The sequence below is a fragment of the Rhodopirellula bahusiensis genome, assembly GCF_002727185.1.
Lineage (GTDB): Bacteria > Planctomycetota > Planctomycetia > Pirellulales > Pirellulaceae > Rhodopirellula > Rhodopirellula bahusiensis.
In genome coordinates, this window is the sequence record NZ_NIZW01000010.1 from 115,343 (window position 1) to 173,013 (window position 57,671).

50 protein-coding genes (2 of these 50 running past the window's edge) are annotated in these 57,671 nt (G+C 56.2%); 16 read left to right on the plus strand and 34 right to left on the minus strand.

What is annotated here, in order from left to right:
• From CEE69_RS14460 to CEE69_RS14505, 8 genes are all read right to left on the minus strand, one after another.
• Window positions 1-385, minus strand: the 5' end (the start) of a protein-coding gene (locus CEE69_RS14460) for a phage major capsid protein (RefSeq protein WP_099261338.1). The gene continues 848 nt to the left of window position 1, outside the view; 385 of the gene's 1,233 nt are visible here — the first part of the coding sequence; its start codon is at window positions 383-385; its stop codon lies off the left edge, out of view.
• A 218-nt stretch (window positions 386-603) separates the two neighbouring features.
• Complete coding sequence (locus CEE69_RS14465; protein WP_099261339.1) at window positions 604-858, minus strand: hypothetical protein; 255 nt, start codon at window positions 856-858, stop codon at window positions 604-606.
• A gap of 46 nt (window positions 859-904) precedes the next feature.
• Window positions 905-1,117 (minus strand): hypothetical protein, encoded by a 213-nt coding sequence (locus CEE69_RS14470; protein ID WP_099261340.1) that lies wholly within the window; start codon window positions 1,115-1,117, stop codon window positions 905-907.
• Between the two features lie 10 nt (window positions 1,118-1,127).
• Window positions 1,128-1,352 carry a hypothetical protein gene (locus CEE69_RS14475; RefSeq protein WP_099261341.1) on the minus strand — a complete coding sequence of 75 codons (225 nt, stop codon included), beginning with the start codon at window positions 1,350-1,352 and terminating at the stop codon, window positions 1,128-1,130.
• Between the two features lie 303 nt (window positions 1,353-1,655).
• Window positions 1,656-2,996 carry a replicative DNA helicase gene (locus CEE69_RS14485; protein ID WP_099261343.1) on the minus strand — a complete coding sequence of 447 codons (1,341 nt, stop codon included), beginning with the start codon at window positions 2,994-2,996 and terminating at the stop codon, window positions 1,656-1,658.
• Window positions 2,993-3,775, minus strand: coding sequence for a phage replication protein (locus CEE69_RS14490; protein WP_233215234.1), 783 nt, complete (start codon window positions 3,773-3,775; stop codon window positions 2,993-2,995). Before CEE69_RS14490 ends, CEE69_RS14485 begins: the two co-directional genes overlap by 4 nt.
• A complete protein-coding gene (locus CEE69_RS14495) occupies window positions 3,772-4,014 on the minus strand; it encodes a hypothetical protein (protein ID WP_099261344.1) in 243 nt (80 codons plus the stop codon). Before CEE69_RS14495 ends, CEE69_RS14490 begins: the two co-directional genes overlap by 4 nt.
• A gap of 337 nt (window positions 4,015-4,351) precedes the next feature.
• A complete protein-coding gene (locus CEE69_RS14505) occupies window positions 4,352-4,573 on the minus strand; it encodes a helix-turn-helix domain-containing protein (RefSeq protein WP_099261346.1) in 222 nt (73 codons plus the stop codon).
• A 57-nt stretch (window positions 4,574-4,630) separates the two neighbouring features.
• Here CEE69_RS14505 and CEE69_RS32525 point away from each other — a divergent pair, with 57 nt between their 5' ends.
• Window positions 4,631-4,795, plus strand: a complete 165-nt coding sequence (locus CEE69_RS32525) for a hypothetical protein (RefSeq protein WP_158231031.1) — start codon at window positions 4,631-4,633, stop codon at window positions 4,793-4,795.
• A gap of 228 nt (window positions 4,796-5,023) precedes the next feature.
• Here CEE69_RS32525 and CEE69_RS14515 read toward each other — a convergent pair whose 3' ends face one another.
• The 5 genes from CEE69_RS14515 to CEE69_RS14535 form a co-directional block, all read right to left on the minus strand.
• The gene (locus CEE69_RS14515; protein ID WP_143549248.1) at window positions 5,024-5,860 is read right to left on the minus strand and encodes a hypothetical protein; all 837 of its coding nucleotides are present in this window, start codon (window positions 5,858-5,860) and stop codon (window positions 5,024-5,026) included.
• 448 nt (window positions 5,861-6,308) lie between these two features.
• A complete protein-coding gene (locus CEE69_RS14520; RefSeq protein WP_233215235.1) occupies window positions 6,309-7,079 on the minus strand; it encodes a helix-turn-helix transcriptional regulator in 771 nt (256 codons plus the stop codon).
• A gap of 158 nt (window positions 7,080-7,237) precedes the next feature.
• The gene (locus CEE69_RS14525; RefSeq protein WP_099261349.1) at window positions 7,238-8,524 is read right to left on the minus strand and encodes an outer membrane protein assembly factor BamB family protein; all 1,287 of its coding nucleotides are present in this window, start codon (window positions 8,522-8,524) and stop codon (window positions 7,238-7,240) included.
• A 37-nt stretch (window positions 8,525-8,561) separates the two neighbouring features.
• Window positions 8,562-9,857 (minus strand): hypothetical protein, encoded by a 1,296-nt coding sequence (locus CEE69_RS14530; protein WP_099261350.1) that lies wholly within the window; start codon window positions 9,855-9,857, stop codon window positions 8,562-8,564.
• A 122-nt stretch (window positions 9,858-9,979) separates the two neighbouring features.
• Entirely contained in the window at window positions 9,980-11,875 is a 1,896-nt protein-coding gene (locus CEE69_RS14535; protein WP_099261351.1) for a tetratricopeptide repeat protein, read from the minus strand.
• A gap of 219 nt (window positions 11,876-12,094) precedes the next feature.
• Between CEE69_RS14535 and CEE69_RS14540 the strand changes: the two genes are divergently transcribed.
• From CEE69_RS14540 to CEE69_RS14570, 7 genes are all read left to right on the plus strand, one after another.
• Window positions 12,095-13,129 (plus strand): 2-hydroxyacid dehydrogenase, encoded by a 1,035-nt coding sequence (locus CEE69_RS14540; RefSeq protein ID WP_099261352.1) that lies wholly within the window; start codon window positions 12,095-12,097, stop codon window positions 13,127-13,129.
• 78 nt (window positions 13,130-13,207) lie between these two features.
• Window positions 13,208-14,914 carry a YihY/virulence factor BrkB family protein gene (locus CEE69_RS14545; protein ID WP_099261353.1) on the plus strand — a complete coding sequence of 569 codons (1,707 nt, stop codon included), beginning with the start codon at window positions 13,208-13,210 and terminating at the stop codon, window positions 14,912-14,914.
• Window positions 14,915-15,104: 190 nt separating this feature from the next.
• The gene (gene floA, locus CEE69_RS14550) at window positions 15,105-16,181 is read left to right on the plus strand and encodes a flotillin-like protein FloA (protein ID WP_099261354.1); all 1,077 of its coding nucleotides are present in this window, start codon (window positions 15,105-15,107) and stop codon (window positions 16,179-16,181) included.
• Window position 16,182: 1 nt separating this feature from the next.
• Window positions 16,183-16,617 carry a hypothetical protein gene (locus CEE69_RS14555; protein WP_099261355.1) on the plus strand — a complete coding sequence of 145 codons (435 nt, stop codon included), beginning with the start codon at window positions 16,183-16,185 and terminating at the stop codon, window positions 16,615-16,617.
• A 35-nt stretch (window positions 16,618-16,652) separates the two neighbouring features.
• Complete coding sequence (locus CEE69_RS14560; RefSeq protein WP_099261356.1) at window positions 16,653-17,558, plus strand: rhomboid family intramembrane serine protease; 906 nt, start codon at window positions 16,653-16,655, stop codon at window positions 17,556-17,558.
• Between the two features lie 98 nt (window positions 17,559-17,656).
• Window positions 17,657-18,658, plus strand: coding sequence for a sugar phosphate isomerase/epimerase family protein (locus CEE69_RS14565; RefSeq protein WP_099261357.1), 1,002 nt, complete (start codon window positions 17,657-17,659; stop codon window positions 18,656-18,658).
• A 52-nt stretch (window positions 18,659-18,710) separates the two neighbouring features.
• On the plus strand, window positions 18,711-20,036 hold the full coding sequence (locus tag CEE69_RS14570) for a redoxin domain-containing protein (protein WP_099261358.1): 1,326 nt from the start codon (window positions 18,711-18,713) through the stop codon (window positions 20,034-20,036).
• Window positions 20,037-20,078: 42 nt separating this feature from the next.
• Here CEE69_RS14570 and CEE69_RS14575 read toward each other — a convergent pair whose 3' ends face one another.
• Window positions 20,079-21,806 carry a glucan biosynthesis protein gene (locus CEE69_RS14575; protein WP_099261359.1) on the minus strand — a complete coding sequence of 576 codons (1,728 nt, stop codon included), beginning with the start codon at window positions 21,804-21,806 and terminating at the stop codon, window positions 20,079-20,081.
• Between the two features lie 137 nt (window positions 21,807-21,943).
• The gene (locus CEE69_RS14580; RefSeq protein ID WP_099261447.1) at window positions 21,944-23,296 is read right to left on the minus strand and encodes a glucoamylase family protein; all 1,353 of its coding nucleotides are present in this window, start codon (window positions 23,294-23,296) and stop codon (window positions 21,944-21,946) included.
• 575 nt (window positions 23,297-23,871) lie between these two features.
• Between CEE69_RS14580 and CEE69_RS14585 the strand changes: the two genes are divergently transcribed.
• Together CEE69_RS14585 and mdoH are read left to right on the plus strand one after the other, a co-directional pair.
• Window positions 23,872-24,333: a hypothetical protein gene (locus CEE69_RS14585; RefSeq protein WP_099261448.1), complete on the plus strand. Its 462-nt coding sequence runs from the start codon at window positions 23,872-23,874 to the stop codon at window positions 24,331-24,333.
• On the plus strand, window positions 24,323-26,374 hold the full coding sequence (gene mdoH, locus CEE69_RS14590; RefSeq protein ID WP_099261360.1) for a glucans biosynthesis glucosyltransferase MdoH: 2,052 nt from the start codon (window positions 24,323-24,325) through the stop codon (window positions 26,372-26,374). Before CEE69_RS14585 ends, mdoH begins: the two co-directional genes overlap by 11 nt.
• Before the next feature lie 55 nt (window positions 26,375-26,429).
• On the opposite strand, the gene CEE69_RS14595 is transcribed toward mdoH, so the two are convergent.
• From CEE69_RS14595 to CEE69_RS14620, 6 genes are all read right to left on the minus strand, one after another.
• Window positions 26,430-27,257: a DUF4339 domain-containing protein gene (locus CEE69_RS14595; RefSeq protein WP_099261361.1), complete on the minus strand. Its 828-nt coding sequence runs from the start codon at window positions 27,255-27,257 to the stop codon at window positions 26,430-26,432.
• Between the two features lie 131 nt (window positions 27,258-27,388).
• Complete coding sequence (locus tag CEE69_RS14600; RefSeq protein WP_099261362.1) at window positions 27,389-28,648, minus strand: methyltransferase domain-containing protein; 1,260 nt, start codon at window positions 28,646-28,648, stop codon at window positions 27,389-27,391.
• A complete protein-coding gene (locus CEE69_RS14605; RefSeq protein ID WP_099261363.1) occupies window positions 28,645-29,859 on the minus strand; it encodes a GTPase in 1,215 nt (404 codons plus the stop codon). Before CEE69_RS14605 ends, CEE69_RS14600 begins: the two co-directional genes overlap by 4 nt.
• Before the next feature lie 22 nt (window positions 29,860-29,881).
• Window positions 29,882-30,280 carry a hypothetical protein gene (locus CEE69_RS14610; protein WP_099261364.1) on the minus strand — a complete coding sequence of 133 codons (399 nt, stop codon included), beginning with the start codon at window positions 30,278-30,280 and terminating at the stop codon, window positions 29,882-29,884.
• Window positions 30,277-31,767 (minus strand): helix-turn-helix domain-containing protein, encoded by a 1,491-nt coding sequence (locus CEE69_RS14615; protein WP_233215238.1) that lies wholly within the window; start codon window positions 31,765-31,767, stop codon window positions 30,277-30,279. The genes CEE69_RS14610 and CEE69_RS14615 overlap by 4 nt, the downstream gene beginning before the upstream one ends.
• Window positions 31,754-32,161 carry a calmodulin-binding protein gene (locus CEE69_RS14620; RefSeq protein WP_099261366.1) on the minus strand — a complete coding sequence of 136 codons (408 nt, stop codon included), beginning with the start codon at window positions 32,159-32,161 and terminating at the stop codon, window positions 31,754-31,756. Before CEE69_RS14620 ends, CEE69_RS14615 begins: the two co-directional genes overlap by 14 nt.
• A 279-nt stretch (window positions 32,162-32,440) precedes the next feature.
• Here CEE69_RS14620 and CEE69_RS14625 point away from each other — a divergent pair, with 279 nt between their 5' ends.
• Window positions 32,441-33,598, plus strand: coding sequence for a hypothetical protein (locus tag CEE69_RS14625; protein ID WP_099261367.1), 1,158 nt, complete (start codon window positions 32,441-32,443; stop codon window positions 33,596-33,598).
• Between the two features lie 29 nt (window positions 33,599-33,627).
• Here the strand turns inward: CEE69_RS14625 and CEE69_RS14630 are convergent, their stop codons facing one another.
• From CEE69_RS14630 to dnaG, 11 genes are all read right to left on the minus strand, one after another.
• Window positions 33,628-34,392: an esterase/lipase family protein gene (locus tag CEE69_RS14630; RefSeq protein WP_099261368.1), complete on the minus strand. Its 765-nt coding sequence runs from the start codon at window positions 34,390-34,392 to the stop codon at window positions 33,628-33,630.
• Between the two features lie 43 nt (window positions 34,393-34,435).
• Window positions 34,436-34,645: a cbb3-type cytochrome oxidase assembly protein CcoS gene (gene ccoS / locus CEE69_RS14635; RefSeq protein WP_099261369.1), complete on the minus strand. Its 210-nt coding sequence runs from the start codon at window positions 34,643-34,645 to the stop codon at window positions 34,436-34,438.
• Window positions 34,642-37,143 carry a heavy metal translocating P-type ATPase gene (locus CEE69_RS14640; RefSeq protein WP_099261370.1) on the minus strand — a complete coding sequence of 834 codons (2,502 nt, stop codon included), beginning with the start codon at window positions 37,141-37,143 and terminating at the stop codon, window positions 34,642-34,644. Before CEE69_RS14640 ends, ccoS begins: the two co-directional genes overlap by 4 nt.
• A gap of 9 nt (window positions 37,144-37,152) precedes the next feature.
• Complete coding sequence (locus CEE69_RS14645) at window positions 37,153-37,974, minus strand: sulfite exporter TauE/SafE family protein (RefSeq protein WP_099261371.1); 822 nt, start codon at window positions 37,972-37,974, stop codon at window positions 37,153-37,155.
• Between the two features lies 1 nt (window position 37,975).
• Window positions 37,976-38,509 (minus strand): FixH family protein, encoded by a 534-nt coding sequence (locus CEE69_RS14650; protein WP_099261372.1) that lies wholly within the window; start codon window positions 38,507-38,509, stop codon window positions 37,976-37,978.
• 2 nt (window positions 38,510-38,511) lie between these two features.
• Window positions 38,512-40,029, minus strand: coding sequence for a cytochrome c oxidase accessory protein CcoG (gene ccoG, locus CEE69_RS14655; protein ID WP_099261373.1), 1,518 nt, complete (start codon window positions 40,027-40,029; stop codon window positions 38,512-38,514).
• Window positions 40,030-40,040: 11 nt separating this feature from the next.
• Window positions 40,041-40,658, minus strand: a complete 618-nt coding sequence (locus CEE69_RS14660) for a cbb3-type cytochrome c oxidase N-terminal domain-containing protein (protein ID WP_099261374.1) — start codon at window positions 40,656-40,658, stop codon at window positions 40,041-40,043.
• A complete protein-coding gene (locus CEE69_RS32845; RefSeq protein ID WP_199169873.1) occupies window positions 40,655-40,831 on the minus strand; it encodes a hypothetical protein in 177 nt (58 codons plus the stop codon). Before CEE69_RS32845 ends, CEE69_RS14660 begins: the two co-directional genes overlap by 4 nt.
• 60 nt (window positions 40,832-40,891) lie before the next feature.
• Window positions 40,892-43,381 carry a cytochrome-c oxidase, cbb3-type subunit I gene (gene ccoN / locus CEE69_RS14665; RefSeq protein ID WP_099261375.1) on the minus strand — a complete coding sequence of 830 codons (2,490 nt, stop codon included), beginning with the start codon at window positions 43,379-43,381 and terminating at the stop codon, window positions 40,892-40,894.
• Between the two features lie 298 nt (window positions 43,382-43,679).
• Complete coding sequence (locus tag CEE69_RS14670; RefSeq protein ID WP_099261376.1) at window positions 43,680-45,383, minus strand: sigma-70 family RNA polymerase sigma factor; 1,704 nt, start codon at window positions 45,381-45,383, stop codon at window positions 43,680-43,682.
• A 210-nt stretch (window positions 45,384-45,593) separates the two neighbouring features.
• On the minus strand, window positions 45,594-47,711 hold the full coding sequence (gene dnaG, locus CEE69_RS14680; RefSeq protein ID WP_233215239.1) for a DNA primase: 2,118 nt from the start codon (window positions 47,709-47,711) through the stop codon (window positions 45,594-45,596).
• Window positions 47,712-48,340: 629 nt separating this feature from the next.
• Here dnaG and CEE69_RS14685 point away from each other — a divergent pair.
• Window positions 48,341-49,294: an ABC transporter permease gene (locus CEE69_RS14685; RefSeq protein ID WP_099261378.1), complete on the plus strand. Its 954-nt coding sequence runs from the start codon at window positions 48,341-48,343 to the stop codon at window positions 49,292-49,294.
• A 52-nt stretch (window positions 49,295-49,346) separates the two neighbouring features.
• On the plus strand, window positions 49,347-50,249 hold the full coding sequence (locus CEE69_RS14690) for an ABC transporter permease (RefSeq protein ID WP_390179974.1): 903 nt from the start codon (window positions 49,347-49,349) through the stop codon (window positions 50,247-50,249).
• Between the two features lie 6 nt (window positions 50,250-50,255).
• Here the strand turns inward: CEE69_RS14690 and CEE69_RS14695 are convergent, their stop codons facing one another.
• On the minus strand, window positions 50,256-51,233 hold the full coding sequence (locus tag CEE69_RS14695; protein WP_099261379.1) for a helix-turn-helix domain-containing protein: 978 nt from the start codon (window positions 51,231-51,233) through the stop codon (window positions 50,256-50,258).
• A gap of 196 nt (window positions 51,234-51,429) precedes the next feature.
• On the opposite strand from CEE69_RS14695, the gene CEE69_RS14700 reads away from it, so the two are divergent.
• From CEE69_RS14700 to CEE69_RS14710, 3 genes are all read left to right on the plus strand, one after another.
• A complete protein-coding gene (locus CEE69_RS14700) occupies window positions 51,430-53,898 on the plus strand; it encodes an arylsulfatase (RefSeq protein ID WP_099261380.1) in 2,469 nt (822 codons plus the stop codon).
• A gap of 294 nt (window positions 53,899-54,192) precedes the next feature.
• Window positions 54,193-55,695 (plus strand): DUF1254 domain-containing protein, encoded by a 1,503-nt coding sequence (locus CEE69_RS14705; protein ID WP_099261381.1) that lies wholly within the window; start codon window positions 54,193-54,195, stop codon window positions 55,693-55,695.
• A 109-nt stretch (window positions 55,696-55,804) separates the two neighbouring features.
• Window positions 55,805-57,346, plus strand: a complete 1,542-nt coding sequence (locus tag CEE69_RS14710; RefSeq protein WP_099261382.1) for a DUF1254 domain-containing protein — start codon at window positions 55,805-55,807, stop codon at window positions 57,344-57,346.
• Between the two features lie 100 nt (window positions 57,347-57,446).
• On the opposite strand, the gene CEE69_RS14715 is transcribed toward CEE69_RS14710, so the two are convergent.
• Window positions 57,447-57,671 carry the 3' portion of a TAXI family TRAP transporter solute-binding subunit gene (locus CEE69_RS14715; protein WP_099261383.1) on the minus strand. Its footprint extends 1,080 nt past the window's final position, so the window shows 225 of its 1,305 coding nt (coding positions 1,081-1,305); its start codon lies off the right edge, out of view — the gene reads right to left on this strand; it ends in the stop codon at window positions 57,447-57,449.

A 57,671-nucleotide genomic window follows, 5' to 3' on the forward strand; every position in this document is an offset into this window, starting at 1 on the left:
CGAACGAGTAGTCCTCATCAAGCTCGACCGTATCCAGAAACTTGTTGGCCAGTCCGGACAAGATGTTTGGAAAGTCGCCGGGGGTGGCGTTTGGCGATCCACTGGCACCGATGTACCGTCGATCCTCGGTGGCTGCAAAGCTCGTAACGCGATCCAATCCCCCAAGTTGCATTGCACGTTCCGCGATCAACTCGGGGTTGCCGTAGATGTCAACTTGATGGCCGGCATGTTGCAGGCATTCGGCCGCGATCGCCCACAACGGTTTGTTGGCCATCGCCTCGGCACCCTTGGACAGCTCGAAAGTCGGCTTGTCGGTGGATCGATAAGCCAACGCGTCGATGGCATCGATTGCGAATTGTTCTTTCGGCTGAGTGGTTCCGAACATGCTTCTGGTCTCTTTCGTGGTGGAGTGAATGCGGGCCGTCAGACCGCTGTGAATCGTGTTTGTGAACGTCTTTGGCTTCGGTCAGTGCGTACCGGCCCCCCAGCCCCCCAAGCCCCAGATCCGAACGAACTTTCTCTATGCTTTCCGGGCCTGCGAACCGCAGAGAGAAGGCAAGAAAGTTCCAGGAGGACCCAAAGGGGGTGGGGGTGTCGCATCATTCAACCAACGGGCTCCAAGATGACTCGGCCGGCAGGCTGCCCAACCTCGATGTGATTGACATGAAACTTTGAGTCGCCGATCTGAATCGCGTCACCGACATAGTGAGCCACTTCATCGGCGTCACCGATCTCGATGAACGCGGCGGCGCGTTGCGATGGATACGAACCTTGCTTGTGCATTGCGGTTCGCACCACTCGGACGCTTTGAGATTCGATGTCGGCAGGTTGGCCGATGGTCAGTTCGATGGAGGACATTGCAAGTTCTTGGGTTGAAATGAAGGGGGTGGGTGTGACCGTTTCCTTATAGGTCGCGGCTGACGTCGCCTTGCGGCTTTTCGTGCTTTTGCCATCGGCCGCCCCGGAAGACTTCGAAAACTAAGCCTTGCTTTCCCGGTCGACCGATCGCATCGGGGCATTGACGAACATGGTCCACGCTGACCCCATAGGCCCTGGCTAAGTGTGGAGCGATGATGTCGACCGCCCGTTTCTGCATTTGTCGGTGCAAGTAATTCATTGGGTCGAACTCACTGGATCCCTTGGCGGTCCATTGTTGGGATGGTGTTCCCACTGCGTTCCCGCAACACGGCGGCAATGCGTTCAACGTCGTTGGGGTGGTAGTAGCCCACGCCGTTGAGTCGTTGCTGAGGGACGATGTTCAGTTGTTCGATGATGCTCATCAAACGAGTGACAGGCGTTTGGAATTGGCCGGCAATCCGGCCGACCGATGTCAGATCGATGTCATGCGGCATGTCATGGCCTTATGGTTCTTGGGTTGGATGCTTGAAGGATAGCGGCCTTCAAAATGTCCATTCCATTCTGTGGACTTCACTATGCGTATTCTCTTGAAGGTTCGATCACCACCAAGAAACAGTAGCCGCAAACCTTGCATTTGCTTTGCCTCTGATAGGTGTTGTCGCCCACTAGCCTCGCTCCTTGCATGGACTTGATCTTTGCCTCGCCACACGATGGGCAGGTTGGCTTTGTGACGAACACATAGCGGGGCTTCGGTTTCTTAGGCTTCATGCTTTGGCTCTCCGATGGATTGTTCATGGCTATGCATACCCCGCAAATTCTTGGTGGAAGTTCCCTGGCTCGAATTTGGTGAACTCGCCCACCAAACGCAGGTCAAAGAGCCCTGGTGAATCGTTCCGCCATTTCGGAACGACAAGTTCGTAGTCATCCACGGTTTCATTTGGTTGGTGCAAGAACAGCACCCCATCGGCATCCTGTTCAATGCTGCCGGAATCACGCAGATCAGATAGCCGCGGACGCCGGGCGGTCTTCTGCTGCTTCTCGTTGTCGCGATTCAACTGGGAAAGCAATAAGACGACGATTCCCAGTTCCCGAGCAAGCTGTTTGCATGCCTTGGAACATTCCGTCACTGTTTCGTAGTCCGATTGGCGGCGGTCGCTCTTGTGGATCAATTGGAGGTAGTCGATGGCAACCGCTTTGATGTCATGCTTTGCCTTCATCAGCCGAGCGATGGCCGCAATTCCTTCCATCGTGGCATGCCTACCTTTGGGGGCTTGGATGTTCATCAGTGAATGCTTGCAGTCATCAACCGCGTCTCGCAGGTCTGGCATTCGCTCGCCAGGGATTTGGCAAACACCCTGCTCATCAACTTCAAATAGCTTGCCGTCGATCCCGAGACGCTCTGATAGGATCCGTGCCGCGATCTCGTGCTCTTCCATCTCGAGACTGATCAAGAGCGTTGCCCGCCCTCGCAGATCCAAGGCATTGGCGATCTGCTTCATCAATGCCGACTTGCCTTTGCCGGGTCTCGCGGCAATGACATAGGATCCACCGGACCGGAACCCACCATAGGTGTCATCAATGCAATCGATTCCGCTTGGAAGCAATGGCCCCAGGCTGCTTCGCTCTGGGTGATCCAGAAGCTCGAGACGCATCTGGGCGGCTTCGTGCAACGTCATGCAGCCCCCGCCCTCGGATGCATCGGCGGCAACCTGGTCGATCTTCGCCCTCATCGTGCCGGCGAGCGTCATCGGGTCATTTTGCGGGCTCATCGCCTCATCAATCGCGGCGTTGGCAATCTCAATGATTCGCCTCGACTTGGCGCGGTCGGCGACAATCTGGGCATAGGCTCGCGCGTTTGCAACGCTTCCAACGGCGTTGCGAAGCTTTGCAAGATGGGCAGCACCACCAATCCGCTCGAATTCACCAACTTCACGAAGGTGAGAAACCAACAGAGTGATGTCGATAGGTCGCTGGTCGGCTCGCAAAAGCGCCATGGCATTGAAAAGGATCTGGTGAGCCTCAACGTAGAAGTCTTGGGCTCGCACGACTGGCGCGATCTCATCAATTACCGCAGGGCTCAAAACCATCGCCCCAAGCAATCCCATCTCGGCTTCGATGTCGTTGGGTAATTCGTTCATGCCGGCACCCTCAATCGCCGCTTGGGTTGCTTGCTTGGCCCCGTTGTCACCACGTGGGCTTTCATCGCGTTTGCGTGGAGCGTTGCGAACTGCTTCCGGAGCTTGTCCGGGCACCTCACGTTGATGCTCCAAAAGTCGTCTTGGTTGGCCCACTGAAACACGGACTTGATCTCCGCCGGGGAATGCCCCTCCTCTTCACGCATCAGACGAATTGTGTTTGCCCACTTGCTGAGATTCGGTTGTTTTGTCTTCGGAGCCACCGCCTTCACCAGCCCGAGCATCCACTCAGCCAATTCAAGATCAATCGCGTCGGCACGAAGTGCTGACTTCTTAGGGTTAGGGATAGGGTTAGAAGGCTTTCCGCTATGTGTTCCGCAATGCGTTCCGCTTCGTGTTCCAGATTCGGAATGCTTTCCGTTATCGGAATGCGTCGGCTCGATTGGAGCATCATCGAATTGAGAAACCGAATCCGGAATTGTCGTCCAATAGTGCCCCACGCTACGATCGTTCGTGCGGTCGTAAACCAACCAACCAGCCTTGATCGCGGCGTCTCGAGCGTTGTTGAGCTGCTTCGGACTTTTGAACCCGAGCACTTCCATCAACTGCGAATTCCAGAACCGCACCGGGCCCTGATACCTGGCCGCATCTTCGGTGTGGGCGATGTGAATCACCAGACAAACCGCCTGGTGCCCGATGGATTGGGCGGCGCACCCTTTGAACAGTAAACGGGTGATCCTGTGGGCGTGGTGTGATTGCCGCGGAGGGTAGTTCAGAGTCATTCTGGTCCCCCACCTTCCGCGTCGATCTTCTCCACGCCGAACAGCCAGTCCAGCCACTCGCCAATCATGTCCCACGCATCGAGCCAATCGCTTCGGCTCTGGAATTCGTTTGCCTTCGCTATGCGATTCACTTCGTCTTGGGATCGACCGCGAACGAAAAAGCAGTAGTTGAACCATCTCGCAAAATGTTCTTCTGACAATGATTCGGCGACCGAATCGGAAATGTCTTCGTATTTCACTTGCAGAGCCCTCCCGATGCATGCGGGATGACCAAGCGTCGGGCGTCGTCCCACACTTCGGCGGCGGTCAGGCCACGACGTTCAGCGAGGTACAGTGAGACCGAAATCGCGGCCAATTGTTGGCCGAGCGTTCCAGGCTGATTTGGGGATGGTGTTGCTCTGCCAGTTTCTGCTTCGGACTGGGGGACAACAAATTGGTTTTGTCTTGAAAAGCGCCGATGGTTCGGCATAATCAGATTACCTCTGTGTTGGTCTCGCCGGTTCGCTGGTCACGAATCTCCGGCTTGGTCGAAAACATCCTCTCGTCGTCACACAATGGCGGCGGGAGGCTTTTGTTTCATTCCGATGGTCGATTGCCCTTACCGGTCGGGAATTTCTCGGACGCTGCGTCCAAGTCCGCTTTCGAATAGCGGATCATTCGCGGGCCAATCTTTCGGCCGCTGATAATTCCGGCGGCAACCAGTGACGCGAAGGTTCGCTCACTCATCGACCAGTAGGCCGCGGCTTGTGGTCGATTCATCAGGCCGGGCCACGCAGCGGTTGGGTTGGTGTCGCTCACGATGCAACCGCCTCATTCTCGAGCCACCTATCGAGAACCCGCCGATTGATTCGCCGGGTGTTGCTCGTTGATGTTGGTTTGGTGGAAGGCAGCCCCGCATTCAGCCATCTGCCGACAGTGCGGGCCGAGACATCGGAATACTTCGCGGCGGTTGGAATCGACATCCACTCTGGCCAAGCCGCTTTTTGCTTCGTTTCCATTTGGGTGAACTCCGGCGTTTGATCTAACAAAGCCCATTGCTTTGACGTGCCGGAATTCTTGGCGACGGTCGGACAACTTCGAAATTGTCCAACCGTTTTGTGGTGGCTTTTCTTGTCTGCCCCTGTCGCCCGCTGCTCGTTCACTCCGGGCTTTGCGGTATGAACGGATCCAGGGGGCGCATGAAAAAAGCGGGAGAAAACCCGCTTTCCTGCGTTTCGGACAATTATTCGGTTTTGTCCGAGTGGGTTTTTACCGCTTCCCGTGGCGGTTGTACGTGACGTTGCATGTGTTGTGATAGGTTTCGTCCACGCCTTCGTCCCTCATAAAGGTTGACAGCGTGATGCGTGCCTCCTTCGCAACAAGCCATCGTTTCCAGTAATCGATACGATCCTGCCTTTCCACTTTTGGCAGGGGCCCTCTCGATTTCTTCTCCCCAAGCAGTTTCGCTATTTGAGCCGCAACTAGCTGGGCGATCTCTTCGCTATTTGCGTGACCGTCAACAATGCCACATGCTCCGGTCGCCTCATTCTCGAGACGTGCAACCAACTGTTCAAAGACCGCGTTGCCTGAAACAACCGCCTCTTGGTCAATCTGGCTCAGGTTGTTTAGCGCTGGAGCAATCAGGTCTGGCCAGTCGTGTGGCCATTGCCAGTTTTGGGTTGCGTAGGTTGCATGACCAAGAATTGCCGCACGCACGATGTGCCGAGATTTCATCATGTCGGATGACTCGATACCGCGACTCTCGGCCTGTCGCATCAGCCACCGCACAGCGGATTCATAGGCCCAGAACAAGGCTTGGCGAAGCCCGTGTTCACTGATGCGATAGTCGCAATCGTGTGAATGCTCGGTTCGCTTGTAGTCTTGGATGAATGCGTTTGTACTTCCAAGAAATTCCGGCCACCGTTTCCAGTAGGCCCACGCCCACACTGCGACATCCTCGGATGGCTTGTCAGTGTCGAACTGTGATTTGTGCCCTTCAAAGAAATCAGCGATCCCGGTCAGCCTTTCTTCGATTGTTCGCCGGGAATTGTCGCAGGGAGGCTGTGATAACGGAGTGACTCCATTGCCAGCGCTAGCTTCATTCATCGGTTGTTCCTTCCGACTGTTCATTGTGCGAAAAGAGCCGGCGAGACGATGAACGATCGTCGATTCGGGAGCTACCCTAGCCGGTCTGAACGTCAATCGTACAGCTTCCGACTCAAATGCAAACCTCGGAAAAAGGATTGGCCAATTTTAGAATGGGACAACTGTGGGACACATCTGCAGCCTAGCGTTGCACTGGCACTGCCCTGTAAACAGCATTTCGGGGCGGTTGTGGGAATCGTTTCGTCCCGTGATTTGCGGGTTAAATGCCGGTCCGCTCACTGTCGTCTCACTGTTGGCAACACCGTCCCAAAATGGGACTGAATTAGATTTTAAGTCCCCTGTGTCTGCCAATTCCACCACCTGGGCATCAGTTGGTTGATGGCAGAAGTGTATCGCCTGAATTGGCATCCGTGAACTTGGGGACGTAAAAGTCTGTGAGTCGTTTCGATCAGGCGGATGATGAGGGGACTTCGACGTTGACAGGCAACAAGTCCGGCGTGCACTGGTGAGGTTTCGGGACGGCGTTGAAACGTTGCAGTGGCAAGTGCTCGGGGGTCAAACCGGCTTGCGCCACCAGACGCGTCAACTGGGCGATCGAAGAGACTCCAAGTTTGTGTCCGATTTCGGTTTTGTGTCGTTCGATTGTTCGTGGACTTCGATACAGAAGCCGCGAAACTTCGGGAACACTGTTGCCTTGTCCGAGCAAGACGAGCACTTCCAATTCGCGAGGGCTGAGCACCGAGAGCGGGCCCAGGTCGATGTACTGGCTTTGCGTGTCCTTTATATCGCCATCTGGCAGAATCCCGTCCAAGCGAGTCATCACGATGGCAAAGTTTCGATCGCCGTCCATGTGTGGGTAGAACGAGGAGACCAACATGCGACCGCAATAAATGTGCGTCGCTCGAAGTGCCTTTTTCGTTTCAACAACTTCCTTTACCCAAGCCATCCGTTCTTGCACGTACTCCTCGGCAAAGACGTCATGGAGACTCTTGCCGAGCAGGTCATCGTCTTCGATGCCGAACAGACGCAATGCAGCGCGATTGAAGTGGATGATTTGGCCATTGTCCTCGACGACCGTTAGACCGACGTCCGGTTCTTGGTCGAATACGTTCAACCAGTCGATGTTCTTCAATTCTTCGCGCATGGCTCCCTCTGCTGGATTCAGACTGTTGGGAACGACAAACGCGAACGTTCGCGGTGCCGCCTCAGGGAGACTCAATAGGCAACTGCTGTGCCAATTGGGCGAATTCGCTCATGGAGTGCGGGCTTTGTGACGTCGATAAGACAACTGGGGCGAGGCCGCTCCCGGCGACCTGTAGCATTTTTGATCCCAGGTCGCCGGAGCGGCCGAGTTTAAATGGTCAATTCAAAGCGACCTCATTCGGCGGTTGTTCTTGACTCCGCGACCGTCGAATGAGCGAGCTTGATGAGCGATCGATCGCTACGAAGAAACACGGAACCATCCGAGACGGCGGGTGTGGCGAGCATCGGACCGGTGAACTCGGCGGTACCAAGCACTTCGACTTCGCCGGAGTCTGACGCATCGCCGTTCACACCATTCCGTTCTTCACCGACCACCGTGATGGTTCCGGATTGGTCAACGACGTAGATCCCCGAAGCGGTGGCGATGGGCGTTGCCCAAACCGATTTGACTTTCCGCATGCGTGTTTTCCAGGTCGACTCTCCAGTCGCGAAATCGGCGGAGGCGATCACTGATCCCTGGTTCACGATGACTTGCCCGTTGTGGACAACCGGTGAAACGGATCTGCAATTCAGTCGAGTGTTCTCCCAGGCGATCGGGAATTCAGGTTCGCGAAGATTGAAAGCGGTGATGCCGTTTCCGGGGACCAGCAACAATGGTGGCGCCCACGTCGGTGAAGAGGTCGTGCTACCGGAGATGTCGAGTGTCGCGATGAGTTCGCCGGAGCGTGCAGCCACGATCTCAATGCCATCGGAATTTTGGAAAACAAAAGCTGGGTCGGGCAAACGAACGGCGATTGGAGTGGCCCAGCCGGAGCGGCGTGGGCGAGGACGAGTCCAAAGCGTTTCACCGGTTTCCAGATCGATGCCGCTGCCGAATGAGTCGCCTTGGTTTTCCAATTGGACGGCGACCACATCGTCCAGGATCACCGGCGAGCTGCTCATCGAAACATCATTGCCCGTCCGAGGGTGATCCACCGCAAGGGCTCGGTACCAAAGCGGTGTGCCGTCGGTCCGTAAGCAAACCAAGTCGCACGAACTGAACAGGGCGATAATCTTTTCACCGTCGCTGGCGGGTGACGGCGATGCGTTGGCGCTGGTCGGGTGTGTGTAAGGGCGACCGAGGGCGTGGAGCGTTCTCTGCCATTGGCGTGTTCCGTCCGCTGCGGAAAATGATTCCACATACAGATCGCGTTCGTCTTCTCCACCGCTGCTGGTCACCACGACGGAGTCGCCGATCACGATGGGACTGCTGATCCCGCGGCCCGAAGTGGGAACCTCCCAGGCTGGTTCGATCGAATCGTTGACCGGGATTGGAGTGACTTCACTGGACGATGAAGTTGTGTCCGATCCGCGAAATTGCAACCAATCCAAGGCGAAGGCACTTGGTGCCGCGAGGCTGGATGTCAATCCGATACCCGCTGCGATCAATCCAATTTGAATGGAGCGTCGTGAGAGATGCATGACGGTCAGGTCCTGAGGAAGTCGTGGTGAAAGAGTTTCAGGGAGCGACGTTGACCACGGTCACGGGGATGCCGCGGCCGGTTGAATCCGTCAAACGAAATTGGAAGTGCCAGTCTTGTGCCCAAGGTTGGGTTTGGTTGTTCTGGCAGATTTTTAAAAGTACCGAGTTCAGTCCCGGACGCAGTTGGCAATTCGAAACGTACTGATCGATGCTCGAACCCGAGTGATAGACTTCGTTGCTCAGGATGGGCTTTCCGTTGACCCAAGCTTTGTTGGCGTTGATGCAACCCAGCCTCGCTTGGACGTCGGTTGTTTCTCCTTCGGGCAGTTCGAAGAAGCAAACCGCGTACGCGATTGCGTCCTTGGCATTGTCATAGGTGGGATTCAGATCCACCATTCCCGCGTTGTCCTCCGTGGCAAGTGATTGCCAATCAAGCATGTCGCCGGATGGTTCGGCGGCGCCGGTCTCGCCCGCATTCGCGGAGGCTGACTTCGCCGCGAAAGATTGATTTGTCAGTTCGGTATCGAGCGGAGAATCCGTGTACTTGGTTTCGACCTCGTAGACCTGATCGAATCCCTCGCTGTCTTTGTTGCCGAAGGGAGCGATGACTTGCCACTGCATGATCATCGCGAGTTGTTTGGCAAGCTGAACGGGACGGTCGAGTTGCTTGAGCGATGCGGTGATGTCCCGAAGATGGTCCGGGTGACGAGCGAGCGGCAGCAACCGAAGGTAGGCCTCGATTGCGTCTTCACCTTCGAGCTCCTCGGCCAAATCCAATTCACGCTGGATTGCCAAGTACCGAAGCGGAATGAACGGATCATCAACGGCTTGTTCGAGCAATGGTTCGCGTCGCTGGGGAGCTCGGTCGACGAGGTGGCGATAGATCAGATATCGAGCATCGCCGTCGTGAGCGCGTTCATTGAAGAACGAGAGCAAGTCTTCGTTGAGCGCACGCGTGTCTGCCTCTGTTGTTGCGTTGGATTCGGCCGCTTCGATTTGCTGAGAGGCCAACAAACGCAACCAATTTTTGGCACGTGGTTTCGCGTCACTCATCGAATTCAGCGTCGCGAAAAGTTGAGACGTCGAGACATCCGTCGACTTTGGTTGAGCCGACATCGTCTTCATCGCCTCGGTGTGTCCGACCCCTTCCGCTTCCACACGGTTGAGGACCTCGACCAACGAATCGTCGGTGGCGGTGTCAGCAGGCTGATCCGCCGTGGCGATGCCGCCCAAAAAGATCGCGGCCAGCAACGAGATTGCTGCTGGCCATTGGAGCTTCGAATTCGCGTTTGGTCGCGAAAACGTCCATCGCGAGGATCGAGACAGAGGCATGACTTGGGTCCCGGAAGGGAGGCGGGACGGATCCCGCCGAGAAATGGGCGAAGGCAACTTCGCATCATCCTACAACACTTCCAGGCACGCCGTTGTCGGCGGCTCAATCGAAACGGCTGTGATCAAGTGTCGATCAAATCGTCGGGTGAGAGCAACGGAATCTGATTTTCCTCCGTGTCTTGCTTCTCACGCCAAGGTTCGTTGCCGCGATAGGATTCCAGCTCTTCCTGCAGTTGTTTGAGCTGAACCGATTCCTCGCTGGCTCCTTCTTCGAGTTCCTTTTGGGCGGCTTCGACCGCTTTTTCGCTCCACTTCTTGGCGTTTTCGAAGTCACCTGTTTCCGCGTAACCGGCGGCCAGGGTGCTCAGGATGTGGCCCTCGGCTTCTTCGGTCATCTCGACAGCACGCAGACCGAGTTCGAGCGAACGGGCGCCATTTCGAACTTCGTCTTTCGGCGAAGTTGCGAGGACCCATGCCAAGTTATTCAGCACGCTGGGGAGGATGATTGCGTCGGCTTCGTCATCGGCATCGAGGTTGGTCAACGCTTTTTCGTAGTCCGCGATGGCTTCGGCGTGATCGCCAACGGCGAGGTAAGCGTCGCCGCGAGATCGCAAGACGGATGCATTCTTGGGATCACGATCCAGCACACCACTGAGCATGTCGATGGCTTGGCGAGGTCGATCGTCTTGTAGATAGAGGTTGGCCAGTTGCAATTGGCGATACACATCATCGGGACTGCGGTCGATCAAGATTTTCATGTCGTTGATCGCGTCCGCCATTCGTCCTTCTTCCACCGCGATGAAACAGCGAACCACGATGGCTTGATCGAGTTGTTCGACTTGAGGTGCCAAATCGATAGCGGCGTCCAAGTCACGTTTGGCATCTTTGACATCGTCGCGGCGAAGCGAGATTTCCGCACGTTGCAGCAAAGCGATTGGATCCTTGGGCTGCATCGCGAGAGCTTTGTTCAGATCCGCCAACGCGTCATCTTCGCGGTCCATGTTCGTGTACAGCAACGCTCGCAGACGATACAAGCCTTCGCTTGGGCGGGCTTGGATGGTTTTGCTGAGCAATGCCAGTGCATCGTCGGCACGATCGAGCTCGACCAGTTGCTGAACCGTGGCCGCTGCGATTTGTTCGTTTGTGGGGTCGAGTTCGAGAACCTTTTGCAAGTCTTCGACTGCTTCGTCGAAGTCGCCTTCCTGCATTCGAAGTCCCGCTCGTTGACGGACGGCTTCGGCGTTGCTCGGATCCAGTTCGATTGCTTTAGTCAGATCCGCCAATTGATCCTCGGATTCGTCTTGGGTCATCGCGCGAAGCAAATAAGCCGTGCTGAGTTCTTTGGGATCGTCTTGCAACAGTTCGATGGCGGCCGAGGTCGCTTTGGCGATTCGTTCTTCGTCACCATCGGGAAGCAGGTTCAACCGGGCGATCAGCATGTGAGCTTCGGCCAACTTGGGATCATTTTCGATCGCCTGATCGAGAACTCGCAGGGCTTCGTCACGGACTTGCAATGCGCGGCGGCCTCTCATGCGAGTCATCGCACCCGCCAGGCCTTGGCCTCGTTGCAGTTGGATGCTGCCGAGCATCTTTTTCGCGAAAGATTGATTTTCGTCGTCGAGTCCCTTGGCCAAGGCGGATTCGATCAGCGAAGCGACAGCCTCCAGATCATCGTTGGATTCCGCATCGATGCGTTTCAGGACGGCTTCGTCCAAGTCAGCTTGGCCGGGATCCGCCGCTTGCTTCATTTGCGAAGGCAACAACGGGGGCGCACCCGGAGGGACCGGTGCGACGGGAGGTGCCGGTTGAGCTTCTTCGGCCGGGGCAGTTTCAGTCGCCGGTTCTTGTTCAAGCGTCGTGTCGGGAGCTTGCAAAGGAGCGGCCTGCAACGAATGGACAGGCAACGCAGAGAAACAAATGACCGCGACGCCCGCCAAGACGCGAGGGTGGCCGAGTGTGTCGGCAATGGGGCGGAGGAGGTTCGAGTGTGAACGCTGGCCGCTGCGTCGATGATTCATCCAGAAGTCTCGTCGAGGGGAGGTGGGTCAAATTGGAAGGGTGTTGGATTCGGTTTCCGGAAACCGTTGCCGCTGAATCCATTCGTATCGCGTGGCACGCGGGTTCGGGAAAGGAGCGCGGTTTGCATTCGCTGTTCCGGAACCCTGTGTTTCGCGGACGAACTCCATCGTATCATTTTTAGGAAACGAGAAGCCCCGGTCGCGGGATCGCGGTCCATTATGCCGGTTTCGAAGAAAGCCGCGAAGGGGAATCCGGACGTTGAAACGCCAAGAACGAGAATTGAGACGATGAAACACAGCGTATTGGTCACACGGCAAATTCCCGGCGATTCGCTGCAGCGTCTTCGAGAGGTTTGTGAAGTCGAGGTTTGGCCCGAGACATTGCCGCCCAGTCGCGATGAGCTTTGTCGGCTTGTCAAAGGACGGCATGGATTGCTGACAATGTTGAGCGATCGGGTCGACGGTGAGTTGATGGATGTCGCGGGAGATCAGCTTTGTGTCGTCAGCAATTACGCGGTCGGATACAACAACATCGACGTCGACGCGGCCAAGATCCGCGGCATTGCGGTGGGGAATACGCCGGACGTGCTGACCGATGCGACCGCTGATTTGGCGGTTTCGCTGCTCTTTGCGGCCTCGCGGCACGTTCTGACCGCCGGCAACCAGGTTTGTGACGGCGAGTGGAAAACTTGGGAGCCGACCGGTTGGTTGGGCGTCGAACCCGCGGGCAAGACGCTGGGGATCGTCGGCATGGGACGCATCGGAAAGGCAACTGCGAAGCGATTGGTCGGCGGTTGGGAAATGGATTTGCTTTACACCTCCCGGAGCGACCAAACGGATATGGAAAAAGAATTGAGCGGCCGCCGCGTCGAACTCGACACTTTGTTGGCCGAAAGCGATTTCGTGTCCGTCCATGTCGCGTTGACCGACCAAACTCGCAACCTGATTGATGAAGATGCGATCTCGAAAATGAAGTCGACTGCGGTGCTGGTCAATACGGCTCGCGGCGAGATCATCGATCAAGACGCTTTGGTGAAGGCTCTCGAAAGTCGATCGATTTTCGCGGCGGGATTGGACGTGACCACTCCCGAACCGTTGTCCGCCGATCACCCGTTGGTGAAGTCGCCTCATTGTGTGATCCTGCCACACATTGGCAGTGCGACTCACGCTAGTCGCAATGCGATGTCCGAGATTGCGGTCGACAATTTGATCGCGGGGTTGTCCGATCAGCCGCTCCGGTGCTCGGTGACTTGAGCAAGCGGATGACACTTCGCTGCAGAGTCGTTCGTTTCGAATTTTCCATCTGCCGATCGCCACTCCAAGGAACACGCCGTGCGTCACTGGTGGAACTACATTGTCGAAACGATTGAACGCCCGCGGGACGAACTGTCTCGCCGCCAGCATCAACTTCGCACGGCCTGGGATTTAGTCATTCACTGCAGCGAACAACTGCACCGACATCGTGCTGAGGGCATGGCGGCGGAATTGACTTACCGGACCATTTTTTCATTGATTCCCGTCGTGGTGCTGGGGTTGGTGATGTTTCGCGTCTTCGGCGGATTGGACGATGTGCAGCTGAGGGTGGAGAACCAGTTGTATTCGTTCTTTGGCGTTCCACAGATTCCGGCCGAGTACATCCCGGTGCCGGAACCCGAACCCGGTGCCTTGCCTATCGAAGCGAGCTTGGACCCGACGGAAGTGAACACGCCGGACTTTGCTGATTCAGATGATCCGGTGATCGAAACCATTGTGCCGGAAGAAGGCGAAGTCGCCGACGTCGATGAGAACGGTGCGACCGGGGAGGAAGGAATCGGAGGTGGGGCGGACGGCATGATGCAAGGCGATGCCACCGACCCAACCATTGATGGCTATCCGCCGACACCGGAAGCAGCGGCGGGTGAAGCCATCGACGCGGAAGAAATGGAAGGCAAAGCGGAAGCCGACGACCAAGCTCGCGAAATCATTCGGCAAACTTTGCACGGAGCGACGTCCAAGATTGCTTCGTTGGATTTTGCGTCGATCGGCGTCTTTGGGTTGTTGCTGTTTATCTACGCGGCGGTTGCGCTAGCGGACGCTACCGAGTACTTGTTCAACCGAATCTTTGATGCACCGACGCAGCGGCCGATTCATCTTCGCGTGGCGGTGCACTGGTCGATCATCACGCTCGGAAGTGGGCTGCTGGCGCTCAGCCTTTACATGTCGGCTCAAGTCATCGATTGGTTTGGAGATTTGGGGGCCGGTTCGGGACCGGTTTGGATTTTGCAACACGCGTTGTCGCTACTGGCCGGTTGGGTGTTGTTGTTTTTGCTCTATGCGTTGATGCCCAACACGCACGTTTCGGTTCGAGCAGCGGTGATGGGATCGGCGGTCAGTGCGGTGCTGTGGGAAGTCGCCAAGTACGGTTTTCAGATTTACGTCACCACGGCCGTTCCTTATTTAGAGCTTTACGGATCGATCGGTGTGATCCCGTTGTTCCTGCTTTGGATCTACCTGACTTGGTTGATCGTTCTGTTCGGATTGATTCTGACCTACACACTGCAAACGGTTCGCGGCAAAGAGTTCCGTCGAGGTGGTGAAAAGCAGGAGGATCTGCCCGCCGGAGACCCCGATTGGATGCTGCCAATCATGACCGAAGTCGCGATCGCGTTTGCGGATGGCGAAGCGGTGGGGCGGCAGGAACTGTCCGATCGTTTGGGGCTTTCCAGCCGTGTGGTTCATGAGATGGAGAACCGTTTGATCGAGGCCAACTTCCTTCGACGAGTGGTGACGGGGGCGGGGCAAGAGAACCAATTGACGCTCGCACGACCCGCCAACAACATTTTGCTCGCTGAAGTGATGCGGTTGGCTCACCGGTTCCGTCCCGCGAGCAATCATCCGGCTTGGAAAACGTTGGCCGACTTGAAGGAAGCGGAATGCGTTGCCGCTGGTACCCGCTCGCTCGCTGATTGGATGACGGAGGATTTGCCGCCGGAGGCCGATGCGAACTCCGCCGAAGTTGTTGGCGACACGTCCGAAGAGGACGCCGATTCGGATGGTTGAATGAAGTTTGTCTCACTCACGCCGCGACCGAGTTGCTGCGCTTGACACTGGATCACGGGGCCAGGACGATGATATCGGCCCCTGGAAATCCGAGTGAAGGAAAAAACGCCTTCCTCGTGTTCTTTTCGAGCCTCTTTCAACCAGGTAGCTTCGCCCGGTTTGAAAAAATGCCGCCCCCATGAGACGCCCCATGATCGCATCGCTGTTGCTGGACACCCTGCCTTTGGCTCAGATGCCCAAGGTCACCACCGCACTTTTGGTTGGTGCGTTGGTGATTTTCGCCGGGATCGTCGTGGTGCTGTTTATCTTCACCAGTTACTTCGGATTGTGGATCCAATCCGTGCTGACGGGATCCAAAATCTCGTTTGGCAACTTGATTGGGATGACCTTTCGAAAGGTCAACACTCGGGCGATTGTGCGAAGCAAGATCATGGCGACCCAGGCTGGGTTGGATGATCCCGAATTGACGGTCGGCGCGCTCGAGGCGCATTACCTGGCCGGAGGAAATGTTCAACAAGTCATTCGGGCGTTGATCGCCGCGAAAAAAGCGAAGACGATTTCTCTGACGTTCCGAGAGGCGACGGCGATTGACCTCGCAGGTCGCGACGTATTGGAATCAGTTCAAACGAGCGTCTATCCCAAAGTCATCGATTGCCCGCCACGTGGTTCCGCGAAACCTTCGTTGGATGCGGTTGCGAAAGATGGGATTCAGCTGAAGGTTCGGGCACGAGTGACGGTGCGAGCCAACTTGCAACAGTTGATTGGTGGTGCGACGGAAGAAACCATCATCGCCCGCGTCGGAGAAGGGATCGTTAGCGCGATTGGCTCGGCGGACAACCACAAGGCGGTTCTCGAAAACCCCGACGTGATCAGTAAAGCCGTGTTGGTGAAGAAGCTGGATTCGCAAACCGCGTTCGAGATCGTTTCGATCGACATCGCTGACATCGACGTGGGTGCGAACATCGGTGCTCGGTTGCAGGCCGATCAAGCGGAAGCTGACACCGCCGTGGCTCGAGCCAATGCGGAAGGCAAGCGTGCCGCCGCGGTCGCTGAAGAACAAGAAATGCAGGCGTTGATTGCCAAGAGTCAAGCTGAAGTGGTCGAGGCCCAAGCCGATGTGCCACGCGCGATGGCCGAGGCTTTCCGGAGCGGTAAGCTCTTGGTGATGGATTACTACCGATTGCAAAACGTGAACGCCGACACTGACATGCGAAAAGCGCTTGCCGGCCATTCGCAGGAATCCGACGTGGTGGAAGAAGGTCGCTGAAATGCCTCGCGAGGAAAACCCAAACGAGTTGGAAGCCTTCCTTCGCAAGTCCGCGGAGACTCGGCAACGCAACGCGATCGAATATCGCGAATTGCAGGAGGAACAGCGTCGGGACCAACGCGGGACTCGTCCTCGGCAGTACTCAGATCGAAATCGTGAGCGAGTGTCGCGGCAGCTCGCCGAGGCCATCGATGTGTCGATCGTGGATGACCACGGCGATGATGACGTCGTGGTCGGCGAAGTCGTTGAGGAACGACTGGGCAAAAGTTTGGATAGCGAGAGAGCTTCGATCGGACAGGATCGCAGTTCATCGAGCTCGAATTCTGGAGGCCGGGTGGTGACGCCCGCCGAAAATCTGCGACGATTGCTGTCCCGACCCGGTGGGGCTCAACAAGCGTTCTTGATGAGCGAAATTCTCAAACGTCGCCCGTTTTAGCGACGCCAAATTTTTGTGATGGATAGATTGCCAGAATGGGGCTGAACGAACGCGACTACAGTCGCTCGGAACGAACACCTTGGGATCGAATCGAGAATCCCGTCTCGATGATCAAGATTTTGATCGGAATCAATGTCGCGGTTTTTCTTGTGGACATTGTTTTTGCCGATCAGCTGATCCAGTGGTTTGGCGTGAGAGGTCAGACTCTTTTCAAACCATGGCTGTGGTTCCAAGCTCTGACCTATGGATTTCTGCACAACGTTCAGGACGTCCTGCACATTCTGTTCAACATGTTCTTGTTGTTCATCTTTGGGCGACCGGTTGAGCAACGGTTGGGGGGCAACGAATTCCTTCGGTTTTATCTAATCGCAGTGATCTTCGGTGGCATCGTTGCGATGCTGTACCCATGTGCAATGTCGTTGATTTATACGGGGCAAATCAGTCCCGATTTCATCGGTGTGCCCACCATTGGAGCCAGTGGTGCTGTGGTGGCTGTGATGGTTTTGTTCGCCTGCTACTTCCCCAATCAGGAAGTGCTGTTCATGTTCGTTTTCCCCATGAAGGCTTGGGTTTTGGCCAGCCTTTTGGTGGTGGGAGACCTGGCATCGGCGTTGGGTCTGTTTGGCGGGGCAAGTTCCACCGCCTTCGAAGTCCACTTGGCCGGGGCCGTTTTTGGGTTCCTTTACTATCAGCTCGGATGGTCGTTTCAGTGGCTTGATTTCACACGGTTCGCTGAGATTCCTGAGCGAATGCGGCAGAAATCGCGACGGGCGAAGCTGAAATTGCACGATCCCGATAAAAAAATCCGGGCAGAAGCAGAGGATGCGGACCGAATTCTAGCTAAAATCCATGAGTCAGGAGAATCCAGCCTGACATCCTCGGAACGTAAGACCCTGGAGCGATACAGCCGGCGTCAGCGACAAAAACGCGAGTTGGACTGAACCGCTCCGAGTGAACTGGCAATCCGTGAGGACGCGTACCTCTGGTTGAGTCGCTCGTCAGTTCCACATCCACCTTGGCACCTTTCCATTTCGGTCCAATGAAGACTCCATTGATCCATCGCCGCTCGGCATTGCAATTGACCGCCACTTCCGCGATGGCGGCCTGGTTGGCTCAACCTTTGAATCTGCTGGCTCAAGAAGCCGAGAAAGCCGCTGAAAAGGCCGGCGAGCCATTGCCCTACATGGACCGCATCGGATTGCAGTTGTACACACTGCGTGATGCGATGAAATCCGACCCCGAGGCCACGCTGAAGGCGGTGGCTGAGGCTGGTTATCGCCAAGTCGAGTTGATGAACATCGACGATGAGGCCGTGCGGTTGGCGGCGATCGCACGTGACAATGGATTGATCGTTCACAGCGCTTTCATGGATTTCAATGTCATCGCTGAACCGCAAAAAGACGGAGTCGGTTCGGTCGAGCAAACCTTGGAATTGGCGGAACGCATTGGGTTGCGACACGTCGTGTTTGGCTACATCGCGAAACATCAACGCGATACGGCGGACAAATGCCGTGCGATCGCGGATCGAGCCAACAAGGCGGCTGATCAGACTCGCAACGCCGGGATGCGGATGTGCTATCACAACCATTCCTTCGAATTCGCGACGTTCAACGGAGCCGAGGCGGCAAACGCGACCGACGAGACGAATCAAAACGGTGACGAGAAGAAACCGGACAAGCTGACCGCGTTTGATATTTTCGTCGAGCGTTTTGATCCGCACAAAATGGAATTTGAATTGGACGTGTTCTGGGCCAAGATCGGCGGTCGCGATCCAATTGAAATGATGCGTCGATTGGCGGGTCGGATCAGCCAGGTGCACTTGAAGGATCTGAAGAAGGACACCCCGGTGATCACCGACGAAGGGCAAGTTCCCAACGACGCCTTCCAAGAGCTTGGCAATGGAATCATCGACATTCCCGAGGTGATGAAGTTGGCTCGTGAAATCGGCGTGGATCAATGTCACGTCGAACAGGATCAGTCGCCAGCGCCATTGGACAGCGTTCGAGAAAGCGTCGCATTCTTGAAGGACGCATCCGCCTGATCGGCATCCTCACCCACTCTTGTCTTGCTTCTTTTGTTGATCGGCTGTCGTTGTGAATTGTGTTCGTTTGGGGAAATGGAATGTCCTGCCGTCATTGATGTTTTTCGTCGCCGTTCTTGGAATGGCATCGGTTTCGGTCGGGCAGGACAAGCCTTCGTTTGAACTCAGTGATGACGTTCGCGACGCTCTGACGCCGCTGTTCTCTCGCATCTTGAAAGCGGATGTCTCTCGGGCGACGGTGGAGTTGTCGGCTGAAACCGTGATGGGCGGTAAAGTCGTTGAGACGGCTGATTCGGTCTATCAAATCGCGTCGAAGTATCCCAACCAGTACACGGTTTACTACAAGTCCGCTGACGATCGAAAACGGCTGTATTCAGACGGCGAGAAAGGTGTCGTGGCGCTCACGCCCGAAGCTTTCTTTCGATTGCCTCAAGTCGCATCGTGCCAAGAGCTCGCGACGCGTTCAGAAATCAATCTCGGACCCTATCCGGAAGCGGTGTTGGCACTCACGTTGGCAGGAGTCGATCCCGCGGTCACCTTCCTCGGCGGAATGAAGTCAGTCGAAGTCGCGGGGAAGATGAAGTATCGAGGCAGCATCCAATCCATCCACCTGCGCGGGCAGCAAAAAGATGGTGTCTCATGGGATCTATGGATCAGCGATGAGGGTAAGCCTCGACCGCTTCGTTTGCTGGTCGATCTCACACCGATGTTGGTCGCAACCGGACAAGTCGCGGTGCCTCAAGGCTATGCCTACTCGTTGCGTTACGACTTCAAGTCTTGGCGAGTGACGGGTGAAGTCGACGACAAACTGTTTCAGTACACGCCACCACGAGAAGCGGTGGAATACGAATCGTTGGAAGAGTATCAACAGCAAGCTGCTCAGGAGCTGGCGGAGCATCCCCTGCTGGGCGAATCCGTTCCCGACTTTGAACTCACGTTGCTGGATGGTTCCATCGTTCGAAAAGCGGACTTGAAGGGCAAAGTCATCGTGTTGGATTTTTGGGCGACTTGGTGTGGTCCTTGTTTGCAGGCGATGCCCGTGATCGCCGAGACGACTCGAAAGTTTGCGGACAAGGACGTGCAGTTTTACGCCGTCAACGTTGGCGAAAGTTCATCGCTGGTGAAAGGGTTCGTCAGCGAACAAGATTGGGATGTCTCCGTGGCATCCGATCCGGACGGTGATTTGATTGAGGCGTTCACGGCCAAGTCCATTCCACTGACACTCTTGATCGCTCCCACTGGCATCGTGGAAGCGGTTCATCAAGGGTTCCCAGGCGAGGCCGAGCTGAAGCAGCAGTTCACCGATGAACTGGAGGTCTTGGTACAAGGCGGACGAATCGCCTCTTCTGTTCCCGCCGATGCCGAACCTCAAAAGTAGTTGAGACGGTTCAGCGATTTGGATTACGCCAGTATTCGCCGGTTACTCCTGCCGCGTGTAGACGGCCGGATACACGAACTCTGGCTCGGTAGGCGGCAGCAAGTAGCCAAACGTTTCCGACACCGGTTGCTCTTCGCTGACCAATTGCAGTGACAACTCGACTGGGCGGTCGCCGGGATTGTCTTCCTCGAGCGTCACGCCGAATCGCAAGATCCAATCGCCTTCGTCGGTACGTTTCAGTTCTTGCTCGCAGATTTCACCCGCGATTGCTTTGGACTCGATGGATGGCGGCGAATCCGCAGGCAAGCTTCGAAGCACCGGGCCGGCGAAGCGGATTTCCAACTCAATCGGTTCACCCGCCTTCTCAGGGCGAGTCACGTTCAGGTTGGTCGCTCGACCAAGAACGTTGTGTTCGGGCGGATCGCCCGCGAAAAAGCTGACCTCGTAGGCGAACTCGAGCGAGGGTTCGATGGTTTCGGTCGAATCATTGGGTTGATTTGCGGCTTGGTTTGATGCAGCCACAACGCTGATTTCTGCGGCCGGGGGAGTTGATGTTTCAGTGTCGTCCGCAGATGGAGTCTGTTCTGATTCAACGTCGGCTTCGGGTGGCAACCAATACGCCGCCAAGTTGTCGATTCCTTCGTGGGCGCCGGGCAATTCGAGCAATTCAATTCGACCGTTTGGCCACGGCATATCGGGTTTGATCCAGACGCTGGGACGTTTGTCGTACCGCGCGTTGTGGTCGTCGTAGTGATAGAAGGCTCGGTTTCGTTGGATCAAACCAAAGCCGTGGAGTGAGTCCACATCGGTGGATGTCACCGATGGATAGCTCTGCCTCGCAAACGCTCGCCAACGCCATTCTTCGGAGCCAGTTTGAATGAGCAAACCGTCGCTGTCGTGAACTGATGGTCGGCTGTCTTTGGGCGGGCCTTCGAGACCATCGCCCCACATCCACATGCTGGTAAGTGGAGCCAACGCGATCTTTTCCGGACGATCACGGTAGAAGACTTGAGCTTGGACTTTCACGCGAGTCACATCGTTGCCTGGCAACAATCGAAACCGATAGGCGCCCGTGACACTGGGGCTGTCCATGAACGCCAGAATCGCGATCTGGTCTGATTCCGCGGATGGCATCTGAATCCAGAATGCTCGGAAGTCGGGGAATTCTTCCTCTTGCATCATCGCGATGTTGATCGCCAACCCACGTGCGGAGGCACCATAGATCGTGTTACCGCTGCGACCGCGAAAATAGCTGGAGCCGATGAAGCTCAGCATTTCTTGCGCGTCGGGTTGGTTGGGGAACGGGCCCACGACTCGAAACCCAGCGTGACCCGCCGGCGGAATTTCGTCGGCCTTCAGTGGCTCGTCGTAGGCGAAGTCGTTCGTGTTGAAGGCGATGCGCTGGCTGATGGTGTCGCCGCTGGGTGATGGATTGAGCGTGAACAGCTCAACCAAATCCGTTTGCACAAAACCTCGGTGGAACGTCTCCAGCCAGAACGGCAAACCTTGATCGAACCAGGTGGCTCGTTCAGGGCGATACTTCACCTTCATGTAATCGTCGTACTGCCAAGACGCGAGCGGTTCCGGCAAGGCGGCGGCCGGATCGTACGGCTGTTGCGATCGCTCGGCGGCCAGCTTCTTCAGTGATTCAAAGTCGCGAACGTCGATCAGGTCCAACGCTTGGGCAGCGGGTGCCGTGAGCAATAGAGCGAGAACACTTGCGAGGCCAGAGAAGGAAAAGAGCCTCGCAACACACACATCGAAGTACATACACCTGGTCCCGTTGGATTCAAACAGAATGGGGGATTCGCACAGCTTGGGCGTCACCGAAGCAGTTTAGCTCCCGCGACGCACTCAGCGTGCCCAAGTGAAATAATGAAGCGAGCGTCTTTGTCTCGAATCCCTTGCTAAGCGGCCAAGGGGCGGAAACCAGCCAAACGAAAGGCTCGTTGGGCGGCGGGATGCTGCATGAAGGGTTGCCAAACACCTTCCTCCAGCAAGTTGGAGGCGGACAAAAGTGTGATGCCTGTATCAATTCCGATCACGTCGGATCCAATCCAGCCACGGCGAGGGTTGAACGCGTTGACGAACCCATAGCGTCCATAGACTGAATCGCCAAACGTATTCTTTTGGTACTGGAGTGTTCGCATCGTTTGCTCGGGAGCGATTGCCAATCCGCCACCCGCGGCACTTGGGACCACGGTTCCATCGATGCCGCGATCTGGTTGGGCCTGCCCGTCTTCGTAGGGTCCGCCCCAATCGCGGTAGCCGGCCGACGAATCACTGCTGGTCAGACCCCACAAGTCTTCGCCGTAGTGGCCGAATCGCTTGGGGGATTGGTCAGCGAGGGACTGCTGGAATTCGATCTGGGCCAAGTGAGCCAGTTGAGAATTTCGCCAGTAGTTGCGTCCGTCGGGTGAGACGACACCACGGAAATCGAAAAACGCTTGCGGGTATTGGTGCACGAACAACGGCGGGTAGCTGACAAACGATTCACCTTGGTGGTGCAGCACTGTGTCGCGACGCCAAGCCGTCCAGCAACTCGGTGGAATCGCTGAACTGGGGGCGCCGATCGCGAGAAGAACCAGAATCGACAGTTCGCTGAATCGATCCCATTGATACGGAAGGCGTCCGATCTCAGGTTGCCAACCCATGTGAAGGCAACCGTTGTCGCCGAGCATCCATCGCCAATCGACACGTTCATAGAGCGTGTCGGCCATCTCGACCAATTCGCGATCATCTTGAAAAACCTGCGACGCGTGCATCGCGCCGGCGATCAGCAAAGCGGTGTCGATCGTCGACGCTTCGCTGTCCAGGGCTCGTTGCCCCGTGATTCGGTCGACGAAGTGGTAGATCAACCCTCGCTCATGTTCAGCGTCGTTGACGAGGAAATTCAGCATGGTGCGAACGCGAGACGCACCTTCTTCCTTCGAGATCCAACCGTTGTTGGCAGCGACTCCATGAGCCGCCAATCCAAAACCACATGCGGCCGAACTGGCGTAAGTACTGAACGATGAACCGTCAGCATGGCCGCGGTCGGCGATCAGCCCCGATTGCGGGTCCGCAGCATCCTCAAAATACCGGTAGCACCGACGACGCAAATCTTCCAAGAATGGGTAGGAGTTCTCGTCCATCATCAGATCTTCCATTGCCGACTGGGAACCAGCGGAGAATATCGAAAAGTCTCCGTCGCCACGAAGACGATGCGCAGCGAGCAAGGGGGCGGCGGCGAAGGCGGAGAGAAGTAAACGTCGCTTCATGCTGACGAACTCCAAGAAGGCGGGAGGTTGGTGGGTGGTCGACCATTGCTGCGGCGAGGCGGCAACACGTCCGTAGCTCATTGAGCTGCCAAGGAGGCGGGGGGCAAACTCTACTACGGACGAGAAGGCGACTTTGTTTGTCGTTTAGGGATGCTAGTTTTGCTTTGGGTGCGTCGCAAGCTCATTGCTCGATATTCACCCGTTGCTTGAAGAGAGATCACCAAATCTGCGTTGATGCCGCCATCCGGAGCCGCCTGCGTCCTTTTTTGGCAGCAAATCGTCCGCCTCGCGTGAATCTGCGCTCCGGCTGAACAGCCTCGAAGCTCACAACAAATTCGCAAGGCTTTCTCATTCCGCGGAGGGAGTCGATGCGATGCTTTGACGGCCTCGTGAGCCCAACGAAATTCCCTTAATGGATTTCCGGATGAATTTGCGGGCAAGCTGGGAAATTCTGGCGCGGGATTTGATAAACCCTGGTGGTGGTGAGCGTCGATGCTTTGACCGTTTGGTTTGACATCACGCGAAGCCCATTCGCCAATCATTCGACTGGCCCCTTTTCTTTTCAGGCTCTTCCGATGAACACTCTCAACGACCTATCTCTGTCTGTCATCGCGGACTATTTGCATCGCTGCGGGCACCATCATCCCGACAGTGTTCGCGATCAATCGCACTACTTTGTTGGACTCGCGAAACAACGGTTGCAAGTTGCAACTGGTTTCGGCGAAGCCACGCAGGAATCTCACGAACAGGACGATCCGCGTCTGCCACGGGTGACTTTGGAAGCTGCGATGGATGAGTTGTTCTTTCAACCGCACGAGGGAGAGGGCGAAGTCAAACAACGTCGTCGAGTCATTCCTGAATCGGGAGCTCGTACGCTGCGTCACAATGAGACGCCCGTATTGATTGGTCCGTTGCGACCGCAGTGGTGGATGCAGATGGCCTCGCGTCACATTCAACAACCGGTCCTGGCGTTGTTTGGATTGGTCGCTGAGAAAAGCCACGCACCACAACCTGAGGCAATGACCGATGGTCAGTAAGCACACCAAGCGAACTCGCTGGGTGATCACGTTGATCACAATGGCGATCGCGTTGGTCGGCACGTCCGTCTATGTGGTGTCGATGTCGGCCAATGGCCGTGGTTGGTTGGAATGGTTGAGCGTCCCACTGTTCGCACTGCTGTTCGGTTGGATTGGATTCTCGTTCGTTGTCGCCACTCTCGGGCTGATCCGTTTGTTGCGTCATCGAACACCTGAGCTGTCTTCAAAACACGAGCTCGAAGCAGAAGATGCCTCGCCGACTGCGGTGTTGGTTCCGGTCTACAACGAATCGCCCGTCGACGTCTTCGCAAGGGTGGAGGCAATGGTCCGAAGCTTGGGACCAGACCAACAGTTCGATTTCTTCGTCCTCAGTGACACAAACGATTCCGAAGTCTGGCTCGCCGAAGAGTTGGCATGGTCTCAGCTGGTGGACCGTTTGGAAGAGCAAGTCTCGACGTCGTGCAACGTTTACTACCGACATCGCCGCGAAAATGTGGCTCGCAAGGCTGGGAACATCGCTGATTTCTGTCGCCGTTGGTCGGACCCATACCCGTTCATGATTGTGCTGGACGCCGACAGTCTGCTCGAACCCGACACAATGGTTGAGATGGTCCGCCGCATGCGAGCGGATGACCGGCTCGGCATTCTGCAGGTGCCGCCGACACCGATCGGTCGCCACTCGTGGTTCGCTCGCATGCAGCAATTCGCTGCCGCCGCCTATGGTCCCGTTTTCTGCGAAGGCTTCGATGCTTGGGCAGCTGAGCAAGGAAACTATTGGGGCCACAACGCAATCATTCGAGTCGCCGCTTTTTGTGACTGCTGCGATTTGCCCGTGTTGCCCGGACAAGCTCCGTTGGGCGGAGAGATCCTGTCGCACGATTTTGTCGAGGCGTCGTTGCTGGTTCGTCGTGGTTGGAAAGTTCGCTTGGCGAATGACCTCGGCGGAAGCTATGAGGAGTGCCCCACAACATTGACCGATTACGCTCAACGCGATCAACGCTGGTGCCAAGGCAACTTGCAACACAGTCGGTTGTTACTCAGCGAAGGCTTTCATCCGGTTAGCCGGTTGCATTTCTTCAGTGGTGTCTTGGCGTACGCGAGCTCACCGCTTTGGATTCTGTTCACGCTTCTGTGCGTTGGGAGTTGGGCCTTGGAAAACCGGGGTGCCACGGAACTCAGTTTGTTGGAATCGGTTTCGCCAACCGCGATGCAACTTGGTTTGTTCATCGCCGCGATGGCGATGCTGTTGATTCCGAAGTTCTATGGCTACTTCAACGTGGTTGCTCGTGGACACGCCGCGCGATTCGGCGGCGCCGTTTCGATGTTTCTGAGCGTGCTGATGGAGATCGTCCTATCGGTCTTGCTGTCGCCAATCATGGCGATCATGCACACGCGATTTGTGGTTTCGACGCTCCGTGGTCGCAAGGTGAAGTGGTCGTCCCAACAACGTGGTGAACATGGTGTTCCGATGTTGCAGGCCGCGCGCGACTACGGCGCATTGACCGTTCTCGGGATTGCGATCACCGCGGCCGTGTTCACGTTCGCTCGGTCTTGGGCTATTTGGTTCTTACCCATCACCGCTGGACTGATCTTGGCAGTGCCGTTGGCGATGGCGATGGCGAGTCGTGAAATCGGCAAGACATTGGCGAAACTACGTCTGTTGTTGATCCCGCAAGAAACCAGCGTGCCGGAAGTGTACGAGCTCTACGAGCAAGCGATGGTGGACTCACAGCAGCGATGGTCCGTTCTGCCGAAATCTTCGATGCTGGAACAACTGATCGACAGCCCGACGTACTTTCACACTCACCATGGGGTGTTGCGTGCGAGTCATGCGGAGCACCCAATGACGGACGACGAACGGAATCAAGTCCGAGATTCCAGCCGACGTTTGCATGTTGGGAAGGATGAATCTCAGGGAGTCGACGTTTCAAAGATTCCGATGGAACTGAGACGTGCTCTGTTGAGTGACATTGAGATGCTGCGAGAGCTGCACGTTCAAACTCATTCCTGTCCAAAGCGACTCGCTACGGCCGCTGGGTAGTCGTCCATGTCGTCGCGGGCAACGCTTGGTTGAATCTACCAAGCGAGAACCGGGCTCAACGCAAGACAACAAAAGCCAGAGCGGCTACCAACAGCACCAACACCAAAATCAAAGCGACCGTCGCGGCAATTCGTTTTCGCGACCGTTTGCTTTTGCTGGAATCGAGTGGACCGCCGCGATTAAGAATCGAGACCTTGTCTCGGTTTGCCGGAGCGTCGATCAAACTTGCATCGACGAGGTGCGCGTTGCCGGGTGTCGCGAGGATGGCTTTTTGCATTGGTTCCGTCTCGATCGACGGTCCCTTGTGTTTCAACAGACGCAAAATCTCGCCGGCGGGTTTCCAGTCTGGCCAACCATCCCGCCACAACATGGCCGAGTCGGCAATGCGACCTTCGGTGATCCACTGTTTCATCGTTGGACCATCGGCCGGTCCGTATTGACCACCGCTGGGCGGTCGGACATACCACACGGCGGTCGAATCGCCCAGGATTGCTGCGGGGCTGTTCGCTTGTGATGCTTTCGAAGCGGTGGAGCTTTTTGCAGCCGCGGACCTAGCTTTTGCCTCGACCTTCGGGCGTTCGATCGTCGTTGATCCGCCGGATGTGCCAGCTGAATACGATTCATGCTCGGACGATGAATCGGCTGCTTCGCCACCGTGATCTGGATCTGGCGAATCGAGAACATTCGCGGGATCTGATTCGTCCGACAGCTTGGGTGGGTGGCTGCCAGATGACTCCTCATCAATCGCGATCGATTCAGGCTGATCTTCTGTCGGAATACGAAACCGGACCGAGCACGACGGGCAAACACCCCGACGTCCGGCGAGATCATTCTTGATGTTCAGTCGCTTCCCACACGCATGGCAAGCAAAACGAACGCCCATAAAACTGTGGTCCGACGCGAAAAGGAGAAGAGAAAAGCCGAGATCCGAAAGTCTCAACCGCACCACTATAATTGAAACGTGGTTGCTCGTGCGAACGTCCTGATCTCAGGATGTTTGAGAAACGTCTGCTTTCAAACCGGGACGGTTTCGGGCAGGTCTGTCACAACCGCGTAGGTCTTCTTGCCGTTTCTGCCAATCCACAATGCCAACGGAGTCTCGCCGCATTCGCGAAGTTTCTTCCCCAGTTTGGCGGGGTCAATGTCAACGCCGCGAACCTTGACGATCTCGGGGTAGGCCTTCGCTTTCCGAAAGTACCGCCGCAACGCCCGGTCATCGCACGACATCCGATCTCGAGTTTTCGCGATCATGGCAAGATGCTGGATCGCTACATTCGGCTGCGATGGTTGGCTGTCAATTTCATGCCAATCCGCGGTCAAGAACCCTGACGGTCCACCCAACGTTTTGGCTTCATGGCAATGGGCAAAATGGTCCGTCAAACCCGCTGCACGAATGGCTCCATCAGGATCGATCATCCAGCCTTCCGCCGACGACGTGGCTGTTGCCGGTGTTGTCCAGTCATCTGAACGAGTGGAGAAGCTCTGAACCGTTTCATGCTTCAAAACGACTGCCGTTCGTCCGCCCGCTTGCCAAGCGTTGCCGTTGTTCTGAATCAAGGGAGGCGTCGGCAAGTTGCCCCAGATTGCTGTTTGTTCTCGGACGCTTCCACCGGATGAAATCCACATCAGGTGACAATTTTCGGCGATCGAAGCGTCAAGCGTTGTTGCCGGAGCCATCTTCACCAGACCGCCTTCGGTTTGTCCGAGCAACGCTTCGGTACGTTCCCAAGTAGGCAGCCAAGCGTCGGGCTGGACGTGGCGCTGGTTGTCAGCACGACGATCCGGGTCGATGTGAATCCATTTCGATCCGCTGACGACGTCGGCTGGATCCGATTCCATGACGTCCAGGCAATGCAGGTTCGCGTTCACTCCGGCGGTGACCAGGTTGGCGGCAGTGAAGGACAGGACGGATTTGCTGGCGTCGATGCCGGTGGTTGGTCCGCGTCGAGCCAACGCGATCAGATCACCGCCGATCCCGCAGCAGATGTCCGTCACGGGATGATCGCCAAACCAAGACGCCTTGAACTGAGCGACTTGCAGGGTCGTCGATTGCTGGATCGCTCGCCGGGTCACCCACCACGATTCTCCCACGTGAATCGCGGGGCCGAGCGTGGCCATCGCTCGAGTTTGCAGGCCGGCGATGTCCTTCAGGACCGCTTTGGTTCCGCTGGATAGTTTCTGCATCACGGGTGAATGCAGTCGACCCGCGATGCAGTCTCGCATCGCTTCACGGAGTTCGTCGGTGACTATCAGTTCAACAGGTGAAGCGGTCATGGAGCAACTCCCGTCAACAATTGTCGCAACTTTGTGTTCGCATCACTCAGTGAATGCGCCACGCAAAGTTGTTCGGCCAGGTCAAGTTGTCGTTTGCAAATTGGGACGGGGGAACATCGAGGTGGAAGAGTTGACACGAGATGACTGGCCAAAGTCTCCATCAATTTGGCGACTCCTGGATCCTCTTCGGAACTCGCAATGGTCTGATGCTCGATGGTCTTGGCAGTTGATGACGGCACCTCACCAATCAAGTCCGCTTTGTTGAGCACTTCCACCACGTGGGTTTGATCCGGGATCGGCAGAGAGTGGCGAAAAGCTTCCAGCTGATTCAGCGTCGAAGGTTGGCAAACGACCAGCAGCAAATCGGCCGTTTCAATCGCCACGGATGCACGGCGGATTCCTTCTCGCTCGATCGATGCACCCGCCTCGGTCAAGTGATCCGTTTCGCGAATGCCGGCGGTGTCGCTCATTCGAACGGGGACGCCAGCGATCACGGTGTCGCACTGCAAGACGTCACGAGTTGTGCCCGCGGCGTCGTGGGTGATGCTCCGACGATAGCCGACGATCTGGTTCATCAAACTGCTCTTGCCCACGTTGGGCGGGCCCGCCAGAACCATGCGTCGAGGTTCCGTCAAACGAACTCCACGCTGTCCGTTTGAAACAAGCGTTTGAACCTCATCTTGGAATTCTTCGAGCAGAATTTCTTGATTCGGCAACGATTGGTCAGTGGATTGAGATTTTCCAATGCGTTCAATCCATCGCTTGCACCACTGAACCAGCTCACCACGAACTTGGTCCAATGCGATTGCGGCTTGTTGGCTGGTCACGCAGCGCTGCAAAACCAGTTCAGCCTCGGATGAAAGGATGGAATCCGGATTCCGCCAAGCCGCTGCGTCGACCGATTGAACACCACGATCATTCAGCGAAGCCAAGATGGCACTGACCGCGGCTTCTCCGCCATGTCCATGAATCTCGAAACTGCCGTCGTGCATCGGGGTCAAGACAATCGATTCGCCGGGGCCGTCAGGGCTGCTTTTCCAAGTCCCGTAACGAACTTGTCCGGCCAACATTTCCGCGTGAACGTTGGTTGCGGGAACAAAGCACTCTTGCACGCACTTGGCCGAACGCGGGCCTCGTAGACCGATCACGGCGACGGCGGAAAGCCCCACGCCCGTCAATCGTGTTGCGACGGTGTCACCGTTGGAAGTCATGAATGCGAGCAGGCTGTGTTGATCAACGAGAAATGCGGAGCGACCAATCTCGCACGACGTGCTCGATCGCAATCAGGTCGGTCAACTCAGCGACGAACAGGCGAACACCGAATCGCTGGAGGACCGAACGTTCCGCATCGGACCATTGACCCGCCGCGATGTAAAGGCGATGCCCGGCCGGTGAGCTTGGAACGCTGAGCCATTGGACCAGTTCATGGATCCCGTTTTGATCACCGGCCCAAAGGATGACCTCGGGGGAGGGTGGCTGTGGTGAACGGAGATTGCGTTTTCGAAGAGGAACATCGCCGAGCGATGGAAACGCTTCCGGTTCGCATTCCGTGCTCCACATCACTCGCACGGCATCGAACCAACGTTCGGATTCGGGCCCCGTGACCCAAAGTTTGGTCTCCGCCGCAATCATCCGTCCAGCTTCCGAAGCAATCGAGCCCGGCTGATCCCCAGTCGACGTGCCGCCTCGGCTTTGTTGCCTTGGGAGGCGTCCATCGCACGATCGATCAGTTCTCGTTCGTACTTTTGAACGGCGTCGTCCAACGAATCGATTCGAAAGTTGTTGTCCGCCTTTTCGGGTTCCGATTCTCGTTCCGACGTTGCATTGGGGCCGACACGAAACGACCGAATGACCAGTGGCAAGTGCTCACGACCGATTCGATCGCCCACGACCCGGCTGAGTGCCGATGTCATGGCTTCGGCAAGTTCATCGAAATCATTGGGCCAGGGGTACATTGTCAACGCGTCGATCGCATCGCGGCCTAGGCGAGGCGGGTCCGAGTCAGATGTTCGCTTTTGCGATTGGCTGGCGCGATGAGCCTCTCGAAGCAGTGCCAAAGCCAACGCGGGGATGTCCTCTCGACGATCCCGCAAGCGAGGAATCGAAATCGGCATGGCTCGCATCAGATTCATCAGCGGCTTGGCGATGCCCGTGACCGCTTGAGGCATGTGGGTCAGTTCGGCGATCTGCGCGTCCAGCGGATCGTCGGGTTCACCGGGTTGCGAGTGATTGTCCGCAACGCGTGCCGGATCCAACAATCCGATCAGTCGAAGGTGGTCGCCAAACACATCCACCCACTGTGTCAGTTTCAACTGAGCATCATCGGGCATCTCGTCAAGACGTTCGATCAGCAGCGTCGCGTTGCTGCGATGACCATCTTCTTGGCTGATCGAATGAATCGCGGGCGCGGCGTAGGCTTCCAATAGTTCCGCATCCATCAAGGCCCCATCAACGATCGTGATGGGTTCACCGGGCGCAGAGGCATCGTGAAGTCGCAACGCCAATTCGCGACTGCTGGAATTGGTCGGTGCGAACAGGCCCAGATGACATCGCATCGAGGTCGCAGCGTTCACTCGATGACGCAACAACTCGGCGGCATCCGATTCTCCCGCCGGCAGAATGTCTGCGGTGCGCGCGTTGGAAGATTGATGCTTCGCGATCAATTCAGAAAGCAAAGATTCCTGACGCAGGCCACCTTCGCCCAGCCAATCGGATAGCGGCACGTCTGCGTCGCGAAGAAATTCGCCGATGCAGCCAACCGTGTATCCGCTGTCACCAAGCGACACCCAGTGAGCGACTTCGGTCGATGCCGTGTCGCTTTGGCTGCTTCCGCCGGGATTTTTGGAACTGCCCGGTGGTTTTGAAAGAGTGATCCGCCGCGTGTGATGGCCGCGAAAACGGATCGATGGGTCGGGACGCAGGGCGTCGACCCAGTGTTCGGCAATCGTCTCGACTGTTTGCGAGTCGTCCGTCTCGGTGGATTCCCCCAGCCATTCCGCCATTGCGGGCGAAAGGTGAATCAGGTCACCGGCAGCGTCGATGATCCACACGCGAGCGGTGGATGCATCGAGCTGTTTGATGAGCGATCTGGGGCGGGACGGTCGACTAGAACGTGTCAAGAATGAAGTGGTGTCCTTTGTGGAACCGGCGATTGCTCGGGTAGTAGTTGTGCCAGCTCTTATTGTAGACGGGAATTCTCATTTCCGTTGGGTAGCGATGGTACAAGCTGTCGCTGCTCTTGTAGTAGTCTTGGCCCCAGAAGTTTTGGGGGTAGTAGACGTAGGGGTAGTGGTACATCCGGTTCCAATCGGTGTTGGCGGCGGATGATCCCCAGCTTTGGCCATAGGCACGTTGGCCTTGGTAACCCATTTGTCCCATTGCGTTGGGAAGGGTTCCACCGCCCATCGCCACGGGTGTGCCGTAGCCTTGAGCGGCGGCGCGTGGAGAATCGCAGGCAAAGCCCACAATGAAGACGACCGCTACTGCGGCCAAGATGGTTGCTCGTTGGTACATTCCGACATTCCCCCCCGGGTATGAATCGCGTTAGGCGATGGATCTTTTTTGATCGCGTGGTTTTCCCGCGTGGTGTAGTCCACACTGGTTTCATCGGAGTTATCGGCACAACCCATCGATCAGGATGAGTCGTTTCGTTTCCGATTATTGGTCCAGGTGCTAGAATTTTGGTCAGGGGCGGTTTGAACACCGTCCGATCTGGAACGTAGACTCTGATTGATCGGCGACATCGACAGTTGTCGGTATCCCGCAAGTCACCCACCCACCTTTTGTGAATTCATGACCACTCTGAAAAATCGTGTCCTCGTCGGCGTGATGGTGCTCGGAACGCTGATGACCGGTCCGCTCGCGTCCGCCTGCCCGTTTTGCAGTGCCGTGTCGCAGACGCTGCGGCAAGAGATGGAAGTCATGGACGCGGTGGTCGTTGCCACAGCATTGCAGAGCGATCTGACTCGCAACGCGGACACTGGGCAGATCAAAATGCGAATCGAAAACGTGCTGAAGGGTGGCGAGCACGTGGAAGCCGGCCAGGAAGTCACCGCGGTCTACTTCGGCGATGTGGCCAAGGGCCGTCGGTTCATGCTCAGCGGAGTCGATCCCCGCGACATGCAGTGGTCTTGCTTGCCGCTGACGCCGCGAAGCGAAAAATACCTCGAGAACATCACGCGGCTCGCTGAAGAAGAGCCCTCCAAGCGACTGTTGTTCTACTACGACTATCTGCAGGACGAAGATTCGATGCTCTCGCGTGACGCGTATGACGAATTCGCCGTCGCGCCGTACGACGTGGTGCAAAAAATCAAATCCGCCCTGGATCACGATACTTTGGTGGACTGGATCCAAGATCCGGAGATGTCGCCCGATCGCAAACGCCTGTACCTGACCCTGTTGGGTATCTGCGGTGGCGAACAAGACCTGCCGATGTTGGAAGGGATGCTGAGAAGCACTCAGAAGAGCACCCGCTCAGGGCTCGACGCTCTGATCGCTTGCTATCTGACGCTGGCGGGAGAGAAGGGATTGCCGGTCGTTGACGAATTGTTCCTCGAGAACCAGCAGGCTTCCTACGCCGACACCTACGCGGCGATCATGGCCCTCCGGTTTCACGGCAGTGAAGGTGGTGTGATCGCTCGTAGTGCATTGGTTCAATCGCTGCACCACATTCTCGATCGCCCCGATTTGGCCGACTTGGTGATTCCCGATTTGGCTCGTTGGAAAGACTGGAGCCAGATCGATCGCATCAAACAATTGTTCTTGGATGCCGATGCGGACAACAACTGGGTCCGAGTTCCCGCGGTCAACTACCTGCGGGCTTGTCCGAAACCCGAAGCCGCCGAAGCAATCAAGGAACTTGAGAAAGTCGACCCGGACAGTGTCCGTCGGGCCAACACGTTCTTCGCCGTTCCCAAACCTTCGGCGGATGTGAAACCCGTCAAGCAGTGATTTCAAGCTTCGGATTCGTTTGCCTCGAATCAGGCAGCGCGTCGACGGTTTGCCGCGGCGTGCTCGGTATCGACCGTCCCGCTGATTTCAGATCGCGGGCGAATCGGTATCGAAGCTGTATCCGAATCTTGCTGATCCACTGCGTTTAGACGCCCTTCTTCCAGGAAGCGAAGCGTCATCTCGATTGCCAGTGGGTGCTGAACCAATTGCTGGTGTGAGGTTGGAATCACGGCGTGATCAAGTTGCCCGTCCAAGTGGGTCGCACTTTGGGAAACGATCCAATCGTTCTGAGCCGCGATCACGCCCACGTCGATCCGGTGAGGACGTGGCAATTGATTGACCAGGCTGTTTTTCTTTTCTGACAGCTCAGCGAGCTGTGGAAACCGACTGGCAAATGGTCCCAGCGGAAGTCGTGTCAGCCAAGAGCCTCGATTTGGCGGTGCCATCATCAGCAACCGCCCGCAACCTTTTTTCGCGATCGTTTCCATGCGTGACTGAGCAATCGCGGCTCGCACGATGATGCCACCCATGCTGTGCGTGACAAAGTGGATTCGACTGACGTCGGGCCGCGAAACCACTTCCTGAATCACCGCTGACAGGCGACTCGCGTGTGAAAGAATTGACCCCTGCAGACTGGGGTAATCCCAAACCAATGTCTCGTAGCCGGCCGCGGTGAGCGAATCGGCAATTGGATCCATGCTGCGGCCGCTCGAAAGAAACCCGTGCGTCGCGATCACGAGGTCGTGAGTCGCGGGAGCGGATGGGCGAGCGAATTTGAGAACGTGGCGTTTCATAGGCCTGTTATCGGCCAGCTGTACACCAAGTTTTGCTCAAAATTCAGGGCGTGTGATCCTGGGAGGGCTGGGCGGGATCGGCTGTTTTTACCGCCTTCGATTGGCTGTGTTTGGGTTCGTCATCGATGAGGATTCGAACGGCGGGAGACTCCAGGTCATCGTATTGCCCGCCGCGAATGCACATGATGCACGCGATCGTCCCACCGGCACCGAGCAACAATGCCAATGGCAAAGCGATGAACAGAACGCTCATGATCGTTTCTCGCGAAAAATGGGCCATGCCAGGGTGAGTGCGAGCACCGTGACGGAACTGATCGGCATCAGGATCGCCGCGACGAGAGGGCTGATTCGTCCCGACATTGCCAAGGCCACCGCAACCAAATTGTAACTGAGCGAGGCGGCGAAGGCCGTGCGGATCAACGCCTGGGTCCGTCGTGCCGCTCGAATGAGATCGGCAATCGAGGTCATACTATCCGAGGCGATGTAAATCGGTGCGGCCTGCAGACTGACTTCCGCACCTCCTCGAACGGCAATTCCCACATCCGCCGCCGCGAGCGCCGCGGCATCGTTGGCACCATCGCCGACCATCACCGTTGACCCGGTCGAATGGTCTCGGACGTGATCCAGTTTGGCTTCGGGGGAAAGACCACCGAGAGCCTGAGATGGATCCAAACCCAATTGCTGTGTGACGTGAGCGACGATCTTCGGATGGTCGCCGGAGAGAATCCCGACCCGCCAACCACGGTCTGTCAGCCATTCGATGAAGCTGCCGACATCCGGTTTGAGTGGATCGCTTATGGCGAGCACACAGGTTGCCACGCCATCGATCGCGATCACACTCGGACTGGCTGATCGGTCGGTGCAATGCTCGCACGCGACCAGCACGGAAGCCGATAGCCCAACATGGTATTCTTGCATGAAAGAGAGGCTTCCGACCAAGACGGACTGTCCGTCGCATTTTCCGGACACGCCGCCAACATGCACTTGGTCAAGATTTGCGTTGGAAGAAATTGGCAAACCACGGCGGTTGGCTTCGCGAAGAATCGCGATGGCGATCGGATGCTCACAATCACGTTCAATTGCCGCGGCATGTGCAATCGCGGATGCATCGCCCTCAACAAACTCGGCTCGAGGTTTGCCTTCGGTGAGCGTGCCGGTTTTGTCGAACCAGATGGTTCCGACGGACGCCAACGTTTGCAACGAAGATCCATCACGGATCAAAATCTTTCGCTTTGCCGCTCTTCCTAGTGCGACCGCGATGGCAAGCGGAGTCGCCAGGGCCAACGCACACGGGCAAGCAACGATCAGCAGTGACGTCGCGTGGGATGCTGCGATTCCAAATCCGTCGCTCAACCAAGCGAAGAAAGTAGCGATGGCCAACAGAGTGACGATGACAACGAAGTAGCCGCCAATCGAATCGGCCAATTGCACGATTGGCGTTTTTTGCGAAGCGGCTTCTTCGACCGACTTCATGACCTGCCCGATGCGACTTTCGCGGCCGACCGAGGTCACGCGGATATCCACTGGACTCTGAAGGTTCACGGTTCCTGCGGAAACCGGATCGCCGATTTGAACTGAGACCGGCAGGCTTTCTCCGGTCAGCAAGGATTGGTCGATGGATGATTGGCCGACGAGAATGTTTCCATCCACCGGAACGCTTTGCCCCGCCATCACCCGCACCGAATCGTCGGGTCGCAGATTGTCGACCAGGACAAGTTCCGTTTGACCGCTCGCCAAAATTCGCTGGGCATGCCGAGGCGTGATTCGCAGCAGCAAGTCAACTGCTTTTGCAGCACGATGTTGCTGATGAAATTGAATCCATCGCCCGATCAGCAACAGAAACACCAGCACGGCCAACGAGTCAAAGTAAGATTCGCCCTGCCCCGTGATCGCGGCGATGACCCCGGCGACGGTGCCGACGGTCAATCCCAACGCGACGGGCAAATCCATGTGCGGCGTTCGTGTTTTGATCGAAGCCCAAGCACCTTGAAAGAACGTGCGGCCGGGCAGCAATACCGCGCCCAACCCAAGTCCCGTTCCCATCCACCGAAGAAACGACCAATGCTCGGCTTCCACGTCCGATGCTTCGCCCGCGTAAAGAGCAATGGCGATCCACATCGCGTTGGCGGCACAGAATCCCGCGAAAGCGATTTGGATGAGCAGCCGATGGTTTTCTTGACGAAAGTGGTCTTCGCGGTGTTCGGGAAGCGGCGAGAGTTCGTAACCCAGGCGGTCGAGCGGTTGAGCGATTCGGCTAAGCGATATCTTCTTGGGATCAAACACGACACGCATCGTGTGCTCACTCATCTTCACCCGAGCGTCCAGCCAACCGGGAGTTCGCGTCGCAACGTTTTCGATTAGCCAAGCACACGCGGCGCAGTGCAGTCCGTGAACCGCAAGCTCGCAAACCATCGTCCCATCGGATTGTTCGACCGGTTGCGATGCGCCCAAGTAGTCTGCGCGGTCGAAGACTGTATAGCGTTCCTGCAAAGAGTCCGCCGAGGATTGTTGACCAGCACGATCGATCGGTTGGCCTCCGCCTGCCAATTGGTCTCGTAGGCCGTAATAGCTCTCAAGGCCCCAGCCATGGATCAGCTCATAGGCACCGCGGCACCCGTTGCAACAAAACACGGTCCGGGGATCCGCATCGCGATGCACGTCGGTGGGTTCACCGCAGTGGACGCAGGGCAAGGTCACTTCGACACCCGACGAAGCATCTGCGTTCGCGGACGCATCAAGATTCGAGGGCATGACGCGTCATCACTCCGGCGGCGTTTCGCAGGGAATGCCTTCGGCACAGCAGCATGGCAGCGGTGTCTCGGTCAACTCAGAAAGAGTTTGTTGTGAGTCGCTCCCATACAAATCCAATTCCACATTGGCTCGGATATCGGTCAAAGAGTTCAAATCCGCGAAGCCTCTTCCCGATGCGGTGTAGCCGCCGGTGATGATCAGTGTTGCTGCGGCAGCCGCCGGTATGAATTTGGTGAATCGACGGGACAATGACTGCGTGCCGGCAATCAAAGCCGTGAGCGCGGGAACCGTGCCCAACCAAAACGCGGCCATCACCAAACCACCGTCGAGTGTCCGGCCCGTTCCCGCCGCAACCAGGGCGAACAAGTACAACCAACCACACGGGAGCAGCGTTGTCAGCATTCCGATCGTGAGTGCGCGTCCGGCGACGGGTAGCTTGAATATCAGCGGACGCAATCGAACCAAAACACCGCCAATTCGAGACGGCGCGACCGGTTTGGCGGTGGCGCGATTGACCGAAACAATCTGCCAAAGCTTCCAGATTCCAAGTGCCATCATGATGGTGCCAACCACGCGGGCGGCGGCGAGCTGGACGCCCAACGTTTCGCCACCGATTTCGACCAAGCTGCCAATGGTGCCGGCAATCAAACCGGCCAAAACATAAGTCGACAATCGGCCAAGATGATACAGCGACGTCGACCAAATCACGGTCGACTTCGGTTGTTTCTCACCAGCACCGCTGGCCCAAATCGCGAGCGGTCCACACATGCCGACGCAATGCATGCTGCCCAATAAGCTGGCCGTTAGGACGGCTCCGGCTAACATCCACATCTCAGCGTTCCAATTCGAGTGTGCGGGTCAATGTCATCGGTTCTCCCGCTCCTTCGATGTTCATTTCCAGTTGCCAAAGTCCGTGCTTCGGCATCGACGCCATGGCCAGATAGCGTCCATCACCTGTGTTGGGCAATTCGATGGTCTGATACGCGGCGGCATCGGCGTGCCGATAGATTTTGGCCGCGACGTTCACATCGTCGATGGCTTCCCCATGTTCATCGCTGAGTTCGACCGAAATTGCACGCTGGCCTTTGGCATCCGCAACGTTCGAAACGATGACATCGACGTCCCAGCCCAAACGATCAGACGCACTGGATGCACGACGCGTTTCATCCCAGTTCAAAGCGGCTTGGTGATAATCCGGGACAACCGCGAGAGCGGGATCACCGATCGCGAGTTTGATCGCGACGCCGCCAATGGTGAACTGAATCGCGAATAGCAACAGCACCAGCGAAATGTAGAATCGCTTGGCTCGACGTTCAGCGAGTTGCTGTTCTTCCATGACTGGGGTGGGATTGTTTTTGGATGACATGATTACCGGCGTGGCCCCAGGACCTTCATTGAAATGGTGCGTTCGTTTCCGCTGTCGTCTTTGACCGTCAGTTCGATGGCTTCGTTTCCGTCGCCCATTGTCATGGAAGAGGGAAAATTCAATCGGATCGGCAAGAGTTTCGATTCGGCGGGCTCTAGACTTTGTGCGTCCTCGTCAATGATCTCGATTTGCACCTCAGAACGATCGGTGGACAATTCGTACTTCTGCGGGATTTCGGTTCGGTTGACTAGACGCAAGTTGAACGCATTGGATACTTCCTTGGCTCCGAGAAGCGAAAAAGGTGCCCCGCGTCCACGAAGGATTCTTGCGTCGAAACCGCTCTTGCTCGAGATCGCCATCGCGAGACCCGAGAAAACTCCGATCAAGATGATCGGATAGATGATTGTCCTGGCCCGCAACATTTTCTTTGGTTTGCGAGCGATCGCGTCTTGTGAACTGAATCGAATCAAACCCGTTGGTTTGCCGACTTTGTGCATCACGTCGTCGCAGGCGTCGATGCACTGTGTGCAATTGATGCACTCCATTTGCAATCCGTCACGAATGTCAATTCCGGTGGGGCAGACGACGACACACTGGTGACAATCCACGCAATCACCGGCCGCTTTTCCGCGGACCAAATCGATTCCTTGTTCCTCGTCATGGGTTCGCTTGCCTTTGATGCGAGGTTCACCACGGACGGGATCGTAGGCCACGATTTTGGATTGCTCGTCCAACATGACAGACTGGAATCTTCCGTAGGGGCAAGCAATCAAACACAGTTGCTCTCGAAAGAATAGAAAGTCAAACAGCATCAATCCGGTCGTCGCAGCCATCACCAAAAAAGCCGATGGGTGATCGATCGGAGAAGTTCGAACCCACTGTGCGAGTTTCTCGGTGCCGACGAAATACGCCAAGAACGTGTGGGCCAAAAACATGCAGAGAACAAGGTAGACGCCGAAACGTGCGATCTGCCAAACCGGGCTGATTCCGCTGGCGGGTTTGCCACCTTTGCCCGCCGTTCCCTCAAAGAATCGATCGATAGGGCGGAACAGGAATTCCATGTAGACGGTCTGCGGGCAGGCCCATCCGCACCAGGCTCGACCGGTCACGGCGGTGATCAGGACGATCGACACCAGCACGCTGAGCAGGAACAACGCCAGAACCAACGTGTCGGTCGGGTAAAAGGTCTTGCCCCAGACCGTGAATTCACGGGCGGCGATATCCAGCAAGATCAGTGGTTTACCACCGATCCGCAGATGCGGGATCGCGACAAACACAACCATCAAGATGTAAGCGATCACGCGTCGGCGTTTCCACCACTCGCCCATCGATAACTTCGGACGCAACCATCGCCGACTGCCATCGGCTTCGAGTGTGCTTAGCACGTGTTCTTCAGGTTTGAGCAACGCCTCGTTGGGTTCGCTCCCGCCTGAGCCTCCGGATGTCCCGTCGCGATCTGCTGCAAAACACACCTGGCAAGGCGAGGGTGGAAACACCGGCAACAATTTTCGCGTGGACATTTTCTTTGGGCTTATTCTTCGGGGGTTTCAGGTTCTTCTTCGATGGGTTCTGGCCACGGTGGGATCGTCTTGCCTTCGGGGCCGCGGTTGCTTTCGATGTCCTTGCCACGAAGGGTGGCGACATAGGCAGAAACCAAAACGATTTCGTTGGGATGCAAGCGATCGGACCATTTCGGCATTGCTCCGCCACCAGCACCGTTGATGATGACCTTGGCGATGTCTTCGATGTTCTTCACGTTCTTGTAGTATTCATCGGTCAAGTTGGGACCGACCTGCCCTTCGCCTTCACGGCCGTGGCAAGAGATGCAGTTGGCCTTGAAGACCGATTGGCCGACTCGAACCCAATTGGGTTTGTTCATGTAACTGGCGAGGGTCGCTTCATCGGGCGTCAAATCACCGATCTCAGCAAACTGCAAGCGAGTGTTCTCGGCCAACGCGATCCCGTATCGGTCTTCCACGGAACGGCCAGCTGCGCCGCTGTGATAGAACAAGAAGTAGAACGGGCTGAACGCGATCGAAGCGACGAACAGCCACTTCCACCAACCCGGCAACGGGTTGTCAAACTCTTCGATCCCGTCGTATGCGTGATCAGTCTTGGGAGCGTTGTCGTAATTTGTGACTTGACTCATGGTCGTGGGTCCTCCACTTCGTCGCTCAGTGGAATCGATGCGAAGCGATCAGTTGCTTTTTGGGAAAGTCGGAGTGTTCCGTAAGTCATGGTGCAGAATGCGACCACGAACAACGCGAGTGCCAGTTCGGCAAACGATGAATAGTCGAGTGCGCTAACAAGATCTCGGATCATGGCAAACTCAGTGAATACTTCGGTGTGATGTTGGAAACAAAACGTGTTCCGCGATCGAATCTAGTTCAGTACCAAAACGTCCTGGTCGGGGCGATCGATTTGTGCCGCCTCATCTCCCGCTGGTTCGGCTTCCTCGGGAGTCGATTCCGAGTCCGCACCAGCTTCTTCCGCGGCGGCTTCCGCCTCGGGTTCTTCCGTCGCGAATAAATCGACCCCGACGCGTTGCAGGTAGGCGATCAATGCGACGGCTTGCTTTTCGTAAGCCTTCGCCGGACCACCCTGTGCGACAATGTCAGCGGCGATGTATTCGGCTTGCTTGTAGGCGACTTCCGCCGTGTTGTTGAGCTCTTCGTCGGTGTACTCGGCACCGAGATAAGCGGCGACTTCGACGTGCGGAGCAATCGCGTCGTAGTTCATCTCCTCAGTCAGCAGGTGGGCGTAGTCGGGCATCACGCTTCCCGGGGAAACGTTCTCTGGATTCTCGAAGTGAGTCCAGTGCCAGAAACTGCTTTGTTTTCCGCCCTCTCGTGCGAGGTCAGGCCCGATGCGGCGGCTGCCCCACTGGAACGGTCGATCGTAGATGAATTCACCAGGCTTGCTGTATTCACCATAGCGTTTGGTTTCGGAAACGATCGGGCGAATCATCTGCGAGTGGCAGTTGTAACAACCCTCCGAGACGAAGATGTGTCGGCCTGCCAATTCCAAAGGTGTGTACGGTTTGACCGTCGCGATGGTTGGGACGTTGGACCGAATCAAGAACGTCGGAACCACTTCAAAGAGAGTCGCCACGACCACAGCGATGGTCGTGAAGACGGTGAAGCGAACCGGCAAACGTTCCCATCGTCGGTGCCATCCCATCTGGCTCCAAATGCTGACCTTCTTGCCCACTTCCAGCACGGGAGCACCTTCGATGGGGCTGTGTGGTTCAGGCGTGTCGTCAACGTAGTGTTTGGTCAGACGAGGTGCGGTGTGAACCGGGTTTTCATACTCGGCGGGACGTCCCATCCAAGTCATCATGGCGTTGATTCCCAGCATCAGCATGCCGGACACATACAGGACGCCACCCAGGACTCTCGCCCACCACAGCGGAACGATTTCTTGGGTTGTTTCGATGAAGTCGGGGTACATCAGGTGACCGGTGTCATCCATGGCTCGCCACATCCAACCCTGCATCAAGCCAGCGGCGTAGATGGGGATGATGTAGAACAGAATGCCAATGGTGCCGACCCAAAAGTGCAGGCTGACGAGTTTGTCGCTCCACATCTTGGTTTGGAACAATCTCGGGAGCAGCCAGTACAGCATTCCGAACACCATGAAGCCGTTCCAACCCAAAGCACCCGCGTGAACGTGAGCGATGGTCCAGTCGGTGTAGTGGGTGAACGCGTTGATCGACTTGATCGAAAGCATTGGGCCTTCGAAGGTAGCCATCCCGTAGAACGTGACACCCACGACGAAGAACTTGAGGACTGGATCGGCGGCAACTTTGTGCCAAGCCCCACGCAGCGTCAGCAACCCGTTGATCATCCCGCCCCAGCTAGGCATCCACAGCATCAAGCTGAACAGCATGCCCAGTGTGCTGGCCCATTCAGGCAGAGCGGTGTAGTGCAGGTGGTGAGGACCGGCCCAGATGTAAATGAAGACCAGCGACCAGAAGTGAATGATACTGAGTTTGTAACTGAAAACCGGACGTTCAGCGGCCTTGGGCAAGAAGTAGTACATCAAGCCCAGGAACGGGGTCGTCAAGAAAAACGCGACCGCGTTGTGGCCGTACCACCACTGCATGAATGCGTCTTGGACACCAGCGTAAACGCTGTAGCCTTTGAACCAACCAGCTGGAATGACCAGGTTGTTGAACACGTGCAGCAACGCGACGGTCACGATCGTGGCGATGTAGAACCACAGCGCGACGTACATGTGCCGTTCACGTCGTTTGATCAATGTCATCAAGAAGTTGCCACCGAAGATGAACAACCAAACGACAGCGATCAGCAAGTCGATCGGCCACTCGAGTTCGGCGTATTCGCGGCTCTGCGTGATGCCGAGCGGCAGCGTGATGGCCGCCAAGACGATGACGAGTTGCCAGCCCCAAAAATGCAGGCGACTGAGGACGTCACTCCACATTCGGGCTTTGCAAAGGCGTTGGGTGCTGTAGTAGACCGCGGCGAAAATGCCGTTGCCCGCAAAAGCAAAGATTGCCGCGTTGGTGTGCAGCGGACGCAGTCGCGCGAACGTGAACCATGGCAATCCGCCCGTGATTGACGGCAGCACCAACAAAACCGCGACGATCAAGCCAACCAGAGTGGCAACAATGCCCCAAACGATCGTGGCGGTCGCAAACAAACGGACGATGCCGTCGTCGTATTGAAACTGTTCCAGCCGGACTTCTTCTGTGCCTGAGTCCGATGACAAAGCAGCGTCACCATGACCGTTGGTCGGCGTACCAGTCGCCATTTCTATCCTCTGATTTCCGTAGTTGAACAGCATCCAAACACGAATGCGGCAACGCTCAAGCAGCAATCGCCATGAACAGCGGTGATCTGCGAAGGTCACCTGCCTTCATTAAAAACTTAGTCGTCGCAAAAACCCATACCGGCACCTGCAGATTTCAACGGTCGCGACATTACGCCACGGATTTTGTCGCCGAAACTCTATCGATCGTTTGCTGACCGAGTGAACGGGCACCGCAGCAGGGTTGTATCACAAAACGCGAAATGTGGGTTGGCAAGTTGAAACGTCTGCGGATCGTTTCAAACAAAAAAAGCCTTCGGAAATTCGTCTGGGCAAGACGATTCTCCAAAGGCTTTCAAAATTTCACTTCGCTCACTTCAGGGTGAGCACGCCCGATGGATCAGGCAGCTGGTTTGAGGTACGACGACAAACGCTCTGCACGCGATGGGCTTTGCATCTTCGCAACTGCTTTGGCTTCGATTTGACGGACTCGTTCGCGAGTCACCTTGAAGATCCGACCGCATTCTTCGAGCGTGTAGCTGTATCCGTCGACGAGACCGTAACGCAAACGAATGATTTCGCGTTCGCGGAAGGTGAGCGTTTTGAGAAGCTCGTCAATCTTGTTCCGCAACATACCGCTGGCTGCGATCCGGACAGGGTTGTCAGTTTCGCTATCTTGGACAAACTCGCCAAAGCTGCTGTCTTCACCTTCGCCGACTGGGCGGTCGAGGCTGACGGGGTGACGTCCGATGTCCATCACGCGGCGGACTTCTTCGATCGGCACATCGGTCGCTTCGGCGATGTCTTCGTATGTTGGCTCACGACGCAACGTTTGCGTCAGGCGTTTTTGTGCTTGGCGGAGTTTGCTGAGCACGTCGATCATGTGAACTGGGATTCGGATCGTGCGAGCTTGATCAGCGATAGCGCGGGTGATCGCTTGGCGAATCCACCATGTTGCGTAGGTGCTGAATTTGAATCCGCGACGGTATTCGTATTTGTCAACGGCTCGCATCAATCCGGTGTTGCCTTCTTGGATCAGGTCCAAGAACGACAGTCCGCGGTTTCGGTACTTTTTCGCGATCGAAACGACCAAGCGAAGGTTGCCGGCGCTGAGTTCGCGTTTGGTCGATTCGTACTGATCGAAGTGGCGACGAACTTTGCTCATGCGGTTGTGCAAGCTGGTTGGGCTTTCCTGCGTGACCAACATCAGTTCGCGAAGTTCTTGGCGAAGGTCAGCGGCTTCGTCGCGGCTCATCGCATCGTTGCCAAGTTCGGCCAAACGCTCGCGAATGAAGGTCATTCGGCCAGAGATCTTCTCGAGTTGGTGCAGCAGCGGCGTGACGCGGCGGCTCCGCAGTGACAGTTCTTCGACCAGTTCCAAGCACTTGCGACGACGACGCAGAAATTGCTTGCGAACTTCTGCTTTCAAACGTGGCGAAGCACTGCGACGCACCAAGATTTCGAAGTCCGCTTTGTTCTTGGCGATCAAATCGGTCAGCGTTCGCAAGTTGTGCGGCATCCGCTGCGAGATCTGCTCTTTGGTCAGTTGTTCGGTGAGTGAGACCTTGATCGTTCGGTCGAAGGGAAGTTCGCCCGAGTGGACTTTTTGCAGCGTCTCGACGGTGGCTCGCAAAGCGTAGTCAGTTTCCAACAGCGAGCGACGGTATTGCTTGCGAGTGATTTCTATCTTCTTCGCCAGTGCGATCTCTTCTTCGCGAGACAGCAAGGGGATCTCGGCCATTTGGCTGAGGTACATGCGAATGGGGTCTTCGCTGGCTTTGGGCAGGTCCGCGGACGAGAAGCTTTGCGACGCGACTTCGTTCGCCAAGGCTTGTTCGGGGGTTTCTTCGTCAGCACCCATTTCAACTGAACGCAAGCCGCGAACATTGGGAGCGGGGCGACGAGCAGCGGCGTCGCGAGCCTTTTTTTCCGAGGCTTCAATCAGTTGGATGCCGCGATTTTCCAGGGCCAACAAAAGCGAGTTGAGCTTCTCTGGATTGACGTCTTCGTCGGGCAGGTATGCGTTGACTTCATCGTATGTGAGGAAACCGTCCTTGGTTCCGCGGGCGATGAGTTGCGAAAGATCTTGGTCCATCAATTGCATCGGAAAAACCTCCTGTTATGGGTCACGTTCCTTCGTGGAACGGTCAGTCAAGCTGGTGTTTGCGGGAACCTGAATCACGTGATTCAGTTCAGCCATGACTGGAGTGTCGTGTTTGAAATCTTTTCAAATGCGATTCATCATGAATCGCGAAACGCTTCAGTTGGGTCGGGTGTCGCGGCTCCTTTGAGTGGGTGCCTTGGAAGGATTGTCCTAGCGGGGCGTTTGCCGAATTCGTTCGGCAGCAAACAGTTGTTCTAGCATCGCGAGCTCTTCGTCTTCGGGCAAGGATGCAGATTGTAATTTTTCAATTTGACGGATCTTTTCGGCGTCAAATTCACGTTCGCGAAAACGAGTCAGGATCGCGGTGTATCGCAGTTGTGGCTCGTCCAAAACATGGCCGGCTCGTTGCTCAATTCGTTCTTGCAAAGTGATGATTTGATTTTTCAAAAAATCGTTTTCGAGCAGGACAAGCACGGAGTCGACGTCCAGGTCGCGGCCTTGCAGATCCAAGTCTTGGTAAGCCGACAGCAGCATCTTTGCAGTGTTGGAATGTAGCCACGAAGGGTCGACCGATTCGACCGCCATCGCGGCGACTTCGGGCGACTCGATCAGGATCTCAAACAGTTCCCGGTCGACACCCGTGATCGCGGCGCCCTGCTCTGGCTGCTGCGGTCGTGCCGGTCCGCTTTGTGAGCCGTGGCGTTGCTGATTGGACGCACCGAAATCGCTTGGGCCTGACGGAGCGTAGTCGTCGAAGCCTTCGTCAATTCCAAACGACGCCGCGTCTTCCATCGCCGCTTGAGCGAACGGATCGAAGTCGTCCATCGACGCGTTGGAAGGCGCCGGTGCAGTGGGTTTTTGCGGTCTTGATTGGCCGGAAGGCGTGGGTTTCCCGGGGCCATTGCTCGGGCTGGCTTTGCGGTAGCGAGCTTGTTTGCGTTCGCGTTCCGCGTTTTCCTGTCGCAGCGTTTCGAGGCGTCGTTGCAGGCGTTCGACGGGAAGTCCAAACGTTTGGCTCATGCGAACCAGCAACTGGTCAATCTTCAGTTCGGTCTTGTCGCTTTTGGCCGGTGTTTTGGTCAGCACACCCAGCATGGTTTCGATGGCGGTGGTGACTCGGTGTGTGTCGCGCGTGACGTCGACGCCTTCGGTCAAGCGATTGAGCTTGTGGTCCATTGCGTCGGGGGATTGGCCAGCCATGTCCAGCAAGTTCGTGGCGGATTGCTGAGCCAAGAAGTCGGCTGGGTCCAGTCCGTCGGGCAGCGTCAGGATTCGCAAGTCCGCGTCGGCGGTGACGAACAATTCGAGGACTTCTTCGGCGCGACGTTTGCCTGCGTCGTCGCCATCGAGAACCAGCACGACTCGATTGACGAAGCGTTTGAGCACGCGGACATGCGACGCGGTCAAAGCGGTGCCCAAGACGGCAACGCTGTGATCGATGCCCGCCATGCGAGTCGCGACCACGTCGGTGTAGCCTTCCATGACAAGGACTTCATCGGCGGCACGCATCGCGTCACGAGCCAGGTGCAATCCGTAAAGCTCGTTGGATTTGCGGAACAACATGGTCTCGGGACCATTGATGTACTTCGCTCCGCCGTTGGAACCGTCACCTTTGGCTTCCGCAATGCGGTCGGAAATCGCGGGGATGATTCGGCCGCCTAGCGAGATGGCTTGGCCTTGTGCGTTGTCGATTGGGAACATCAATCGGCCTCGGAAGCGATCGTAGCAACCCGATTTCCCATCGCGGCCAATCGCAACACCGGCGGCTTGGGCGACCGCTTCGGAAAACTTGTTTTGTTTCAGCAGGTTGACGGCGAAGTCCCACGAGTCGGGAGCGAAGCCAATCTTGAACAATTCGCGATTGCTGTCGTCGATGCCGCGGCTAGCGAGGTAGTCGCGGGCCAACTTGGCGTCGTTGGATTTTCCGTTGGCCAGTTCGTCGAAGTAGGCTCGGCAGACCAGGTCCACCGCTTTCATCAGGGTGGCTTTGTCGTCGGGGCTGCCCGGTTGAGTTTTGGGGCCGCGATTGAATTCGGGGATTTCGATTCCGGCTCGTTCGGCCAAGCTTCGCAGTGCGGTCGGAAAGTCGACGCCTTCGCGTTGCATGACGAAGCTGAAGATGTCCCCGCCGATGTCGCAGACCCAGCATTTCCAAGATTGGCGTTCTTGGTTGACCGTCATCGACGGACGTGTGTCGTTGTGGAACGGGCAGCGGGCAACGAAGTGACGGCCCTGCGGACGCAATTCCAGATCATGCCCGATGACATCAACGATGTCGGTCGCGGCGCGAACTCGCTCTTTGACGTCGAAGTCCGTTGAAGAGGACAAACGAACGCTCCTGTCAAAAGGCCAGATCAAAATGTCGTTGGCGACATGTCAAACCAGCACGAACGCGGGGGACATCCACTTCAGAAACGACATGCGGCGGGCAAGTCGAGCAAGATTTTTCTTGCAGGCTTGTCAACGGCTGCCGACCCAAATTGGATGCGGTCAGTGGAACGGTCAACCCGGCTTCGCGACTGCGAAGTGATCGCCACTCTTCCTGAGTGACCGGCGGTTCGACGATCCCGTTGGAAAACGGAGAAGGACGAGGTGCCGAGGCAAATTTCGATCCGGTTACATCCCTGTAGCGTAGTGTGTCAGCCGCGTCGGGTGGAATTCCCCAATTGGCAGGCTGCCCGCTTCGTTACAAGCATGTGAGAAGTTTGCTGGGGTTTCACGGACGCGTCAATACCAATCTGTGGCCAAAATGTTGGAGGCGAAATTCTTTGTCAAATCCACGCTGCAAACGCCGCTGGATCCCAATTGCGGCGTTCTCAGGTTAGGGCCTCGGAAGAACTTCACCTCTCGGCTACTTTGGTTTGCGACGGCTCGCGAGGGAATTCTCCGTTTTGCCGTTCGTGCCCAGGGTGCTTGGTCGCCCACGTGTCTCACACCAATGTTTTCCTGAAAACTTCATGGCGACCGCAACTTCGTCGTTTGACGATCCCAACCCGGATTCGCATCACGTTGCCGCAGCGACGTGGGGCGGTCGCGTGCGGGTTTGGAAAAAGATCTTCACCACCGCTTTGTCGGAAAGACTGGTGTACCGCGGGGACTTTGCCCTCGGGACGTTGATGCGGTTCTTGCCCATCGTCACTCAGATCTTTCTCTGGTGGGCGATCTACGATTCGATCGCTGCCAGCCAAGCGGCGGAAAAGATGGTCGAGTCAGCCGTTGGTGGATCAGAACTCGATCCTTCAACGGACGCGGTGCAGATCGGCGGGTTCGGTTTTCGAGACATGGTCGCGTACTACCTGATCACCATGCTGGCTCGGGCGTTTTCCAGCATGCCAGGATTGGCGTCTGGCATCGCCCTTCAAATTCGCGAAGGGGAGATCAAGCGTTACCTGATCCAGCCCATCGATTTGCTTAGCTTTTTGTTGATCAACCGGATCGCTCACAAGGTCGCTTACTACGCGATCGCGATCGCGCCATTTGGTTTGGTGTTCTATCTCTGCCGCGATTATTTCGTCGGAGGATTTCCGCCGCCGCACCTGTTCATTGCGTTTTTGGGATCGCTGGTGATGGGCTTTCTGATCGGTTTCTTTCTCGAGGCCGCAATCGGGATGATCGGATTCTGGTTCCTGGAAGTCTCATCGCTGTTGTTCCTGTACATGTTGTTCAGCTTCTTTTTGTCGGGGCACATGTTTCCGATTTCATTGCTGCCTGACAGCATCGAATGGTTCGTTAACTTGTTGCCTCTGAAGTACCTCGCTTATTTCCCCGCGGCTGTGTTCCTCGGCAAAATTCCCGACGAAGATTTGCCGATGGAAATGGCGATCGAAGCGGCTTGGCTGACGTTCTTCATCGTTGTCTGCCGCTGGTCCTATTCCCGCGGTGTGGCTCGCTACAGCGGTTACGGAGGTTGATGCGATGCAATCCGATTCAACAGCCAACCAGGCGAATGAAGGCAGCCCTTCCATGGACGACCAGTGGATGAGCGATTCAGTCGGCTTCGATCGAGAAACGGGCTCCGAATGGATGCGATACGTTCGCGTGTTTGGAACGTTTGCTCGCAACAGTCTGGTTCGCGACATGACGTTCCGCGCGAACTTTGTGATCGAGTGCCTGAGCAGCATTGGTTGGACGCTGATGAACGTCGGCTTTTACCTGATCATCTTTCAGTTCACCGGATCCATCGGAGCCGACACGGGCTGGGATCGCGAACGGTTCTTTTTGTTTTTGGCCACGACGTGGTTCATCAACTCGATTGTGCAAGCGTTCTTCATGCCCAACGCGGAAGAATTCAGCGAGCTGATTCGTACGGGCGGGTTGGACTTTGCGTTGCTGAAACCGATCGACACCCAGTTTTTGATTTCGTTCCGGCGGGTCAGTTGGTCGTCGCTGGCCAACTTCTTGGCTGGGTTGGTGATCGCGGGCGTGGCTCTTTCGAGATTGGCCACCCGGGAAGTCGACCCGCACATTCCGACGGCGATGTCGGTGGTGCTGTATGTGCTGTTTTGCATGTGCGGCGTCGTCATCATGTACAGCCTGATGATTTGTCTTTCCGCAACCAGCATTTGGTTGGGACGCAATCAAACGCTTTACAACTTTTGGTTCTACATCACCAACTTCAGCCGTTACCCGATGGAAATTTACAACCGTGGTTGGGGCACACCGATGTACGGGTTCTTCACCTTTGTGGTGCCCGTGCTAGTGGTCGTGAACGTACCGGCTCGTTTGTTGGCCAAGCCCATCGATCCGCGAACCAACGAAGAATGGATGTTGGTTGGTTGGGCGTTGATCGCCACCGTGCTGAGCGTCACGTTCAGCCGCTGGGTCTTTCGCCGAGCCCTCGGCAGTTACCGCAGCGCCAGTTCGTAAATTTGTTTACTTGGATGCAAGACCAGCGTTGCTTCGCTGCAGCGTTTGTGAAGGCAACTCACCGAACAATTGTCGATAGTCTTGGCTGAACTGGGCGAGGTGGCTGAAGCCGTTGGCGTAGGCGAACTGTTTGACCAAGACATCCTGCTCCGTTGTTTCACGGAGTTGTCGTCGGACTCGGTTGAGTCGAAATGCTTTTAAGTAGTCGAGCGGACTCATGCCGGTCACGTCACCAAAGGCGTGTCGGAGTGTTCGTTCGCTCACTTTGATTTCTTTGCACAGCTCGCCGATACGCAGCGGCTGGTTGGCGCGATCGGCCGCATGTTCTTTTGCTTGGTGAACCAACTTGTTTCGACGTTGTAGGATGGAATTGGAATGGCGGTTCACACGTGAAGCAAACAATCCGGTTGCTAACAGCGTGATGGTTCGATCGGCCAACTCCTCGATGACGTGCGGGGCACACAATCCGTTTTGGAATCGCTCCGCCGCATGCAAGTAGGCTTGGCTGGTACGGCGAAGTTGATCAGCCAACTGCGGAGTCAGATGAACAACGCCATGGGTTTGCACGATCGGATCGGGATCGATCTGTTGCAGGTCCGCGATGCGTTCCGACAACACGGCCTCCGGAACGACAAAGACGACGCTGTCCCATAGCGAACCGGATAGATACTCCGCTTCCCTCCCTGCACGCTGCACGATCAGGTCATTGAACGAGACGCGTTGTCCCACCCAGCGTGCTTCGCCTTGCTGCTCGAGCGAAATCGCCATTCCGAGCGTTCCGGGCGGCGCTGTGCCGTGATAGTGAATGGATTGTTCCCACCGATTGCGAAAAATTGCGCAGGTTTCGGTCTGCAGGTGCTGCAAGATCCCACGAAAGGTTCCGGGGCTCATCTGGCGATATTGATGGTCCCAACCGCTGAGCGTTTGTTCCATCTCTTCGAAATGGCGAGACTCCAGTTTGAAAAAGTTCATGTCAGTGGCCATGGATCCTTTGGAGTTGCTCGCGAGGCGTCAGGTTTGCCGTATTTTGATATCGATTTTACTTTGTCGGCTTGGGAGCGTGTGCTCTATTTGCGCCCCTCTGTTTGCGGAGGGTTGGCGCTCAGGATTGGTCAACCCTCGCATGCATTTCCCCGTGAACATGGCTTTTCAATGACCGTCATTCCCAAGGGCACCTGTGATGAAATTTGGTAGAAGTTTTGGATTCTTGGTCTTGTTGACGGGATCGGTTTTCATACCGGGTCCATCAAATGCGGTCGAGAACGAACCGACGAAAGTTGCGAGCGATGCTTCCGCTGACAGCCAATCTCCGAGCGAGGGAAAGGCTGCGGATTTCAAAGGAATCATCAAAACCGATATTCGCGATTCCAAACCTGACTGGACGCCGTTCACACCAAAGAAGGCACCTGAGGGTGCGCCGAATATTTTGTTCGTTTTATATGACGACACTGGATTGGCGGCCTGGTCACCTTACGGCGGTGGCATCAACATGCCGACGCTCGACAAGCTGGCGGCCAACGGGCTGACCTATACCAACTGGCACACGACCGCGTTGTGCTCACCCACCCGGTCCACTCTTTTGACCGGACGAAACCACCACCTCAACGGGATGGCGGGGATCACCGAAGTGGCAACCGGGTTCCCAGGATCGAATGGCCATATTCCAAAGGAATGCGCCACAATCGGACAAGTCCTCCAAGACGGAGGCTACAGCACGTTTTGGGTTGGCAAGAACCACAATGTGCCCGAACAAGATGTTGCTTCGGGAGCGAGCCGTGAACGTTGGCCCCTGAACATGGGCTTTGATCGTTTCTATGGATTCTTGGGTGGCGAAACGAACCAGTGGTATCCCGACCTGACCGAAGACAATCGCTTCGTCGAACCGCCGGCGACTCCAGAGGAAGGATATCACCTTTCGAAAGACTTGGCTGATCAAGCGATCAAGATGGTGAAAGACCATCGGTCGTCCAACCCTTCGCGGCCTTGGTACATGTGGTATTGCCCCGGTGCCAATCATGCACCCCACCATGCTCCGGAAGAATACATCGCCAAGTACAAGGGCAAGTTCGACGACGGCTATGAAGCGTACCGTGAACACGTCCTGGCTCGCATGATTGAGAAAGGCATCATGCCCGAAGGCACCGAGCTGACGCCGATGAATCCGATGTCCGAGGACGTAGCGGACCCGGCTGACATGGTTCGACCGTGGGATTCGCTTTCGGCTGACGAGAAGAAGTTGTTCTCCAAGATGATGGAAGTGTTCGCCGGATTCTCAGAGTACACCGACGCGCAGGTCGGACGCGTGGTCGACTACCTCGAGGAGACCGGGCAGCTCGATAACACGATCGTGATCTACGCGGCCGACAATGGAACCTCTGGTGAAGGCAGCCCCAACGGATCGGTCAACGAGAACAAATTCTTCAACGGGTTTCCCGACACGATCGAAGAGAACATGAAGTACATGGATGTCTTGGGCAGTCCAGACACCTACAACCACTTCCCGACTGGTTGGGCAATGGCAACGTCAGCACCTTTCCGCATGTTCAAACGATATTCGCAGTACGCCGGCGGCACGGTGGATCCTTTGGTGATCTCGTGGCCCAAAGGCATTCAAGCGAAGGGAGAACTTCGCCACCAGTATCACCACAGCGTCGACATCGTGCCAACGCTTCTGGAGATCACCGGGTTGGAGATGCCCAAGGTCTACGAGGGTGTGAAGCAGTATCCGTTGTCCGGGAAATCGATGACCTACACCTTTGAGGCTGAACCCGATGCGGCGACGAACCGCCACGTTCAGTACTACACGATGTTCGGAACGCGAGGCCTTTGGAAGGACGGCTGGATGATTTCGTCGCTGCACTCACCCTTCAGCAACTCAGGTGACTATGAGAAGGACGAGTGGGAACTCTATCACGTTGCTGAAGACCGTGCCCAATCGAAGAATCTCGCAGAGAAGCATCCTGAGAAAGTGAAGGAATTGGTCGCGGCGTACTTCGAAGAGGCTGAGAAGAACCTGGTGCTACCGATTGACGATCGTTCTCCTGCGGAACTGTTGACAACTCCGCGCCCGACGAATGAACCACCGAGCGATCGACACGTCTACTACCCCGGAACATCAGCCATTCCGGAAGGCGTCGCGGCGAACATTCGAGGTCGCTCGTACAAAATCATGGCCAACGTCGAGATTACTGACGCCGATGCGTCGGGCGTGCTCTTCGCACACGGTTCCCGATTCGGTGGCCATTCGTTGTTCTTGAAAGATAAAAAACTTCACTACGTCTACAACTTTCTCGGGATTAAACCGGAACAGCATTTTGAATCGGAAGAGCTGAAGCCAGGCAAGTACACCCTCGGTGTGGAATTCATTCGAGAAAAATCGGGTGAACACGGCGAGCACCTTGGGAAAACAAAGTTGTACGTCAATGACAAAGTGGTCGACAGTGGCGACATGAAGACGCAACCCGCTAAGTTTACGCTCTCGGGTGATGGCATGTGCGTCGGTTGGGACAGTGCTGACGCGGTGACCGAACAGTACGAGACTCCGGCAAGATTCGAAGGCGGAACCATCCAAGCCGTCGGCATCGATACCGGCGAAGAGAGCTACGAAAATCTCGAACTCGAAGCTCAACGAGCACTGATCGGGCACTAGATGATCGCATGGGTTCGCCAAGCGAGTCCCAGGCAAAAGGTGAAGCGGGCCTCCGTCCACCATGGGCGGAGGCCATCTCGATCGCCGGTCCGGTCGTTGGTCTCTTGTGTGGAACGCAATAAGATTGGATGAGCCTTGAAAGAGCGTCAATGAGTCAGATGATTTTCGACCGTCAGACTGGTAGGATCACGCCAGAGGCAGGGACGAATGTCGCGAAGATGACGTGTCACGTTCGCGACCGAACCTTCGTCCTGATTCACTTGTCGACTTCATCCATTTGAAGGAACGTTGAATATGAGATCCAACCTCCACCAAACCATCACCGTTGCGATGCTTCTGTGTGTTGGCGTACTAAATGCGAACGCTCAAGACAAGCCCGTCCCGCTCGCTGACGCGGGGCTTCGGGGCGATGAAAAGATTGAGACTCCCATTGGAGAGATTCAGCTTCACGACAGCTATTTTGACGAAGAAGCGTCGCAAAGATTATTTGATGAGTTGGATTACCAACGTGCGTGCCAAGCTTATCTTTGGAGCACTCCGCTGGTTAGCATCGCGACTTGGCGCGACCGTCAAGCCGAAGCGTTTGGTGTCGAGGGCGCAACCGACTTCGTCGTCCTAAAATCGCTCAAAGAAAAGCGGGGAATCGTTACAGGCAATCTGACAACACCCTACATCTTCAATTTTACCAATCTCAAGGGCGGGCCGGTTCGGATCGAATATCCCGCTGGACAAACCGCTGGCGGCGTCCTCGATTTTTGGATGCGCTCAGTGTTCGACCTGGGGCTGACGGGGCCCGACGAAGGTCAGGGTGCCAGCTACATTGTCGTTGGCCCAGAAGAAAACCCCGCGTCCTACGAGCAGGAAGGCGTCCACGTCTTCCAAAGCCCGACCAACAACGTGCTCGTGGGAATTCGGGTTCTTGATCCCGACCCTAAGTACTACGAGACCTACAAATCACAGTACAAAATGGGCCCGGTCGACGAAGCTCCCGAGCCATGCCGCTTCATCGAGGACAAAAATGTGGAGTGGAGTGCGACCGCACCGCGAGGCCTGGACTACTGGGAAGTCCTTTCGGACATCCTGAACGAGGAGCCGGTGCGCACCATCGACAAACCTTGGATGGCGATGCTCGAACCGCTCGGAATCGCCAAAGGGCAAGCGTTTGAGCCCGATCAGCGGTTGCAAAAAATCTTGCTGGATGGAGCAGCGATGGGTGAGCTGATGACTCGCAATATCCAGGTCAATCCCCGCTACACCGATCCGTACTGGGAAGGCACGTCGTGGTACAAGAGCTTTGACTTCCACGTCGAAGAAGAGACCGAGACAATTCAGGAAATTGACCAGCGAGCGACTTGGTTCTATGAGGCCGTCGGTGCATCGAAAGGCATGGTCAATCCAACACCCGGAAAGGGGCAGGTCTATATGACCACGAAACGCGATGCCTCTGGCGACATGCTCCGCGCCGACAAGACCTACAAGCTGCACGTGCCCGCAGACGTCCCGGTGGGGCAATTTTGGTCCGTCACGCTTTACAGCGAAGAGACCCGGCGGCCGTATGACAATGGGGGAACCGAAATCCGCGACATCAGTCTGGGCAGTCGTACAGAAGGACTTCACAAAAACAGCGATGGCTCCGTGGATCTGTACATCGGAGCCGAGGCTCCTGAAGGCATGGAAAGCAACTTTCTTAAAACCATCGGTGATGATGGATGGTTTGTCTATTTCCGGCTCTATGCCCCGTTGCAACCGTTCTTCGATAAGTCATTTAAGTTGCCTGATTTTGAAGTTGTTCAATAGGAAGCCGACTGCCTGTCCAAACAATTTTCTTTCGTCCATCGCCTTGGGAAAACACAGGTGGTGGCCAATCAAGCAAACCGCTTCTCTACCCGCAATCTGAGCCAATCCTATGAAATCAGCTCGCAATCCGCGTCGTGCATTTCAGTTCGCTGGAGTTGCCGCCCTTCTTTTGTTCTCTGCCAGCCCCTTGTTGGCCCAATCCGATCGCTACAGCAATCTCGCCGAGTTGCCACTCGATCACAATCGCCCCACCGCAGAAACCGCGAAGCAACTCAAAGAGGAGCTGTTGTTCCAACGGGCTTCGCAAACGTATCTGTGGGCGATGCCGCTGCTCAACACGATGGGCATGCGAGACGGGTTTGATGACTCGTTTGGCAGTGGCTATAACGTCATGGCGATCTGGGAGAAGCGGCTCGATGCGAAGACTCGTATCACCACGCCCAACTCCGATTTGATTTACGGCATGATCTTCACTGATCTGTCCAAAACTGGCCCATTGGTCTTTGAGGCCCCGCCGAAGCTGCAGGGAATCCTGCTCGATTTTTGGCAGCGACCGATCCCGGTGGATGGCGGCGAATTTTTTGGCGATCTGGGGCTGCCCGGCCCCGACGCGGGGAAGGGCGGCAAGTTTCTGCTTCTGCCGCCAGGGTACAAAGGCGACGTGCCCGAGGACCACTACGTCTATCGCTCGGGCACGAACAACGTCTTCATTTTCTTGCGTTCGTTCTATCAATCGCTAGACAACATCACTCCCGCAGTTGATGTGCTCAAGCAATCGGTGCTCTATCCTCTGGGAGACAAGGACAATGCCAAGCCGATGGAATTTCATGATGCTTCTGGTGGAGCACATGAAATGCTGCCTCGTACCGACCTGGAAGCTTTCCAGCAATTGAAATGGCTGGTCGATTCGGAAGGCGAGAATCTCGCAGGCCCCGACTGGTTGGGCATGCTCGCCGGTCTAGGGATCGTCGCCGGTCAACCCTTCAAACCAGACGATCGCAGCAAAGAGATCCTGAGTGATGCTGCGAAAACAGCCTACAAGACCTCACGCGTTCTTGGGATGCAGCCTGAACTGGATGGAGTCGATTTTCGTGTCTATGAAGACCGCCAGTGGCTGAACCCGATCAATAATCTGGATTCCCGTTATCCCGATTCCTTCGTCGACTTAACCTTTGCCGACCGCCAACACGGCGTACGAAATCTGGATGGACGAGCTTGGTTCTTCACCGATTACTACTCCATCAGTCCCGGCATGGTCTCGATGACGCCAGGCAAGGGCGCGTTCTACATGATCGCGTTCAAGGACGCGGAAGGTGAATGGCTCGACGGCGAGAACAACTACCAACTGCACCTGCCGAAAGACATTCCTGCCGGATTGTTTTGGTCTGTCACGCTTTATGAAGCAGAGAACGCCTCCGGATTGGACAACGGCCAGCCGTTCCCCTCGCTAGGCAAGCTCAATCATCCCGAAAAGAACACGGATGGTTCGATCGATTTGCACCTCGGCCCGCAAGCACCCGCCGGGAAGGAAGCCAATTGGCTCGCCACCGTTCCAGGCCGCGGTTACTTTGCCATCCTGCGTCTCTACGCCCCAACCGAACCGGCCATCAGTCTCACGTGGAAACCCGGCGATATTCAAAAGGTCGAGTAAGTCGATCTCCGAGTTGTTACTCAAAGCTGTTTGGTGGCAGTGCGATGGCGTGTCCTCGCCATTTGCTGGGTGAGGCTTCGCCGTTTGTCTGATGACAAAACTAGTCCCCCTTTGCGGCAGTTTCTGCTCGTTCGATTTCGGCTCGGCAGCGATTGATCATGTTCTGCAAGATGACAAAGGAATGGTCTGCATCGAGTCGTTCCTCGATCAGTTCTTGGCAGGTGGTCGACTCGATTGCTTCCAGGTCTCGCAGTGCGGCGCCAAAATCGGAAACTCGCTGGTGTCCAATCGAATCCAGGATGTGTTGGACTCGGCCGTAGTACAC

Bases quoted from the DNA above. Each gene is read 5' to 3' on its own strand.
- CEE69_RS14465 (WP_099261339.1), bottom strand. From the start codon at position 858: ATGTCCTCCATCGAACTGACCATCGGCCAACCTGCCGACATCGAATCT.
- CEE69_RS14470 (WP_099261340.1), bottom strand. From the start codon at position 1,117: ATGAATTACTTGCACCGACAAATGCAGAAACGGGCGGTCGACATCATC.
- CEE69_RS14475 (WP_099261341.1), bottom strand. From the start codon at position 1,352: ATGCCGCATGACATCGATCTGACATCGGTCGGCCGGATTGCCGGCCAA.
- CEE69_RS14485 (WP_099261343.1), bottom strand. From the start codon at position 2,996: ATGAACGAATTACCCAACGACATCGAAGCCGAGATGGGATTGCTTGGG.
- CEE69_RS14490 (WP_233215234.1), bottom strand. From the start codon at position 3,775: ATGACTCTGAACTACCCTCCGCGGCAATCACACCACGCCCACAGGATC.
- CEE69_RS14515 (WP_143549248.1), bottom strand. From the start codon at position 5,860: ATGAATGAAGCTAGCGCTGGCAATGGAGTCACTCCGTTATCACAGCCT.
- CEE69_RS14525 (WP_099261349.1), bottom strand. From the start codon at position 8,524: ATGCATCTCTCACGACGCTCCATTCAAATTGGATTGATCGCAGCGGGT.
- CEE69_RS14530 (WP_099261350.1), bottom strand. From the start codon at position 9,857: ATGCCTCTGTCTCGATCCTCGCGATGGACGTTTTCGCGACCAAACGCG.
- CEE69_RS14535 (WP_099261351.1), bottom strand. From the start codon at position 11,875: ATGAATCATCGACGCAGCGGCCAGCGTTCACACTCGAACCTCCTCCGC.
- CEE69_RS14540 (WP_099261352.1), top strand. From the start codon at position 12,095: ATGCCGGTTTCGAAGAAAGCCGCGAAGGGGAATCCGGACGTTGAAACG.
- floA (WP_099261354.1), top strand. From the start codon at position 15,105: ATGATCGCATCGCTGTTGCTGGACACCCTGCCTTTGGCTCAGATGCCC.
- CEE69_RS14555 (WP_099261355.1), top strand. From the start codon at position 16,183: ATGCCTCGCGAGGAAAACCCAAACGAGTTGGAAGCCTTCCTTCGCAAG.
- CEE69_RS14560 (WP_099261356.1), top strand. From the start codon at position 16,653: ATGGGGCTGAACGAACGCGACTACAGTCGCTCGGAACGAACACCTTGG.
- CEE69_RS14565 (WP_099261357.1), top strand. From the start codon at position 17,657: ATGAAGACTCCATTGATCCATCGCCGCTCGGCATTGCAATTGACCGCC.
- CEE69_RS14575 (WP_099261359.1), bottom strand. From the start codon at position 21,806: ATGTACTTCGATGTGTGTGTTGCGAGGCTCTTTTCCTTCTCTGGCCTC.
- CEE69_RS14580 (WP_099261447.1), bottom strand. From the start codon at position 23,296: ATGAAGCGACGTTTACTTCTCTCCGCCTTCGCCGCCGCCCCCTTGCTC.
- CEE69_RS14585 (WP_099261448.1), top strand. From the start codon at position 23,872: ATGAACACTCTCAACGACCTATCTCTGTCTGTCATCGCGGACTATTTG.
- mdoH (WP_099261360.1), top strand. From the start codon at position 24,323: ATGGTCAGTAAGCACACCAAGCGAACTCGCTGGGTGATCACGTTGATC.
- CEE69_RS14595 (WP_099261361.1), bottom strand. From the start codon at position 27,257: ATGGGCGTTCGTTTTGCTTGCCATGCGTGTGGGAAGCGACTGAACATC.
- CEE69_RS14600 (WP_099261362.1), bottom strand. From the start codon at position 28,648: ATGACCGCTTCACCTGTTGAACTGATAGTCACCGACGAACTCCGTGAA.
- CEE69_RS14605 (WP_099261363.1), bottom strand. From the start codon at position 29,859: ATGACTTCCAACGGTGACACCGTCGCAACACGATTGACGGGCGTGGGG.
- CEE69_RS14610 (WP_099261364.1), bottom strand. From the start codon at position 30,280: ATGATTGCGGCGGAGACCAAACTTTGGGTCACGGGGCCCGAATCCGAA.
- CEE69_RS14620 (WP_099261366.1), bottom strand. From the start codon at position 32,161: ATGTACCAACGAGCAACCATCTTGGCCGCAGTAGCGGTCGTCTTCATT.
- CEE69_RS14625 (WP_099261367.1), top strand. From the start codon at position 32,441: ATGACCACTCTGAAAAATCGTGTCCTCGTCGGCGTGATGGTGCTCGGA.
- CEE69_RS14630 (WP_099261368.1), bottom strand. From the start codon at position 34,392: ATGAAACGCCACGTTCTCAAATTCGCTCGCCCATCCGCTCCCGCGACT.
- ccoS (WP_099261369.1), bottom strand. From the start codon at position 34,645: ATGAGCGTTCTGTTCATCGCTTTGCCATTGGCATTGTTGCTCGGTGCC.
- CEE69_RS14640 (WP_099261370.1), bottom strand. From the start codon at position 37,143: ATGCCCTCGAATCTTGATGCGTCCGCGAACGCAGATGCTTCGTCGGGT.
- CEE69_RS14645 (WP_099261371.1), bottom strand. From the start codon at position 37,974: ATGTGGATGTTAGCCGGAGCCGTCCTAACGGCCAGCTTATTGGGCAGC.
- CEE69_RS14650 (WP_099261372.1), bottom strand. From the start codon at position 38,509: ATGTCATCCAAAAACAATCCCACCCCAGTCATGGAAGAACAGCAACTC.
- ccoG (WP_099261373.1), bottom strand. From the start codon at position 40,029: ATGTCCACGCGAAAATTGTTGCCGGTGTTTCCACCCTCGCCTTGCCAG.
- CEE69_RS14660 (WP_099261374.1), bottom strand. From the start codon at position 40,658: ATGAGTCAAGTCACAAATTACGACAACGCTCCCAAGACTGATCACGCA.
- CEE69_RS32845 (WP_199169873.1), bottom strand. From the start codon at position 40,831: ATGATCCGAGATCTTGTTAGCGCACTCGACTATTCATCGTTTGCCGAA.
- CEE69_RS14670 (WP_099261376.1), bottom strand. From the start codon at position 45,383: ATGCAATTGATGGACCAAGATCTTTCGCAACTCATCGCCCGCGGAACC.
- CEE69_RS14685 (WP_099261378.1), top strand. From the start codon at position 48,341: ATGGCGACCGCAACTTCGTCGTTTGACGATCCCAACCCGGATTCGCAT.
- CEE69_RS14690 (WP_390179974.1), top strand. From the start codon at position 49,347: ATGGACGACCAGTGGATGAGCGATTCAGTCGGCTTCGATCGAGAAACG.
- CEE69_RS14695 (WP_099261379.1), bottom strand. From the start codon at position 51,233: ATGGCCACTGACATGAACTTTTTCAAACTGGAGTCTCGCCATTTCGAA.
- CEE69_RS14700 (WP_099261380.1), top strand. From the start codon at position 51,430: ATGAAATTTGGTAGAAGTTTTGGATTCTTGGTCTTGTTGACGGGATCG.
- CEE69_RS14705 (WP_099261381.1), top strand. From the start codon at position 54,193: ATGAGATCCAACCTCCACCAAACCATCACCGTTGCGATGCTTCTGTGT.
- CEE69_RS14710 (WP_099261382.1), top strand. From the start codon at position 55,805: ATGAAATCAGCTCGCAATCCGCGTCGTGCATTTCAGTTCGCTGGAGTT.